Source organism: Sorangium sp. So ce1153 (assembly GCF_051521595.1).
GTDB lineage: Bacteria > Myxococcota_A > Polyangia > Polyangiales > Polyangiaceae > Sorangium.
Genome location: NZ_CP150361.1, coordinates 9,550,180 through 9,607,850, shown reverse-complemented (window position 1 = coordinate 9,607,850; position 57,671 = coordinate 9,550,180). Strand labels below are relative to the sequence as shown.

Below are 57,671 nucleotides of genomic sequence, written 5' to 3'. Positions count from 1 at the left end.
ACCGCAGCATCGCTTGACCCGTTCGGCGCCCCTCTCGCCCTCGCCGTGGGTCGCTCGACATATCCCGTGCGCCTCGGGCGGGAGGAGGCTGTGCGCGGCGCTCGGGTCCAGCGCGGGGTCACCGAGGTCATGGCGGCCCTGTTCGACGAGGGCGCGGCACCAGCTCAGAACAGCGACAGCTGCCGCTTCGCGCCGCTCATCGCGTCGAAGTCGGCCCCGCCCAGCCACCGGAGCACCGAGTCGGCGATCGGCTTGAGCTGCTGCGACACGTAATGGTCGTAGTCCGGCGGCGCGGTCGTCTGGCCAGCCGGCTCGGGGCCCGCGCGCGTGATCACATAGGCCACGATCCGCCCCGCGTCCCCGCCCAGCTTGCGGGCCGCCTTGACGTGCGGGGGCGTCGTCTTCGTGTAGGCGCCGAGCGGCTTCCGCAGCGCCTTCTTGTAGACGAGCTCCGCGTCGAAGCGGCCCGCGCGCAGATCTGCCACGAAGGTCCGCACGAAGGCCTCCACCGGGCGATCGTGGAACACCAGATCGAGCAGCTCCCGCTGGAAGCGCCGCGCCACCGCGCTCGCGTCCCGCCGGACCGCCTCGAGCCCGACGATCTCGAGCCGGCCGCCCTCCTCCCCGGCGACGAGGCCCGCGTAGCGCTTCTTGCTGCCCTGCGCGGCGCCGCGCAGCTCGGGCAGGAGGAAGCGGGCATAGACCTTCTCGAACTCGAGCTCCAGCCGGCTCTCGCAGCCGAAGGTCCGCTCGATCTGGGCGGCGACGGACTCCGACACGATGGCGCGGAGCTCCTCGGCGCGGGCGAGCGCGCGGGCGGCGTCGGGCTCGCCGCTCTCGACGAAGAGCGAGTCGGTGTCGCCGTAGAGCACCCGGTGCCCGGCCCGCCGCACCGCCTCGGCCGCGAGCCGGATGACGTGCTGGCCGGCGCTCGTGATCGCGTTCGCGACGGCCGGGGAGAACAGGCGCGACGCGGGCGAGCCGAGCACGCCGAAGAGCGAGTTCATGAGGATCTTGATCGCGGTCGCGCCGCGCTCGTCGCCCGCCCGCCGCGCGTCGGCCCGCTCGTCCCAGAGGCGCGCGACGAGCTCGGGGAGGATGCCCGGCTCGCCCCGCCGGAAGGCCGCGCCCCCCGGCGTCACGATGAGCGACTCTGGCGGCGCGCCGTCCCCGGCCACGAACGTCAGCGGGTCGATGTTGAACGTGCGGATCAGGCTCGGATAGAGGCTCTTGTAGTCGTAGACGAGGATGTTCCGGTAAAGCCCGGGGACCGGATCGAGCACGAGGCCGCCGGCGATCTCGACCTCACCGTCCGGCGCCTCGCCCGACACCGAGGGCGCGACCTTGCCGCGGGCGCGGAGCGCGGGCAGGTAGAGCGAGTCGATCGCCGCGATCTGCGCGCCCACCCGGTCGACCTGCATGCCGGTGAGCAGGCTCCGCCGCACCGAGAGCTCGACCAGCCCCGTCTTCTCCAGCAGATCGCGGACGAGGCGGGCGTCCTCGAGGTTGTACTCCGCGAGCCGCGCCGGGTCGTCGTGGTACGACGCCTCGATCTGCGAGCCCCTGTCGTCGGGCCCGAACAGCTTGCCGCGCCCGAGGATGGTGCGCGCGGCTGTCTCGAGCCGGTAGTCGTCGAGGCGCATGAAGGAGCTGCGGAGGAGCGCGAGCCCGTCGAGCACCACGCGCCCCTGGAGGATGGCGCGCCCTTCGCGCGAGAAGCCCGGGTCGCGCAGGATCGAGATCTCGTCGGCTCCTCTCCCGAGCGCGCACGAGAGCCCGGCGCGGCGGCAGTAGCGCTGGAGCGCGGGCAGGTCGAAGTCCGGGATGTTCCAGCCGGTGAGGACGTCGGGGTCTGCCTCGGCCACGTGCGCGAGGAAGCGCTCGAGGCACGACCGCTCGTCGGGAAAGCGCTCGACGTACGCGGGGAGCCCGCCGGGCGCGGGCTCGTCGCGGACGAGGAAGCAGCGCTCGCCGCCGGCGCCCGCGACCCCGACAGCATAGAGTTGCTCGCCGTCGAGGCTTGTCTCGATGTCGAGCGACAGCGCGCGCAGCTCCGGCACGAAGGTCGCGGGAGCGAGCTCGGGGTTGCGGTACACGCGCCCGACGCCGGGGCGCAGCTCGAACGGCCCGGAGATCGCGAATGCCCCGCGGATGCCGCGGTCGATGAGGAAGCGGTAGGCGAAGCGCACGTCCGCCTCGAGGCAGTCGGCGCCCGCCTCGCCGAGCCTGTCGCGCAGCGCCGCGGCGTCCCGGGGGAGGGCGGCCTCGATGCGCAGCACCGGCTCTCCGTCGAGCGTCTCGAGCGCCGCGGGGGAGACGCGGTTCCCTGCGAGCTGCCGCGCGATGTCCTCGTCGCGGGCGCGCACGAAGAAGTAGGGCCTGAACCTGTCCTCGATGATGAGCGCCGGCGCGCCGTCCTCCATCACCGCGTAGAGATGGACTTCCGGGCATCCGGCGACGACCCGGTAGGTGGGCGTGAGGATGAAGCCGCGGTCAGGCATGTGCGGTCGCGCGAGGGCCTCCGGTCGAGCTCATCGCCAGCGCGGGGCGGCCAGGACCGCTCCGCGCCACGCTGCACTTGACCACCGGGGCCCGTCCCCCGCAAGCCCTGTCGCCCGCGGCGCCGGGGATTTCCCGGAGGGGCGCGAGGGTCCAGGGAAGCGGGCCTCCGCCGGAGAGGGCGCCTCATCGCGGAGGAGGCCTCGATTGCGCGGGTTCTGCCGAGGTGCCAGCCCTTGACGCGAGGGCGCGAGGTCCAGAGACGTCGCGCCGGTGATCCGCCCGGGTGCGCGGTGATTGCGCTCCTTGGGTGTCGCCGGGCGGCGAGATGGGCAGTGTGGTCCCGTCGATTCCGTCGAGAGCGGGTCCGCCGATTGCTTAACAGTCCAGACGTGATGACCCGCGGGCGTCCATGGATTTTCCGTGGACCGCGCGCGGAAAGCAGGGAAGGGGACCAGCCATGATGCGCCATCATTTCAGGCATTGCTTCGCGGTGATCGCCGCGCTTGCCGCGAGCGTCCTTGGCAGCGCCGCGCACGCGTCCGGGCGGGGAGGTCACGCGCAGCTCTCTCCGCAGCAGTCGAGGTCGCAGCAGCAGGTGAATCTGCAGCAGCAGGTGAATCTGCAGCAGCAGATGAATCTGCAGCAGCAGATGAATCTGCAGCAGCAGGTGTCGCAGCAGGCGAGCCCGAAGGGTGTTCAGTCTCAGGTGGTTGACGGCGCGATCGCGGGGGTGATCTCGGCGTCCAACCAGTTCGAGATCGTGCAGGCGACGATCGCGCGCCGGCAGGCGAGGTCGCGCGAGGTCAAGGATTTCGCGCGGGAGATGCTGGAGTCTCACAGCCAGTCGGCGCGTCGTCTGAGCGCGCTGCTCCAGCGCCTCCGGATCAAGGTGCAGCCGACGCGGGTGAGCTCGATGCTCATCGGCCACTCGTCAGTGGTCGCCGCTTACCTGCGCAGGCAGCCGGCCCGGAATTTCGATCAGGCGTTCATTGCCGCCCAGGTGATGACGCACCGCCACACGCTGCGGATGCTGGACGAGCAGCTCATCCCGAGGGTGAAGGATCAGGCCCTGAAGGAGGAGCTCCAGCGCATCCGCGGCGAGGTCGCGAGCCACCTGGACTGTGCGCAGGCGATCCAGACGACGCTGGCCAAGCAACAAGCAACCCCCCATCGGGGTCGCTAGTCCCGCCGCGGTTCGCCCCCCTTACCCACCGTAGGCCCCCGGAGGGGGTGTTCGTCGCGCGGGGTGGGGACGGGCAGATGTCTGAGCGCCATTGACGTCCTGTGTCTGGCGTGCGCAGCACGCCGGGCACAGGACGTCCCACGCGAGTTCTGCCCGTCCCTGCCCCGCGCGACGAACACCCCCTCCGGGGGCCGTGCCCCCGTCAGGGCGCGAACACCGCGCGCATGCACCCGTCCGCGCGCTCCTCGAACAGCCTGTACCCGCGCGCCCCGTCGTCCAGGCACAGCCGGTGCGTCACGAGGTACGACGGATCGATATCCCCGCGCTGCATGAGGTCGAGCATCCTCGGGATGTACCGCGGCCCGTGCTGCTGGCCGGTCCTGAGGATCAGCGCCTTGTTCATGAGCGCGCCGAGCGGGATCTTGTCGGCGAACCCGGCATAGACGCCCATGATCGACACCGTGCCACCCTTGCGGCAAGCCAGGATCGCCTCGCGCAGCACGAGCGGGCGGTCGTTCTGCAGCCGGAGCGCCTGCTTCACCCGGTCGACCGCGTACTGCAGGCCCGAGCCGTCGGCCTCCATGCCCACCGCGTCGATGCACGCGTCGGGCCCGCGCCCGCCCGTCAGCTCGCGGAGCGCCTCCTGGACGTCGACCTCCTCGTAGTTCAGCACGTCGGCCCCGCCGTGCGCCTTCGCCATCGCCAGCCGATCCGGCACCCTGTCGATGGCGATGACGCGCTCGGCGCCGAGCAGATAGGCGCTCTTGATCGCCATCTGGCCGACGCCGCCGCACCCCCAGACCGCCACGACCTGGCCCGGGCGGATGTCGCAGAGCTCGGCCCCCATGAAGCCCGTCGTGAGCGCGTCGGAGGCGAACAGGGCGCTCTCGTCCCGCACCCCGTCGGGCACCTTGAACGCGCCGTGGTCCGCGAACGGCACGCGCACGTACTCGGCGTGGCTCCCCGCGAACCCCCCGAACGCGTGCGAATAGGCGAAGATCGCGGCCGTCGTGTCGCCGAGGATCCGGTCCGCCACCGCGTGGTGTGGGTTCGAGTTGTCGCAGAGCGACCACAGCTCGCTCTGGCAATACGCGCACCGCCCACACCCGATGATCGACGACACGACCACCCGGTCGCCCCGCTGGACCCGCCTCACCTCCGCGCCGGTCTCCACGACCTCGCCGAGGAACTCGTGCCCGAGGATGTCGCCCTCCTTCATCGCCGGGATGTACCCGTGGAGCAGGTGCAGGTCCGAGCCGCAGACCGACGAGAGCGAGACGCGCACGATGGCGTCATGCGGGCTGAGGATCCTCGGCTCGGGCACCGACTCCACCACGATGTCATTCACCCCGTTCCAGCAGATGGCTCGCATGGTCACGTCCTTTCACCGCCGGCCCGGCCGGAAGGCTGTCCCGCCGTCGTCGGGATCTCGCCGATCTCGATCCATTGCCTCAGCCGCCGCAGGTCGCCCCGCAGCCGCCGCCTGGGCAGCTCCGCGAGCAGCTTGCCGGCCGCGCGCGCGACAGGCCCTCTCGGCCGCGCGCCGGGCAGGACCGCCTTGACCTCCGTGCCCCGCTCGCCCGGCGCGCTCGAGAGCGACACGACTCCTGTCCTCCCGTGCTCCCGGCCGCCCACGCCGATGGCCCAGATCGTCGCGGTCCCCTCGCTCGCGCCCATCTCCGCGCGCCCGACGCTCTGCAGGAAGCGCCGGACTCCCTCGGCGTCGTGCAGCGCGCGCAGCACCGCCGCGCGCGGCCTGCTCACCGTCACGCTGCTCGCGATCCGCGGCGCCGGGACGCCGAGCGCCCGCAGCACCGGCGCCGCGAGCTCGGCCCCGAGCCCCGCCCGCTCCTCGGACAGCCCGGTGAGCCGCTCGTAGGCGCGGTAGGCCGCCGTCTCGACGCGGCTCCACAGCCGCCGCGCGATTCCCCTCTTGCCCGGCAGCGGCGCGCACTGCCCGCCCTGCCTCATCGCGCCCAGCTGCTCTCCCAGCGAAGCGCTCTCCTGCTTCGCCGGCGGCGCGCCCGCGCCCGCGCCCGCTCCCTCGCCCGGCGCCCGGCGTGCGGCCTGCTCCACCCGCTGCGCCGCGGCGCGCGCGCGCAGGACAGCCTTCGCTCTTCCCATCTTTCCCCCTTCGAGCCTCGTCCCGAGAGCCCGCGAGGGCGTGTTGCAAGCACACGGCCACTCACGATGATCCAGCCGCTCACGGCTCACCGCTGCTCCGCTCCTCCATCGCCCTTGCGAGCGGCCCCAACCAGGACTTCGTCTCCAGCGCGCGCTCTGCGGCGCTCGAGACGAAGACGGATTGCAGCGTGGAAAGAAGAAGGTTGCGGGAACCGAACTTCCGGGCGATACTCCGCACGCCAGGACGTTCTTTGGGTTTCTTAGATCACATGATGTCCGGCGTAAGGTGACTCCTGATTAGCCTAAGGTAGATACGGAGATACGAGCCCATGAAGAATAGAATTTTCCTGCATGGCTTGAACTTGGCCCTTTGCGGTCTGGCGGTGGGGGCGTTCGTTGCGTGCGGCGACGACGGCGGTGAGGGGAGCGGCGGCGCGGGCGGCGGCTCGGGCAGCACCACGTCGGGCAGCGTGAGCTCGACGACGACGACCACGGGGACGACGGACCCCACGACAACGTCGTCGTCGACGACGACGACCACGACCGCGACGACGGGCGTGGGCGGCGGTGGCCCCCAGACCGTCGAGATGATCGATGACATGGAGGACAACGACAACGCCATCCTCGCCGCGGGGGGCAGGGTCGGGTACTGGTACACCTTCAATGACGGGAGCGAGGGCGCCACGCAGACCCCTCCGCCCGATCCGGAGGGCACCGGCGAGACGCCCTTCACGATGACGGAGCTCGCTCCGGCGCGCGGGCAGAGCACCACCGCGGCGCGCTCGTGGGGGAAGGGCTTCGAGACGTGGGGCGCCGGCTTCGGCTTCGATCTGAGCAGCCCCGAGGGGGCCAAGGCCGCCTATGACGCCTCGGCGTTCACGGGCATCACCTTCTGGGCGAAGATCGGCGCGGGCTCGGTCGAGAGCGCGACCGTCATGATCTCGGACCCGGGCACGGATCCCGACGGCGGTGTCTGCACCGACGAGTGCGACAAGTGGCAAAAGACGCTCGCCCTCACCGAGGAATGGCAGCAGTTCACGATTCCCTTCGCGGACCTGAAGCAGGGCGGCTGGGGAACTCCGGCGGGCTCTGAGCAGATCGACGCGACCCAGCTCTACTCGATCCAGTTCCAGGTCGGCGCCGCGCCCGAGTTCGACGTCTACATCGACGATCTCGGCTTCTACAACTGAGCGCCCGCGCTAGCGCCCGAGGGCCCTCGACCTGAGGGCCCTCATCCACTGAGGGCCCTCGACCTGAGGGCCCTCATCCACCGAGGGCTCTCATCCACTCTGCGCCTGCCGCGACTCCAGCCAGCCCCGCTGGCCCCAGCGGCGACCCGGGTCGCGCGGCTTCTCCGCGCCCGCCGAAATAATTGCTTGCATCGCGGGCGCGCCCCGGGCAAACGTGGCCGCGCGTCGCACCTGCTCCCAGGACAATGTCCCTCCTCGAGCTCGCATCGATAACGAAGCAGTTCCCGGGCGTGAAGGCCCTCGACGGCGTGTCGTTCGACCTCCAGCAGGGCGAGATTCACGCCCTCTGCGGCGAGAACGGCGCGGGCAAGAGCACGCTCATCAAGATCCTCTGCGGGTACTACCCGGCGGGGACCTACGGCGGCGAGATCCGGCTGTCCGGCCGCACCGTGGAGTTCAGCGGCATGCGCAGCGCCGAGGAGCACCGGATCGCCCTCATCGCGCAGGAGCTCGCGCTCGTCCCCGACCTCACCATCGCCGAGAACCTGGTGCTCGGGCGCGAGCCCATCCGCGGGGGGCTCATCGACTGGGACGCCGTGCGGACCGTGGCGCGGGAGGCGCTCGCGCGCGTGGGGCTCGACGTCGACCCCGAGCGCCCGATCAAGGACCTTGGCATCGGCCAGCAGCAGATGGTCGAGATCGCGAAGGCGCTGCTCAAGGACGCGAAGATCCTCGTCCTCGACGAGCCCACCGCGGCGCTCACCGACTCCGGCGTGAGGACGCTGCTCCGCCTGCTCGACGACCTGCGGTCCCGCGGCGTCTCCTGCATCTACATCAGCCACCGCCTGGAGGAGGTCTTCGAGATCGCCGACCGCATCACGGTGCTCCGGGACGGGAAGTCGATCACGACGCAGCCGAGGGCCGCGCTCTCGCCCGACAAGGTCATCTCGCTCATGGTCGGCCGCGAGGTGACGAACCTCTATCCGTGCCCGCCGGCGCCGGAGGGCCCGGTCGCGCTCTCGGTCGAGCGCTGGTCGGTCGAGGACGCCGGGCACCCCGGCCGGTTCGTCCTGCGTGACGTGGGCTTCGAGGTGCGCGCCGGCGAGGTGCTGGGCATCGGCGGCCTCATGGGCGCCGGGCGCACCGCGCTCGTCTCGACCCTCTTCGGCGCGGCCACGAGCCGCGTCACGGGCACCGTCTCGGTCCGCGGCGGGCCCGCCGCGCCGCCGTTCAGGTCGCCCTCCGAGGCGATCGCCGCGGGCATCGCGCTCGTCAGCGAGGATCGCAAGCGCTTCGGCCTCGTGCTCGAGGCGACGCTCCTCGACAACATCACGCTCGCGACCCTGCGGCGGTTCGTGAAGGGGCTCTTCCTCGATCACGCCCAGCGCGAGGTCACCGCGGTCGAGCAGATGAAGGCGCTCCGGACCAAGGCGTCGGGGCCGCTCGCGCTCGCCAACCAGCTCTCTGGCGGCAATCAGCAGAAGATCGTGATCGGCAAATGGCTGATGACGGGGCCGCGCGTGCTCCTGCTCGACGAGCCGACCCGGGGCATCGACGTCGGGGCCAAGGCGGAGATCTACCAGCTCATCCACAAGCTCGCTTCGGACGGGCTCGCGGTGGTGCTCGTCTCCTCCGATCTGCCGGAGCTGCTCGGCATGAGCCACCGCGTGCTGGTCCTCTCCCAGGGCAGGATGACCGCCTGCCTCGATCGTCAGGACGCCACGGCCGAGCGCGTGATGGCCGCAGCAACGAGGAAGGTGACGGAATGAGCGAGGCGAAGCTTCGCGTGCGTATCCCCTGGCGCGCCCTGTCGATGGTGGGCTCGCTCATCGCGATCTGGGTCGCCTTTTCGATCACGACCGACGGGACGTTCGTGACGCCGCGCAACCTGACGCTGCTCGCGCGGCAGATGTCGGTGACCTCGATCCTGGCCATCGGCATGGTGATGGTCATCGTCGCGGGGCAGATCGACCTCTCGGTCGGCGCGCTGGCCGGCCTGCTCGGCGCCGCGTCGGCGATTGCCTACGTGAACCTCGGGCTGCCGCTGCCGGCCGCCTTCCTCCTGCCGGTCGTGCTCGGGGCGGTGCTCGGCTTCGTGCAGGGCGCCCTCGTGGCGCGGCTGCGGATACCGCCCTTCATCGTCACGCTCGGCGGGATGCTCATCTTCCAGGGGTCGATACTCGGCACGACGGGCGGCGTGTCCATCTCGCCGGCGCGCCCCTACCTGTTCGTCGGCCAGGCGTACGTGCCGCACGCGCTCGGCTGGGCGGGCGCCGGCGTGCTCTGCCTCGTGCTGCTGTACAAGGCGGCGCGCGCCACCGGCCCGGCGCGCTTCCCGTGGATCGGGCTCGCCGCGTTCACCGTCGCGTTCGCCGCGCTGATGAACTCGTACCAGGGTGTCCCGTTCCCCGTGCTGCTCGTCCTCGTGCTCGCGACGGCGTTCACGGTGCTGGCGAAGCACACCGCGTTCGGCCGGCACCTCTACGCGATCGGCGGCAACCGCGAGGCGGCCTTCTACTCCGGCATCAACATCGATCGTCACCTCATCGCCGTGTTCACGCTGATGGGCGTGATGTCGGGCATCGCGGGCGTCGTGCTCACCGCCCGCGTCGGCTCGGCGACCTCGGACGCCGGCCGCATGATGGAGCTCGACGCGATCGCGGCCGCCGTCATCGGGGGCACGTCGCTGCTCGGCGGGCAGGGCACGATTTGGGGCGCGCTGCTCGGCGCGCTCGTGATGGCCTCGCTCGACAACGGCATGAGCCTGATGAACACCGAGAGCTTCTGGCAGCCGATCATCAAGGGCGTCATCCTCATCCTCGCCGTCGGCATCGACATGGCCAGCCGCAAAACCCGCGCCCACTAGAGCGGCGGTCACCCGCTTCGGATACGGGCCCATCTCGGCGTTTTCGGTGCTCAGCGCACTGGAGTGCGCTTGCGCGCCGAAAATGCCGAGCTGGACCCGTCTCCTGTGCGGGTGACCGCCGCTCTGTGTCGCATGTACCAGACGTGGGTGAGCCCCGCTCTGGTCAACGCGTGAGGGCGGAAGACCGAGCTGGGGGGCGGTCGGGTGGGGGCACGTTGGGGCGCTCCGGAAGGCGCGCCGGCGTGGGGGCAAACGGAAGCGCTTTCATGGGGCGGCGGTCGGCTGGGCTCGGGTGGGGGCGCTGAAGAGATTGCGGCCGAGGGCGCGCGCGGCGGCAAGGTGAGACGCTGGATCCTGCGTTTCTGATTCGTGCAGGAGCTCGGACGTCACGACGCGTGCGCCGCAGTAATCGAAGATCCCATGGTCGATCTGCGTCTTCATGGCGCCGTAATAGCCGTGCCGCTCGTAGGTTCGCGCGTCGCTGCCCGCGATGGCGACGAGATGAACCCGGAGGTCGCGAAGCTTCTTCACCAGCCCGGCTCCCGGGCTGAAGTCGAATGCCCAGCCGTTGGCGAACACACGATCGATCCACCCCTTGAGAAGCCCCGGCATCGACCACCAGTAGACAGGATAGACCAGCACAAGGGCATCGGCGCGATCGATCCTCGCCTGCTCGGCGACAACATCGGCGGGCGGCGGCGCCTGCCCCCGATGAACGGCAAGATCAGCCGCGGTGAACCTCGGATCGAAGGCCTCCGCCGCGAGATCCGCGAGCTCGAAAGAATCGCCGGATAGGGACACCCCCTCAGCAACCTGCGCGGCAACGCCGTGGGTGAGCGACCTGGGATCGGGATGCGAGACGACGAGGAGCGCGTGCATCTTGAAACTCCTGCTTGCTGATCACAGAGGCATAGCCTGTTACCTTTGGTAGGTTACCTTTGGTAGTTTGTTGTGTCAAGCGCCAGAGAACCGGCTTCATCCGAGCGCGACGGCGCGGGTGAGCACCTCGGAGCGCGAGGCGACCACGGCGGCGCGGGGCGACGGAGCGACCCTCGCGAGTTCATGGGGGCAGGGCCTCCGCCCTCGTGGGGGAGGGCAAGCGCCGGGAGCGCTCAGCGCCGCGCGGGCAGCGCGCGGAGGCAGACCTCGATCCCGGCGCGGAGGTTGCCGTGCGTGGTGACGCCGGAGAGGTCGACCCCGAGGCCGCACAGGGACTGAGCGACGGCCGGCCCGATGCCGGTGAGGACGCCGCTCGCGCCGAGCAGGCGGATCGCGCGGACGATGCGGACGAGGTGGTCGGCCGTCGCGGCATCGACGCTCTCGATGCCGGTGACGTCGATGATCGCGAAGCGAGCGCCCGTGCGCACGACCTCGTCGAGGAGCTTGCTGGTGACGTCGCCCGCGCGCGCGTCGTCGAGCGCGCCGATGAGCGGCACGGCGAGCACGCCCGCGGCGACCTGCAGGATGGGCGTGGACAGGGCGCGGATGAGCGCCTGCTGGCTCTGGATGACCGCGAGCTGATCGGCGATGGCCTGCCGCTGCTGCTCGAGCTCGGCGATGGTGGCGGCCATTTGCGCCTCGTGCTCCCGCTGCGCCGTGATGTCGTGGCCGATGGCGAGGATGTGCGTCGTACCGTCCTGCTCGACCAGGGGCACCTTGATGATCGACATCCACCGCACCTCGCCGTTCGGGCGCGTGACGGGCTGAACCCTCGAGACCCGCTTCATGCCCGCGAGCACCTCCCGGTCCATCTCGTGGATAGTGGCGAGCTCGGGGCGGGAGGACGGCAGATCGGCCACGGTCTTGCCCACCGCCCCGTCCACCGTGAGCTCGTACATCTCGGCGTAGCCCTTGCTGACGAGCTTCATCTTGCCTTCACGATCCTTGACCGTGACGATGATCGGGATGGTGTCGAGCACGAGGCGGATGAACTGCCGCTCGCGCTCGAGGGCGAGCTCTGCCCCCTTGAGCTCGGTCGTATCCATCCGCAGGCCGACGAAGCTGCCGTCGGCGAGGCGGGTGCTCTTGAGGGTGAGCCAGCGGTCCCCGAACCGCCGCACGTAAACCTCCCCGGGGCGGCGATGGTCCGCGAGGCGACCGGCGACCCACTCGTCCTCGCTGAGGCCACTGTGGAGGTGGATCCCCTTCCGGCAGCCCTCGCGGACGACGTCCTCGAACGTATTGCCAATCTGGATGGCAGAGGCACATTCGGGGTAGAGCGCCTTGTACGCCGCGTTGAAGTAGCAGAGCCGCTCGTCGGCGTCGTAGATGACGAAGCCGACGTCGAGCGCCTCGGCGGCCGCTTGCAGGCGCGCTCCTTGCTCGCGCGCCGCCTGCTCGGCCCGGCGTTGCTCGGTCACGTCGCGCAGCGCGAGGAGCACGGCGGCGCACGCGCCCGACGGAGCGACGAGCGGGCTCAGGCTCCCCTCGGCGAGGACGGCGCGCTCGTCCGCGAGGCGGAGGGTGAAGTCGGGCGGCAGGGCGCGCGGGGCGCGATCGCGGAGCACCTGCTCGAGCAGCGCGCCGAGGGGCGGCTCGGGCCGCAGGGCCTCCTCGACGGGCTCTCCGCGCGCCGTCGCCCCGGGGGTGGAGCAGAGGCGCTCGGCGGCAGGGTTCAGCGCCAGGATCCGGCCGGTTTCATCGAGCAAGAGCAGCGGGTCGACGCTGCAGGTAAAGGCGAGCGAGTAGAGATCGACAGGAGCGTCGCTGGGCATCGAGACGAGCGTAGAGCAAGATCTCCTCAGGGTGGCGCCCGTCGAGATCCCTCCGGCCGCGCCCGCTCGTGAACCTGGTTCGCTCCGGTGACCCGGGCTGGTAGACTCGGGCTGTCAAATGGACGTCGACACGGAGGCCGTTCTCCAGGTGTTCCTGGCGGAGACCGAGGATAGCTTCATCGACCTTGAAGAGTCGATCATCCGACTGGAGACGCACGCTGACGACTCCGAGACGCTGGGCAGGCTCTTCCGCCGCGTGCACTCGCTCAAGGGGAACGCTGCGTCCCTCGGGTTCGCGAAGATCGCCGAGTTCGCGCACGCCGTGGAGAACGTGCTCGAGGGGCTGCGCGGCCGGACGCTGGCGGTGACCGGGGAGCTCGTCACCCTCCTGCTCCAGTGCGTCGACGTGCTCCGCGGCATGATCTCGGCGGCGGCGACCGGGATCGACGAGCTGCCGGTCGAGGGGGTCGCCCTGCTGCATCGGCTCGTGCTGGAGCTCGGGCACCACCCCGGAAAGCTCGGCGTCGAGCCGGCGTCGCAGCACGTCGCGCCACCTCCGGAGCGGCTGAAGGGGCGGGCGCAGACGCTCCGGGTGGACGTCGAGAAGCTCGACCGCATGCTGAGCCTCATGGGCGAGATGACCATCGCGCGCAGCCGGGTGAGCCGGATGCTCGAGAGCCCCGAGGAGCTGCAGCGCGCTGATCTCGCCCAGAGCCACGAGGAGGCAGATCGCCTCTTCCTGGAGCTGCAGAGTGTCATCATCGAGGCGCGCATGGTGCCGATCGGGGACACGTTCCGCGGCTATCTCCGCGCCGTCCGCGACCTCGCGGCGGAGCACGGCAAGCTGGCCAGGCTGACGATCGAGGGCGAGGACGTGGAGCTCGACACCCGCGTCGTCGAGCACATCCGGGAGCCGCTGACCCACATGATCGGCAACGCCCTCGATCACGGGATCGAGCGACCTGCCGAGCGCGTCTCCCGCGGAAAGCCCCCGTGCGGGAACATCGTCCTGCGCGCCCGCCACGAGTCGGGCACCGTCGTCATCGAGATCTCGGACGACGGCGCCGGGATGGACCGCGCCAAGATCCTGGAGCGCGCCCGGGCGCAAGGCCTCATGGACGAGTCGAGCCAGCCGTCGGACGCGGACCTCTACCAGCTGATCTTCCAGCCGGGCTTCTCGACGGCAGCCTCCGTGACCTCGCACTCGGGGCGCGGGGTGGGCATGGACGTCGTGCGCCGCAACCTGGAGGCGATCCGCGGCTCCGTGAGCGTCCGCAGCCGTGATCACGAGGGCTGCACCATCGTCCTCTGCGTTCCTCTGACGCTCGCCATCATCGCCGGCTTCACGGTCGCGGTCGGCGGCGAGATGTATGTCCTGCCGCTCGAGGCCGTCGAGGAGTGCGCCGATCTGCCCGAAGGCGAACAGCGCCGGGGCGCGTGCCGGGGGCTCCTCAGGTTGCACGACCGCCCGCTGCCCTATGTGCGGCTCCGCTCGCTCTTCAACGTCGAGGCCGCCCCGCCGCGGCGCGAGAGCGTCGTTGTCGTCCGCCTCGATGGAGAGCCGGTCGGGCTCGTCGTCGATGAGCTCCACGGCAGGGCGCAGACGGTGATCAAGCCTCTCGGCCCGCTCCTCCAAGGCCTCCCGGGCATGTCGGGCTCGACGATCCTGGGCGACGGCACGGTGGCGCTCATCCTCGACGTCGCGGGCGTCTGTCGCCTCGCCTTGCGGGACGGGAGCGCGCCGAGCGCGGCGCGCCTGGCGGGCGGGTCGTCGCTCGAGGAGAGGCGCCGATGGTGAAGGCACGACCGGAGGAGACGAGGACGATGGAGCAGGAGCGGGCGAAGCTGGAGCAATTCCTGACCTTCTTCGTCGGCGGGGAGGAGGTCGCCATCAACATCCTCCAGATCCGGGAGGTCATCGCCTACCAGCCCCCGACGAGGATCCCGGTCGCGCCGGCCCACCTCCGGGGCGTCATCAACCTCCGCGGCGCGGTCGTGCCCGTCGTCGAGCTGGCGCTCCGGCTGGGGCTCGCCGTGGCCCCCGTCTCGAAGAACACGTGCGTCGTCGTGGTCGAGGTGATCGTCGACGGCAAGCTCACCATGGTCGGCGTCGTCGTCGAGAGCGTCGGGCAGGTCGTCGATCTCGCGCTGTCCGACATCGAGCCGCCGCCCACCTTCGGCATGGCGCTCCAGCCGAGCGCCGTGCTCGGGCTCGGCAGGCTCGAGGCGAGGTTCATCCCCATCCTCGACATCGACGCGCTGCTCGCCGAGCGCGTCGCCCTCCACGCCGCGCTGGAGGGCGGCAAGCCCGACGCGCCGCTCCCTGAGCTGCCGCCCCAGTCGGACGCCGCCGAACCCGGCGAGGCCGCGGCGCCGGGGCTGCGCGCCCCGTGATGGCGATCAGCGACGCCGAGTTCGCGAGCTTCCGCGCGCTCGTCCTGCAGGAGACCGGGATCCACCTCTCACCGGCGAAGAAGGCGCTCCTCGTGGCCCGCCTCGCCGGGCGGCTCCGGGCGACGGGGAGCCCCTCGTATCGGGCGTACCTCGGGCTGGCCATGCAAGAGCCGGAGGAGCTGCTCCGGCTCATCGACTGCATCACCACGAACGAGACCCGCTTCTTCCGCGAACCCAAGCACTTCGACTTCCTCGCGCGCGAGGTCTTCCCCGCGTGGAAGCAGGGCGCCTCCGCGGGGCGGCGCTCGCGGCGCATCCGGGCGTGGAGCGCCGGCTGCTCCACCGGCCAGGAGCTCTATTCGCTCGCCATGGCGCTGCTCGATCACCTCGGCGACGACGGCGGCTTTTCGTTCGAGCTCCTCGGGACCGATATCTCCACCCGGGTCCTCGACAGGGCCGCCCACGCGATCTGGCCGATCGAGGCGGCCGCCGACATCCCCGAGCGGTACCTCAAGGCCTTCATGCTCAAGGGCAAGGGGCCGCAGGAAGGGAAGATGATGGCCGGGAGCGAGATCCGGCAGATGGTGCGGTTCCAGCGGCTCAACCTGATCGAGGAGCGCTATGCCCTGACAGGGCGCTTCGACCTGATATTCTGCCGCAACGTCCTCATCTACTTCCAGAATGACACGAAGCAACGCGTCATCGAGCGCCTGATGAGGTATCTCGCGCCGGGCGGCTACCTGCTCTTCGGGCACGCCGAGGGGCTGTGCAGCGCGGCCAGCCACCAGCTCGTCCGCGTGCTCCCGACCGTGTACCGGCTTGCGCCCGACGCGGAAGGCGAGGGGCGCCGCCTGGAGGCGCGCTAGAAGCGCGTGAAATCCCGCTCGTTCACCGGGTTCGAGGCGCCGTTGCGCCGGGCGCCTGCCGCGCTGCCGGCGCTGCGAGGCGCCGCCAGCGCGCTCCCCGCGCGGCTGGGCCCGACCCGCGGCGGCCCCTGCCTCTCCTGGTCGCCGTACGTGACGCGGAAGAACGAAAGGACCTGCTGAAGCGACTCGGCCTGCGTCGCCATCTCCTCTGCCGTCGACGCGAGCTCCTCCGAGCCAGACGCGTTCCCCTGCGTCACCTGGTCCACCTGCGCCATGGCCTTGCTCATCTGGGCGACGCCGGCGGCCTGCTGGCTGCACGAGGCGGCGACCGCCTGCACCAGCTCCGCCGTGCGCCGGATGCTGGGGACCAGCTCCGTCAGCAGGTTGCCCGCGCGCTCGGCGATCCGCACGCTCGACGAGGCGAGCGCGCCGATCTCCTTCGCGGACGCCTTCGAGTGCTCGGCCAGCTTGCGCACCTCGGCCGCCACGACCGCGAAGCCCTTGCCGTGCTCGCCGGCGCGGGCCGCCTCGATGGTCGCGTTCAGCGCGAGGAGGTTCGTCTGGTAGGCGATCTCCTCGATCACCGAGATCCGCTTCGCGATGGTCTGCATCGCCTCGACGGTCTCCTTGACCGTCCTTCCGCTCTCCTCCGCGTCGGCCGCGCCCCGCATCGCCAGCCGCTCCGTCTCCCGGCTGTTGTCCGCGTTGTGGGCGATGGCCTGGCTCATCTGCTCCAGGCTCACCGTCGTCTCCTCGATGCTCGCGGCCTGCTCGCTCGTACCCTGGGCCAGGGCCTGCGAGGTCGTCGAGATCTGCTCCGACGCCGAGCCGAGCGTGCCCGCGGTCTCGCGGACCTCGCTGACCACCTCCGAGAGCCTGGACGTCATCGCGGCGAACGCGAGCCCCAGCGTGTCGTTGGCCGATCGCGGCTTGACGCTGACGGTCAGGTTGCCGGCCGCGAGCTGATCCGCGATCTGGGCCATCGCGTTCGTCGACTGGACCAGGTCGCGCGTCGCCGCCTGGAGCTGCCCGATCTCGTCGTTCCGCGTCACCGCCACCTCGTCGCGCACGTCGCCCACCGAGACCCTCCTCGAGAGCTCGACCACCTGCTGGAGGGGTCGGGTGATGGAGCGCGCCAGGTAAATGCTCGCGAACAGGCCGGTCACGAGGGTGAGCAGCGGCGCCAGCCAGGCGAGGAGCATGGCGCGTTCGATCGTGAGATCCGCCGCCGCGCCGCGCGCGCTCATCGTGTCGTGGTTGATGTCCTCCAGCTCGGTGAGCCGCACGAAGATCCTGTCCTCGAGCGATCCGAGGACGTCGTTCGACATGCGGTTGGCGTCGTCGAGCTTGCCCGCCTGGACGAGCTTGATCACGTCCTCGCCGCGCCCGTAGTACTCCTCGTCGAGCTGGTCGATCTCGGTGAGCAGGACCTGCTCGCGCTTGCCGAGATTCAGCTGCTGGAAGCTGGCCTGCCAGCGCTCGAACTCCTTCTTCCCGTCCCGCCACTGCCGGACGAAGACCTCGTCCTTCGAGGCCAGGTAGCTCCCCATGTCGTCGGCCTGTCCCGTCCTGGCGACCTCCATCTCCAGCGCGGCGCGGACGGCCGGGTAGTTCACGTCGGTCACCGTATCGAGCAGCGTGCCGAGCTCGTGGTTCGTACGCCAGGAGACGTACGAGAGCACGATGATGCAGAGGACGAACGCGGCGGCGTTGAGCCCGAGCCTCATGCCGATCGTGAATCTCATGCTCCGAGCTCTCCATCGGCAGGATCCACCGGCGGGCGCGCGGCCTCGCCCGGCGCGCGCCGCGCGGGGCGGGCGCTGTCGCGGAGCGCCGCGCCCGCGTGCGCCGCCAGGACGCGGAGGATCTCGTGATCAGCGGCCGACAGCGCTGGCTTCTGCGCGAGCAGGCGGAAGACGGCCAGGGCGCCGAGGCGCTGGCCCTCCGCGACCAGGGCGACGCACGCGGTGAGCCCGTCGCTCTCCTCGACGTCGCCCTCGGCGAAATACGGCTGGCCGCTGGCCACGACCTGGCCGATGCGGCCACAGGCGAGCGGGACGCGGGTGTAGGGGGTGGGATCGATCCCGAAGGCGCCCCCGAGCTGGAGGTGCGCGCCGTCCTCGTCGAGCTCGAAGATGGCGAGCTCGCTCGAGCCGACGATGCTCTCCACGAGCTCCCGGATGGCGGTGTAGATGGCGCCGCGGCCTCGCGCGGCGCGGAGCCGCTCCACCGTCACGAACAGGTGCGCGAGGTGCGTGCTCTGCGCCTCCGCCTCGACGTAGCTCGCGTAGAGCCGGCGCGACGCTCTCTCGAGCTCGGACACGCGCGCCTCCAGCAGGGCCCGCTCCTTGCGGTACGCTGCGATCTTCTGCCGGAGCGCCCGGGCTCTCCTGCCCGCTCCGCCGCGCTGCGCCTGCCGCGCCCCGGCGAGCGCCGCGATCGCCCCGCGAGACCGGCCGCCCCCCACGCGCCCAGGATGGTCCGCGCCGCCCAAGGTCATACGCAACCTCCGTCGCCCCGCGCTGTCACTGACCGATGTGGTCCTTGACCTTGTCCAGGAGCTCCACGCTCCGTACGGGCTTGAGCACGTAATCGGAGCACCCGCTACGAAACGCCTCCTCCATCCTGTCCAGCTCCCCGCGGCTCGTGACCATCACGATGGGAGTCTGGCGGGTCCCGCCGTCCGCGCGCAGCTGGCGGCAGGCATCCAGCCCGTCCATCAACGGCATCACCATGTCCAGCAGGATGAGATCCGGCCGCTCCGCGCTCGCGACGGCGAGGGCCTGGCGGCCGTCCTTCGCTGTCACGATGTCATAGCCACGCTGGAGGATGATCCGGTGAAGCATCAAGGCCGTCTCCGAGTCATCCACGATCAGAATTTTCTTGCGTTGCACGTTGCTGTGCCCCCCCCACCGTCGTGCTCCCCCAGGTGCATCGCTCCGGTTCCAGCGAGGATACACACCTTGCGCGCTCGGATACGGATAAAATCTGTGCGCCGCGCGCGTACGTCCGTCCGTGCATCGCTCAGCTCGGCGCTCGCGGTGGCGACCAGAAGGACGCAGCTCCGGAGGACATGTACGGGCGCGTGCTCCGGGCGCTTCGCGCACCGACGACAGCTCGGTCCTGTCGGCGCTGACGTCGGTCGCCGTCTCCGCGGCTCGCGGGCGAGGTGGAGCCGATTGGGCCGCGCCAGCGAGCCTGATTGACCTCCTCTGTCCAGCGTGCGCAGCGCGACGGGCACAGGACGTCCCAGGCGAGCTCTGCCCGTCCCCACCCCGCGACGAACGCCCCTCCCCGGGGCGCCGGGCGGACTCGAGATCCGCAAAGCGATCTGCTCCCTCCGGCGACGCGCGCCTCCCTCCTGCATCCAATGGCCACCTGCGCATACGCATCCGGCAGGCGAGGATGAGGAGGACGCATGGCCGAACAAGGCAAGAGGGGCGCGAGCCCGGAGATCAGCGCGCAAAGCAAGATCGATAGCCTGGAACCTCACCGCGAGGACCTGACCGGCACGGTCCTCTCGACCGACCAGGGCATCCGGATCGACAGCACCGACGACTCGCTCAGGGCAGGGGCGAGGGGGCCGACGCTCCTTGAAGACTTCCATCTACGCGAAAAGATTACTCATTTTGACCACGAGCGCATCCCCGAGCGCGTCGTCCACGCGCGCGGCTCGGGGGCCCACGGCTACTTCCAGGTCTACGAGTCGATGGCCGAGTACACGAGGGCGGCGTTCCTGCAGGACCCGAGCGTCAGGACGCCGGTCTTCGTGCGGTTCTCCACCGTGGTCGGCTCGCGCGGGTCGGCGGACACGGTCCGCGACGTGCGCGGCTTCGCGACGAAGTTCTACACCGAAGAGGGGAACTTCGACCTCGTCGGCAACAACATCCCGGTCTTCTTCATTCAGGACGGCATCAAATTCCCGGACGTGATCCACGCGGTCAAGCCGGAGCCGGACCGGGAGATACCACAGGCCTCGTCGGCGCACGACACCTTCTGGGACTTCATCTCGCTCATGCCGGAGTCGACCCACATGGCCATGTGGGTGCTCTCGGATCGCGCCATCCCGCGGAGCTTCCGCATGATGGAGGGCTTCGGCGTCCACACCTTCCGCTTCGTCAACGCGCAGGGCAAATCCCGCTTCGTCAAGCTGCACTGGAAGCCGCTCCTCGGCGTCCACTCCCACGTCTGGGACGAGGCGCAGGAGCTCGCCGGCAGGGATCCGGACTTCCATCGCCGCGATCTCTGGGACGCGATCGAGCGGGGGGATCACCCCGAGTACGAGCTCGGCGTGCAGATCATCGAGGAGGAGGACGAGTTCGCCTTCGACTTCGATCTGCTCGACGCGACCAAGATCGTGCCCGAGGAGCTCGTGCCGGTCCGCCGCATCGGCAAGCTGACGTTGAACCGCAACCCGGACAACTTCTTCGCCGAGACCGAGCAGGTCGCCTTCCACACGGCCAACATCGTGCCCGGGATCGACTTCACCGACGATCCGCTGCTCCACGTCCGGAACTTCTCGTACCTCGACACCCAGCTCCTGCGGCTCGGCGGCCCGAACTTCCCGCAGATCCCCATCAACCGCCCGCTGGCCCCGGTCCACAACCAGAACCGGGACGGCTTCATGCAGCAGCGGATCAAGCAGGGCCGGGCGCACTACGTCCCGAACTCGCTCGCCGGCGGATGTCCGGTGACGGCGTCGTGGGAGACGGGCGCGTTCGTGCACCACGCCGAGCGGGTCCTCGGGCTCAAGCTGCGCGCGCGGAGCGACACCTTCAAGGACCACATCACCCAGGCGAGGCTCTTCTGGAACAGCCTCTCGCTGCCCGAGAAGAAGCACCTGGTCCGCGCGGCGCGCTTCGAGCTCGCCAACGTCGCGACAAAGGACGTCCGCGAGCGCATGGTCGCGCGGCTCGGCGAGGTCGACCTCCAGCTCGGCAGGCTCGTCGCCGAGGGGATCGGCGTCGCCCCGCCAGCGGGCCAGCCCCAGGTGCCCTCGAAGGGCAAGGCCACGGGCAAGCGCTCCGTGGACGCCTCGCCGGCGCTCAGCATGGAGAACACGGTGAAGGACACGGTGAAGAGCCGGCTCATCGCCGTGCTCGCGGCCGACGGGTTCAGCGGCGCCGAGCTCGCGGCGGTGAAGGCGGCGCTCGAGGCGGCCGGGGCGCACGCGCAGGTCGTGTCGACGCGCCTCGGGCCGATCCCGGGCGACGACGGCAGCACGGTGGAGGCGGACCGGACGCTGCTCACGGCGAAGTCCGTCATGTTCGACGCGGTCTACGTCCCCGGCGGGCGCGCCAGCGTCGAGGCGCTCTCGGCGATGGGCGAGGCGGTCCATTTCGTCAACGAGGCCTTCAAGCACTGCAAGGCGATCGGGGCGACGGGCGAGGGCGTCGCGCTCCTCTCGTCGTCGCTCATCCAGGGCGTGGCGCTGGCCGGCGCGTCGGGCGCGGGGCCGCTCCTGTCCGACAAGGGCGTGGTCACGCTGCGCGACCCCGCGGGCCTCGCGCCGTTCAGCCAGGAGCTCCTCCGGGCGATCGCGCAGCACCGCCACTGGGATCGCGAGGACGTCGCGCAGATCCCCGCCTGACCACATCGCCCGCACAGGTTGAACCCCCGAGAAAACTAACCACAGAGGCACAGAGGGCACAGAGGAAGAGAAAGAGAGAGATTTTTATCTTCCCGCTTCCTCTGTGCCCTCTGTGCCTCTGTGGTTCAAATCTCTTCACTCCCGGGCGTTTCACGCTGAACGGTGCTCTAGGAAGGCGCCCCGAGCTCCGCGATCTCCTGCTCGAGCTGCTCCCACTCGGCCATGAGCGCGTCGATGCGCGGCCCGAGCGCCTCGTCCTCCGCGTTCAGCGCGGCGACCTCCGCCTTGCCCGTGCGCTCGAAGAACCCGTCGCTGCAGTAGAGGTCGTGGATCTCCTTCTTCCGCGCCTCGGCCGCCTCGATGGCCGCGAGCACCTTGTCGCGCCGCGCGGGCAGCTCCTTCTGGCGGTTGCGCCGGCGCTTCTGCTCCTCCCAGGAGCCGCCCGCCTCGGGCGCCGGGGCGGCCTTCTGGTGCTCTCGCTTCGCCTTGAGCACCACCGTGTCCGCGTCGAGGTGATCGTCGCCGCAGCCGGCCAGGTACTCCTCGTAGGTGCCGGGGAAATCGCGCGGCCCTGTCGGCGTCACCTCGAGGATGCGCGTCGCCAGCTCGGACACGAAGAAGCGATCGTGCGAGACGAAGAGCACCGTCCCCTCGAAGGCCTTGAGCCCCTCGACGAGCCCGTGGATCGCCTCGAGGTCGAGGTGGTTGGTCGGCTCGTCCAGCACGAGCACGTTGGGCCGCTCGACGATGATCCGGCAGAAGATGAGCCGCGCGGCCTCGCCGCCGGACAGCGAGCCGACGCTCTTCTCGACGTCGTCGCCGGAGAAGAGCGCCTTGCCGAGCTGGCCGCGGACGTAGCTCGGCGACTCGTCGGGGCACGCCGCCCACAGGAAGGAGAGGGGCGTCATCGACCCGTCGACGAGCAGCTCGCGGTGGTCCTGGGCGAAGTAGCCGACGCGCGCCTCGTGGCCCCACGACGCGCCGCCGGCGTCGGCCTGGAGCCGGCCCACGAGGATCTTGAGCAGCGTCGACTTGCCGAGCCCGTTCGGCCCGATCACCGCGAGCCGCTCGCCCCGCCGCACCGACAGGGACACGTCGCGCAGCACCTGCTTCGCGCCGTACGCCTTGGAGATCCCCCGCGCCTCGAGCACGTCACGCCCGCTCGGCCGCTGGATCGCGAACCGGAACGCCGGCGTGCGCCGCGAGGTGTCGGCGAGCTCCTCGACCTCGATCTTCTCGATCTGCTTGAGCCGGCTCTGCGCCTGGCGCGCCTTGGTCGCCTTGGCGCCGAACCGCTCCACGAACGCGCGCTTGTCGGCGATGATCTTCTCCGCGCGCGCGATCTCGGCCTGCTTGCGCTCGCGGATCGCCTGCTTCTCGACGACGAAGGCGGCGTAGTTGCCCGTGTAGAGCGTGATGGTCTCGTAATCGACGTCGAGGATGTGCGTGGCGACGTTGTCGAGGAAGCGCTGGTCGTGGGAGATGACGACGGCGCAGCCCTTGTAGCCGGCGAGGAACCTCTCGAGCCAGCGGATCGAGAGGATGTCGAGGTGGTTCGTGGGCTCGTCGAGCAGGAGCACGTCCGAGCCGCCGAGGAGGACCTGCGCGAGGAGCACGCGCAGCTTGAAGCCGCCCGACAGCGTGGAGAGCGCCCTCCGGTGGGCCTCCACCGGGATGCCGAGCCCCTCGAGGACGGCGCTCGCGCGCGCCTCCAGCGTGTAGCCGTCGTGGGCGCGGATGCGGTCCTCGAGGTCGGCGACCCGGCTCGGGTCGCCGCCGCCGCCCTCGGCCAGGCGGCGCGACTCGACGAGCGCGTCCCACACGACGCGATCGCCCATCATCGCGAGATCCAGGATGACCTCGTCGTCGCTGAGGAACCGGTCCTGCCGGAGCACGCCCACGCGGGCGTCCTTCGGCATGCTGACGTTCCCGTCGCTCGCGGGCTCGTCGCCCGCCACGATCTTGAGGAAGGTGGTCTTCCCCGAGCCGTTGGCGCCCACGAGGCCGTAGCGGGAGCCCGGGTTCAGCTTGAGCGAGACGCCCTCGAAGAGGGTCCGATCTCCGAATGATTTCGCGAGGTTCGATGTTCCGAGCATGGCGCTGTGGGGGGCTCTGGCCGCGCGGCGGGGGGAGCGCCGCGGCGGCGCGGCGCACAGACATAGCACCGTGACCCCGCGCCGGAGCCGGCGGACGCGGCGGGCGTCTCAGCCGCGCGTCAGTCGACGTGCTGGCACTCGACCTTGTCCGAGGCGGCGTCCTTGTTGTTCCCGTCGTTGCACTCGTCGATCGCGCTGTCGGGGTCGACCTGGCCGTAGATGAGGATCGACAGGTTCCACGGGAACTCGCCGATGGTGGCGACGAGGTCCACGCTCTCTCCCGGCGCGATCGGCCCCGGGATGACCTCGTCGTGGAGCGGCGTCCCGCCCTGGCTGGGGTCGCCGGCGTAGTAGCGGACGCGCACGTCGCTCGCCGGCGCGGAGCCCGCGTTGGTGATGGTGGTCGGGACGTCGACCTGCTGCAACGTGCACTTCGCGTCGGTCACGCGGCCGATCGAGATCTGGAGGTCCGGGAGCGCGCTGCCGGCGTTGAGGGGCGAGAGGAGCTCGTTGTTGCCCTCGTCGCACTCGCGCTCGCTGCCGGCCTCGTCGACGACGGCGCGAATGCGGGCGGGCAGCGTCCCCTGCGGGTTGTTCCCGGCGCTGTAGCCGACCGTCAGGAGCAGCGAGCTGTGCGGCTCGATGCTGGTCTGGAGGACCGCCTGGAGCGGGTCGAGGGCCGCGTCGTAGAGCGGCTCCGCGACGGACGGGTCGTCCCACTCGCCGTAGAAGCTGATGACGACGCCGGGGCCGACGCGGAGGTCGCCGAGGTTGTCGACGCGCACCGTGATGTTGATGTTGTCGGTGAGCTCGCCGCAGGCCGCGTCGGGCGACGAGACCTGGACGCCGCTCAGCGTGAGGTCCGGCGCGATGCCGTACGACCGCGGGTTCGAGCGGTAGGTGTTGTAGACGCGGCCGCCGTACGTCTTCCAGCTCTCGGGCTCCCGCACGGGGATGCCGCCGCTCTCGAGCACGTTCGTCACGTGGTAGCTGTGCTGGTTCCAGATGCGGCGGGCCGACACCCAGAGATCGTTCTGCGCGCCCCAGACCTCGAGGCCGTTGTTGTAGTCGACGCCCTCGCCGCAGTTGTTGGACTCGTTCGAGGTGGCGAACACGATCTCCGCGTTGCCGTCGTTGTCGACGTCGGCGACGATCGGGTACTCGGAGCGGGTGCGGCTCGGCGAGTGCTCCTTGAACAGGACGCCGCCCGTCACGCCGTCGTAGATGCGGAAGTAGCACTCGTCGTTGTAGATGACCTCGGCGGCGCCGTCGCCGTTGAAGTCGAACACGCTCGACCCGGTCGAGCGGCTGGAGTTGTCCTCCGTGACGCGCTGCCAGCCGTTGTGGTAGCAGACGCAGGCGCCCGTCTGCTGGTTGCACGTCGCCGCGCCCGGGGCGCCGCAGTCCTCGTCGGTGCTGCACGCCTGCCCGTTCAGCGTCCGCGGGGGGTTGGCCACCCCCGTGCCGGCGTCGCTGAGCGGGTTGGTCCACGCGGGGCACTCCGCGGTCGGCGCCTGGAGGTCGAGCATCATGTAGCGGAGGCCGAACGCCGTGCCGACCTCGGGGAAGCCGTCGCCGTCGAAGTCGTCCACGTTCGGCGCCCCGCCGTCGCGCGTGGCGCCCGTGCCCATCGCCATGTTGCGCGCGATCATGCCGGTCTGCCCGTTGAGCACGAAGAACTGCCCGTTGTTGAACAGGACCACCTCCGGGACTTGATCGAGCGGGTTGCTCGGGCCGGGCGCGGCGGCCTGGTCGGCCCCGAGGACGTCGGCCACGGCGCAGAACCCGTCGCGGTGGACTTCCGGGATCAGCTGCGCGCCGGTGTCGTCCACGTTGACCGCCTGCCCGTCCCAGACCACGAGGAGCTCCCCGTTGCAGAACGCCGTCGCCTCCGCGTCGTCGTAGGGGGGCTCGCACCCGGCCCTGCTCGTCACGCCGGTCGGAGGGCGGGGCAGCGCGTAAACGGTGCTCCCCGCGACGATCTCCAGCCGGTGATCGTCCTTGAGGTTCGCGATGCACGTGATGGGTCCGAGCCGGTTGGCCGGGTTCGACGCTTCCCCCTGGAGCCCCTGCGCCAGGGTGCCCTTGAACTGGTCGACGATCGAGAGCACGCGGGTCTCCGGGTCGACGTGGAGCGTGAACACGTTCGCGCCGACGACGATCTCCGGGAGCCCCTCGCCGTCGATGTTGGCGATCGACGGCGCCGGCTCGTTGTAACCTGTCCAGCGGTTGTTCGCGAGGAGCCGGGTCTCGCCCGTATTGCTGAAGATCTGGAGCCCGGACAGCTCGGTGATCGCGACGATCTCCGGCACGCCGTCGCCGTCGAGATCGCCGACGGCCAGCGCGGCGGTCGGCAGCAGCGTCGCGTCGCTGCAGCGGTAGGCCACGTCGGTCGGATTGCCTTCGTGCCACACCTGCGCGCCGAGCACCGCGAAGTAGTCGCGCCCCTTGTTGGGGCCGCCGCCGTGGATGGCGCGGAGGACGCCGCTGTTGCTGTACGTCGAGGCGCAGAACGTCGAGAAGATGATCTCGGGGAAGTCGAGCTCGTTGATGAGCCCGTCGCCGTTGTCGTCGTCGAGGTTGGCGACGAGCGGCGTCATGACGTTCTGCGCCGAGGTCGGGAACGGGCTGCCGGTGGCGCTCGAGTTGGCGCGGTTCTGCCCTCCCCACTGGATCTCGATCTGCGGCAGGACGCTCTCGAACGGCTCCGGGGGCAGGAGGCACGTGGGCGCGGCGCCGGTGCCGGAGCAGGAGCCGACCTCGCAGGCGGCGTAGGTGGGGCAGTCCCAGTCGTCCTCGCAGGGGCAGTTGGCGTTGCCCATGCCGTCGTCGGTGCACGTGCTCTCGAAGTAGGCCTCTCCGCCGCACGTGAAGAGCTCGCGCGTGGTGCTGCCGTTCGAGACGCAGAGCCTGAGGCTGTCGCCGTCGCACGTGCGCTCGCCGGCGGCGCAGGCGTCGGCGACGCAGAGGGTGCCGTTGCAGTACCGATCGAGGGGACACTGGAGGTCGCTGCGGCAGCCGATATCGACGCAGATGGCCCCCCCTTCGGCGGTCGTCTGGCACTCCTCGGTGGGGCCGCAGGTGAGGTCGTCGCAGGTGTTGTTGACGCAGGTGGGCTGTTCGTCCTCCAGCTCACAGTGCTGGTCCGGCCGGCACGCCACGCCCTCACAGCCGGGCTCGACGCCGCCGGTCCCGCCCGAGCCCACCGTCGTTCCGACGAACACGCCGGTGCTCTCGATCGTGCTGCCGCCGGCCCCGCCCCCGCCGCCCTCGCCCGGGTGCGTCACGATCTCCGGGTTGCTGCAGGCCGCTGCAGCGAGCAAAAACCATGGTAGCGCGAGGGGAAGCAATCGCCGGGGGCACGTGGGCATGAGGCGATTGTACGGGCGCGCAGTCCGCAGGGAAGCGCGTTCGCGCGCGGCTTCGTGCGCCGAGTGGGAGCTCTGCCCACGATGGGCGTCGCTCGCGGCGGAGGTCAGGGGCGCGGGGGGAGAGGCCGTGCGGGCCAGGCGGGACGAGCGACGTGAGGAGGGGCCGGGCTCAGCGGGTGCTGTGCTGATGCGCGGTCCCGTGCAGGTCCGGGCGCCGCGCCCGGAGCCGTGGCTCGGGGTGCGAGAGGTCCATCCAGGAGAACGAGGACGCCTGACTCATGGCATCGTTCTACGAGCCGGCCCAGAGCATCGTGGCGCCGTAGCGGGTGAGCAGCTCGTCCACGGTGACGAGCGCCGCGCCCTCGCAAAGCGCCTGTGCCACCAGGAGGCGGTCGAACGGGTCTCGGTGATGGTACGGCAGGGCCGCGGACGAGATCGCGTGACGGGCGGTCACGGGAAGCTCGATGGCTTCGAGCGCAGCGATGGCGCGCGGGACGAGCGTCTCTGGCGCCTCGGGCAGCGGGAGCTTGCCGTTCGCGTGCTTGACCGAGATCTCCCAGGCGCTGGCTGCGGAGATCAGGAGGGTGTTGTGCGGATCTTCGATGGCCTGACGCGCCGCAGTGGCGATTCGCTCCGGCGTGAGCACTGCCCAGAGCCACACGTGGGTGTCGAGGAGCAGCTTCACGTCTCCCCATCTCCCTCGAAAGCGCGCAGCACGTCCTCGGGCAAGGGGGCGTCGAAGTCGTCAGGGACCTCGAACAGGCCTCGGAGCGCCCCGAGCTTGCGTGCCGGCGGCGTGGACCTGCGCGGGGCCGACTCCTCCTCGAGGATGATCACCTCGACGTTCTTGCCCACCAAGGCGGAGAGCTCCGGGATGTGGAGGGTATCGGAGGTGACCTGGGTGTGGATGCGGATCGCGTTGGCCATGGTCGACAGGCGGGAGTGTAGCGCGGGCCAGGGTACCGCGACGCGCGGTGATTCGGAGCGCGCATGACAAGGGTTTACCGGGAGGAAAGCCTGGGCGTGCTGAACCGTCCTCTCGCCTCCTGGCCGCCGCCTCACGCCCCGCCCCGCTCGAGCGCCTCCTGCAGCGCGCGCACCTCGCGCGCGAACGCCGGCTCGGTGCGCAGCGCGGCGGTCCGCTCCCCCGGCAGCTCCAGCGCGCGGTCCGCGACGATGCGCGCCGGCCGCGGGGACAGCACGACGGCGCGCTCGGCGAGGTAGGCGGCCTCGGTGATCGAGTGGGTCACGAAGAGCACCGTCATGCCGAGCTCGGCCCACAGCGCGCGCAGCTGATCGTCGAGCCGGCTCCTGGTGAGCTCGTCGAGCGCGGCGAACGGCTCGTCGAGCAGGAGCAGCCGCGGGCGCGTGACCATCGCGCGGGCGAGCGACACGCGCATGCGCATGCCGCCGGAGAGCTCGGCCGGGTAGCGCCCGCCCGCGTCGGCGAGGCCGACCTGGAGGAGCGCGGCCTGCGCCGCGGCGTGGCGCTCGTCGAGCGGCGCCCCCGCGAGCTCGAGCGGCAGCGCCGCGTTCTCGAGGACGCTCCGCCAGGGCAGCAGGTGCGCGTCCTGGAAGACGTACGCGATGGGCGCGCGCGCGCTGCCGGCGCCGCCCGCCCCCGCCTCGGCCTCGACGACCGCGGCGCCGGCGTCGGCGCGGTCCAGCCCGGCGACGAGGCGCAGCAAGGTGGATTTGCCGCACCCGGACGGCCCGAGCAGCGCGACGAACGCGCCCGGCGCGATGTCGAGGTCGATGCCGTCGAGCGCCACGACGCCGGAGGCGCCGCCCCGGGGCGCGCGGCCCGCGTCGTCCAGCACCGGGAAGACGCGCCGGATGCCGGTCAGCCGCACGCGGACGCCGCCGCTCGCCGTGGCCTTCTTCATCTGCCCGGCGGTTCTAACCGCGCCGCCGCCGGTTGACCAGCCATCAGCTCGACGACGCCGTGCGCACGCAGCGGAAGCCGCCGTCGGCGAAGCGGTAGTGCGCCTCGAAGCTCGTGCGCGCCCAGGTGCGGAGCGACTGCGCGCCGTACATCCACGAGCCGCCGCGCATCACCAGCAGCGGGCGGTCCGGAGGCCGGGTGTTGCGCGGGTTGTGGGTGGGGCCGTCTGCATAGAAGTGCGGATCGTCGTAGTCCTCGCACCACTCCCAGACGTTCCCGGCGAGGTCCAGGATGCCGTAGGGCGAGGCGCCCGCGGCCAGCGAGCCGACGGGCACCGTCCCGCCCTCGCGGTTGTCGTAGTTCGCGCGCGAATGCCCCGGCTCGGCGCGCCCCCAGGGGTACTTGCGGCCGTCGGTGCCGCGCGCGGCCTTCTCCCACTCGGCCTCGGTCGGCAGGCGCTTGCCGGCCCAGTTCGCGTAGGCGCGCGCGTCGTCCCACGACACGTACACCACCGGGTGATCCTCGAGGCCCGCGGGGATCTCGCCCCGCCTGAAATGGGAGAGGAACCGGCTCGCGTCGGTGTCGTCGGGGCGATACCCGGTCACATCGACGAACGCCTTGAACTGCCGGTTCGTGACCGGCGTCCGGTCCATGTAGAAGGCGTCGACATGGACCCTCCGGCGCTGCTGCCCGCTGAGGAAGGGCCCGCCAGGGACGAGGATCATCTGCTCGCCTGTCTTCTCGCGGACCGTCGGCGCGAGCTCGCGCCCGTCGGACGAGGGCCGCGCCGGGGAGGGCGAGAACTCCGCGAGCGCCTCGTCGAGCCGCGCCTTGAACTCCGCGCACGACGCCGGCCTCCCGGCCGGATCCTTCGCGAGCGCGTCGAGGATGAGCCGGTCGAGCGCCGGCGGGATGTCGGCGCGGAGCGACGAGGGCGGCGCCGGGGGATCGGCCACGTGGGCCATCATCACGGCGAAGTGATTGGGGCTGTCGAACGGCACCTGCCCGGTACACAGCTTGTAGAGCGTCACGCCGAGAGAGTAGATGTCCGAGCGCGGGTCCGCCGCGTGAGGGCTCTTCACCTGCTCGGGCGACATGTAACAGCACGTCCCGAGGAACGCGCCGCTCAGCGTGTAGGTCGTCCCCTCGAGGATCTTGGCGATGCCGAAGTCCACGATCTTGGGCGTCAGCCCGTCCTTGCCGGTCGTGACGAGGATGTTGTCGGGCTTCAGGTCGCGGTGGATGATGCCCATCCGGTGCCCCTCGTCCATGGCGTCGAGGACCCCGCCGAACAGCGCGCGGATCTCCTGGTACGGGATGCGCCCGCGCCACCGCTCGAGGTGCCGCACCAGCGTCGACCCCTCGACGTACTCCATGACGATCGCGAGCAGGTGATCGCGCTCGACGAAGTCGTAGACGGCGACGACGTGCTCGTGGCTCCAGGAGCGGAGCACCCGCGCCTCGCGCGCGAAGCGCCGCCGGATCTCGGCGTTGCCGCACAGGTTCGAGTGCAGGCACTTGACCGCCACGACGCGCTCGCGCGCCCGATCGTGGGCCCGGTAGACGACGCCCATGCCGCCCTCGCCGAGCGTCGTCTCGATGCGATAGACGCTGATCTCCGTCCCGGGCAGGAGCCGCACCGGCGGCAGCGGGAGCGAGGGTGGCGGCAGCCCGACGGCGCCGGGCTGCGTCGCGGGGAACGCCGTCGCGGCGTAGCCGGGGCCGTGATCGGCGACGAGGTGGCCGCACGAGGGGCAGAAGCGGGCGTTCTCCGGGAGCGGAGAGCTGCAGCCGGCGCACCGGGGAGAGGTGTCCTGGCCCATCGGTCGGCAGGAGTCTCGCACAGGTCGGGGCGGCCGTGGGCGGCGAATGTGTGGCGCGCCGGTCGCTCGGCGAGGGCGCGTGCGCGGCGCTGGCGTCGCGATCCTGCGCTGTCGGCGCGGGCGATCCGCGCTCGCCCATGATACCGTCGCTCCCACGAGCGGTGGGGGACGACGGCGCAGAGCAGCGCATGCTCGCGGTTCATGCCGAGCTCGTCGCGGGGGGCGAGATCGAGCGGCTGGCCATGGACGACGCGGAGACGCGCCTGTGGATGGACTGCGAGCTCGCCTCGCTCGTCGAGAACCGCTTCTTCGCGCGCGTCGATCCGGCGTCGCGCGGCGCCGAGCTGCGCGACGTGTGGGAGCCCAGGGCGACGCGCGACGGCGCGCAGCTCGGGACCCCTCACGCCGGCGCGCGCTACGTGGTCCCGTACTGGCTCACGCAGGGTGGCTGTCGGGTCGGGACGATCGCGCTGTCCACGGGCGGCCTCGGCGGGGCGCTGCTGGAGGTGTCGAGTCTCTACGTGCTGCCCGCCCACCGCGGCCGCGGCGTCGCGAGCGCGGCGCTGCGCCGCGCGGACGAGGTCGCGCGGGCGCACGGCGCGGGCCTCGGCGTGAGGACCCCCTGGGCGTGGCAGCCGGCGGTGAGGTTCTATCTCGGCCTGCGCATGTGGGTCGCCGGCTGGGCGCAAGCGCTCGCCTTCACGTGGCGCCGCGGGCTGCCCGCGTACGACGTCGAGATCGACGGCGGCGAGGCCACGTTCGGCGTCCTCGTCGACGGCCGCAAGGAGCACCTCATCCGGGCCTCGCGCGAGGGCGACCGGCTCGGATGGGTGGAGTCGCCGCGGATGGAGGCCAGTCGCGCCGAGCGCTCCGACGTGGCGAGCCTCGCCCCGGGCACGTTCGCTGTCGCCCTGGCCGCGCGCGGCTTCCCGCTCATCCGCTCCGAGGGCCGCTGGCGAGCGCGCCACGACCCCTCCTGCCTCGGCGAGCCCGAGGCGCTCGCGCAGCGGATCGAGCTCTTCGAGGCGGTCGATCGCAGCTTCGGCTTCGACGTCCGCACGCCGCGCGTCCCGGGGCTCCTCTACCGCGAGTACGACGACATCGACTGAGGTGGTGTAGCATCCACCGCGTGCTCGACTGAGGTGGTGTAGCATCCGCCGCATGGACGACTGGCTCCACCGCGCGCCGACCGCGCTTCGCGGCAAGCGCATGTTCCGGCTCGGCCTCGCGGCGAACTACGGCATCGACGAGGACGGCGTGCGCGCGGCGATGGATCGCGGCGTCAACCTCTTTCTCTGGACGATGCGCGCGCGCGGGCTCGGCAACCCGCTGCGCGAGGCGCTGAAGCAGCGGCGCGACCGGGTGGCGGTCGTCGGTTATGCGCAGGTCGGCTGGTTCGGCTGGGGCGTGCGCCGGGGGGCCGAGAAGCTCTTGCGGGAGCTCGGGACCGATCACCTCGACGTCTACCTGCTCAGCTGGCTCGGCGTCGGCTCCGCGTGGACGAGCGCGACGGAGCGCGAGCTCTTGCACCTGCGCGAGAGCGGCAAGGTGCGCGCGCTCGGCGTGAGCATCCACGACCGCCCGCGCGCGGGGCAGCTCGCGGGCTCCTCGCCGCTCGATCTGCTCATGATCCGCTACAACGCCGCGCACCCCGGGGCGGAGCGGGACATCTTCCCGCACGTGCGCGACGCGCGGCCGAGCGTCCTCGCCTACACGGCGACGGCGTGGCGGCGCCTCCTGAAGAAGCCGAACGGCTGGGAGCGCCCGGCGATGACGGCGGGCGACTGCTATCGCTTCCAGCTCTCCAGCCCGCACGTGGATCTCGCGCTGACGGGGCCGAAGAGCCGCGCCGAGATGGAGGAGAACCTCGACGCGCTCGCGAAGGGGCCGCTCACGGCGGACGAGGAGGCATGGATGAGGGAGTTCGGGCGCGCGGTGCACGGATGAGCGATGCACGCATGGGCGATGCACGTAGGGATGGACGGATGAGCGATGCACGGAGGAGCGGGGCGTCGATGGGCCGGATGGTCGTCGCCTGCACGATGACGTTCCCCGAGGAGGCCGAGCGGCTGCTCGCCGGGGGCGTCGCGCCGCACGAGCTCGCGCTGCCGGCGGCGCGCTCCGCGGAGAACCTCGCCGTGGTCGGGCGGGATCCGGTGGTGCTGGACGCCGACGTCGTCTTTGGCCAGCCGCACCCGGAGGACGTGTGCGCGGCCTCGCGCCTGCGCTGGGTGCACCTCAGCACCGCGGGCTACACCCGCTACGACGTGGCGGCCGTGCGCGCCGCGCTCGCCGCGCGCGGCGCCTTCCTCACGACGAGCAGCGGCGTCTACGCCGACCCGTGCGCGGAGCACGCGCTCGCCTTCCTGCTCGCGGCGTCGCGGCGGCTGCCCGAGTGCCTCGAGAACCAGCTCGGCCCGCGCGGCTGGCCCGACGCGCCGGTGCGCTCGCGGAGCATGCTGCTGCGCGGCCGGCGGGTGCTGCTCCTCGGCTTCGGCGCGATCGGCCGCCGGCTCGCCGCGCTGCTCGCCCCGTTCGAGGTGGACCTCTGCATCCTGCGCGCCCGCCCGCGCGGCGACGAGCCCGGCCGCGTCGTCGGCCCCGAGGCGCTCGGCGACGCCTTTGCCTGGGCGGACCACGTCGTCTCGAGCCTGCCCGCGGCCGAGAGCACGCGCGGCCTCGTCTCGCGGGCGCTGCTCGCGCGGATGCGCCCGGACGCGTGGTTCTTCAATGTCGGCCGGGGTGCCACCGTGGACCAGGCGGCGCTGCTCGAGGCGCTCGAGGCGCGCCGCCTGGCCGGCGCGTACCTCGACGTGACGGACCCCGAGCCGCTGCCGCCGGATCACCCGCTGTGGCGCGCGCCGGGCTGCTACGTCACCCCGCACACGGCCGGCGGGCGGCGCGAGGAGCCGGTGGCCCAGGTGGAGCACTTCCTGGCGAACCTGCGGCGGTTCGAGCGGGGGGAGCCGCTCGAAGATCGGGTGATCTGAGGCGAGGGGGCGCGCCGGGCTGCGCGCGGGCCGCTTGCCAACGAAACTGTTGCGAGCCATGGGGGGCGGGGTAGGGTGACCCCATGCAGAGCAAGGCCAAGCTCGTCCGCGAGGTGGGCAACTGGGTGAGCGGCGAGCGCTTCTGGAACCGGGAGAAGGAGATCTGGGATCTCAAGGAGCTCCTGGGCGAGGGGGCGAACGTCCTCATCGCTGCGCCCCGGCGGGTGGGCAAGACCAGCGTGATGCGCAAGCTCTGCGAGGAGCTCGAGCAGGGGAACTACAGATGCTTGTTCCTCGATCTGCAGAGGTCCCAGAGCGGCGAGGACGCGATCGTCGAGCTCGGCGTAGCCACGAGACCTCACCAGACGCTCTGGGACAGGGCGAAGGAGCTCGTGCGGGACAAGGCCGAGCGGCTCGAATCGCTCGGCACCGAGGACTTCAAGCTGACGTTTCGCGAGCACCTGAAGCAGGACTGGCAGGCCAAGGGCGAGCGCCTCTTCGACGCGCTTGCCGGCGGTGACGAGGACAAGCCGGTCGTGATCTTCATGGACGAGCTGCCGATCCTCGTGAACCGGCTGCTCAAGGGGGACGAGTACACCATCACGCCCGAGCGGAGGAAGCTGACGGACGAGTTCCTGTCGTTCCTGCGCGCGCAGACCATCAAGCACCGGTCGAAGATCCGGCTGGTCGTCGCTGGGTCCATCGGCCTCGAGCCGGTGCTGCGTCAGGCTGGTCTGAGCGCTACAATCAACACGTTCACCCCGTTTGAGCTGCGTCCGTGGGACGAGGAGACGGCCGTGGGATGCCTGGATGCGCTGGCGAACAACTACAGCGTCGTGCTGCTCGAAGGCGCGGCGCGGCGCATGGTGGAGAAGCTCGGCTCCTGCATTCCCCACCACGTCCAGATGTTCTTCAACCACGTCTACAACGATACGAAGCGCCGTGCGCAGCAGGAGGTGTCCCTCGAGGACGTCGAGCGCGTCTACAAGCACAGCATGCTCAGCACGCGCGGGCACGCGGAGCTCAGCCACATGGAGGAGCGGCTCAAGCTGGTGCTCGGGCAGAGGGATCTGCCGCTCACCCTGGATCTGCTCACCGAGGCGGCGGTGGTCGGGGTCCTGACGCCGGGGGCGTCGATGGCGCTCGCGAGGGACAGCGCAGCGATCGCGGAGCCGGGGGGTTTGGGGGAGAAGCCCCAGGACGTGCTGCGGCGGGTCGTGGACGTGCTGAAGCACGACGGCTACCTCGTGGACAACGATGCCGGCGCGCTCGTCTTTGGGTCGCTTCTGCTGCGCGACTGGTGGAAGGGGAGGTTCGCGTCCGAGTACACGCCGGCCGCGGCGCGGGGCGCGCCATGAACGCGCCGCTGATGAAGCACAACCCGGCGTTCCTCACGCCGGAGCAGCTGCGGTCGTCGTTCGTGGTGCGGAGGCGCGATCTCGACATCGTGCTCCGGTACATCCGCGACAGCACCGGGCCTTCGAACCAGCACGTGCTGGTGCTCGGGTCGCGGGGCATGGGCAAAACGACCCTGGTGCGGATGCTGGCGGACACGGTGGCGCGAGACCCAGAGCTCGGCGCGCGCTGGTATCCGCTGCTGTTCGGCGAGGAGAGCTACACGGTCTCGACGATCGGCGAGCTTTGGCTCGAGGCGATCATGCACCTCGGCGACCAGACGGGAGACGCCCGCTGGCAGGCGCTCCACGACGAGCTCCGGGCCGAGCGAGACGACGACAGGCTGTGCGCGCGGGCGCTCGCACAGCTGGTCGGGTTCGCCGAGGAGCAGGGAAAACGCATTCTTCTCATCATCGAGAATTTGCACATGCTGCTCGACGAGCAGATGTCGAAGAAGGACGCCTGGTCGCTGCGGCACACCCTGCAGAACGAGCCCCGCATCCTGCTGCTCGCCACGGCGACATCTCGGTTCGGCGCGATCCTCGACGAGGAGCAGGCGCTCTACGAGATGTTCGCGACGTACGCGCTGGAGCCGCTCGACCTGACCGAGTGCCGGGCGCTCTGGGAGGTGGTGGGCGGCGTGGAGGCAAGTGAGCGGCGCGTGCGGCCGATGCAGATCCTGACGGGGGGCAACCCGCGGCTGCTCGGGATCCTGGCGTCGTTCGCGGCGAAGACGTCGTTGCGTCACCTGATGGAGAACCTCGCGCAGCTCGTCGACGAAAACACCGATTACTTCAAGAGCCACCTGGAGAGGTTGCCGCCTACGGAGCGCAAGGTGTACGTCATGCTGGCGGATCTCTGGGCGCCGTCCACGGCGCGAGAGGTGGCGGAAGCGGCGCGGATGGAGGTCAACCAGGCGAGCGCGCTGCTGCACCGGCTCGTGGGCCGCGGAGCGGTGGTCGAGGCGGTGGTCGAGGAGGGGCGAGGGCGAAGGGTACGGTACCGGCTCAGCGAGCGGCTGTACAATGTCTATCACCTGCTCCGGCGCCGCGGGGCGGGCGCCGCGCGCGTGCAGTCGGTGGTGGATTTCATGGTGCACTTCTACGAGGAGGATGGGCTCGCGGGGCTGCTCGGACGGATCGCGAAGGAGGCGAAGGGGCTCGGGCCGGAGGAGCGGACGGACCACCTCAACGTCATTGAGGGGATCCTTGAGCGCATTCGCGACGCGAAGCTGCGGCGCGAGCTTGTTGATTCGCTGATTCAGGCGGGTGTGCTGAGTTGGCCCGATGTCAGCGAAGGTCTCAAGAAGAAGCTTGGTCGTGTGTTGTTCGTGGAAGCCGCGCGCCTGAACCGTGAAGGGCAGTCCCCCTTGGCAGGGCGGCTCCTCGTCATGTCGCCAGGTCTATCTATAAGGATGCTCGGCGCTGCATTGCTCGGCGCGAGCGGGCTCTGGGACGAGGCCTTCACCGCGGTGGAGCAGGTGCTCTCTTCGAAGGTCAGCGCCGTATCAGCAAACGTGGTGCTCGACCTTCTTGTCGATGCAGTCGCTGCAGGGCATGTCGACAGAGCCCTGACCCTCCTCGAAGGATCCCCTGCCAGGATCTCGTTCGAGCCGCTTCTCGTCGCGCTCCGTCAGATCGCCGGGCAGTCCGTCCAGGCCCCTCCGGAGGTGCTCGAGGTCGCATCCGACTTGGTGCGGCTCATCGAGCAGCAGCGCCAGGCGAAGCAGCAAAAGGCCTCCGACGACGCGGACGCTTCCGGCAGCCCGTTGAGCGCCGTCATGACGCCCCGGCGCGCCGGAAAAGGTCGCGCTGCCTCCGGGAAGTGAGCCATGAGGAGTGGCGCAGGTGGAGCACTTCCTGGCGAACCTGCGGCGGTTCGAGCGGGGGGAGCCGCTTTTGGACCGCGTCATCTGAGGCCGGGGCGCGGACGCGCTCGCGAAGGTGCGGCGCACGGCGGACCGCAGAGAAAAATGCTCTTTCAACCCAGGGCAGGTCCCGCGGTTGGCGCGTGACGTCTCCGACGTGCTTGCAATCCCTTCCTCCGTGCGATCACTGGGTGAGCACGAGGCTGTCGACCAGGCCTGTTGTGTTGCTGACGGGCGTGCCGAGCAGGCATCCGACGACGCTGCCGAGATAGCTGATGCCGGATGTGACCTTGGTGGCAGAGTCTCCGGCGTAGCGCCCGGCGGTGACCGTCCCGGAAAAGATGGCGGTCTGGCCGACGACGGTGGGGGCTGACCAGCTGATGGTGCTGGTGCCGCCGGTGGCGTCGTTCCAGGCGACCGTCTCGGTCTCCGGTGGTCCCGCGGTGACGGGCACGCAGCCGAGGGACAGCGTGATGGAGGCGGCGCCGGTCGCGCTGGGGCCGATCGCGCAGGTGTCGTAGTCGAAGGCTTCGGCCACCGTGACAGTCTGCGGGGTGACGGTCACCGCCGGGCTGAAGGATCGGCCGAAGGATCCCAGGCATTGAACGTCGATGACCGCTGCGCGCGCGGGCGCGGCGAGGGTGAAGCACACCGTGGCTGCGGCGGCCATGAGGGTGGCGGCGGTGAGCTGGGCGATTCGCAGCGTGTTGATCTTCCCCTTGCGGAGCATGGTTCATCCCTCCTGTGAGAATCGGGGACCGGCTGGAGCAGCGCTCTGGCGCCGTCCGGAGCGGAGTCGCGTTCGGTCACCCGGGTCGGTTCAGCGACATGTCGAGAGCCATGTCGCCTGTGCACAGACGTTGGCGTCTGTGCAACATACAAGCGATGGCGCCTGTGCAGGAACGTGAATCGCAAATGTGAATCGCAAATGTGAATCGCAATGTGAATCGCGTGAGCCGACGAATTTTTCGGTTTACGTGACTCGCCCGGTCCGTACTATGCTGGCGGGTACTCCTCCGTCGTTCTCGACAGAGTTCCGCGGTCGTTCACGGCAGTGAGGGGTGCGCTCCGCGGCTGAGGCAACCAGGCAGCAGCAGTATCGGCAGCGGAGCGCGGCTGGGCCCCGGGGCTGTTCGTGCCCGGGTTCGCGGCGTGCGCGATGCCGGGCAAACGGGCCCGATAGGGCGGTGTGCCCTGGTTTCAGCGCGATTTCAGCGCTGGAGCCGGTGGCTCGTGCGGCGGCGCGCGCGGAACGCAGCGCGAGAGACGCGCAGGGGCCTGCCTCGACATCACCGCCGCAAACGGCGTACTCGCGCTGGCATCGATCTTGAATTGTTGAAGTGCGTGACCTGAGGTTTCTTCAGCCAGCGCAGGCCCCGCAGCGCGCGGCACCCCCTATTTGAACGTAAACAGAGGACAAGACATGCGCCATCGCAAGAGCTCTCTTCTCGGCTATCTGACGATCCCGGCGTTCTCCACCCTGCTGGTCGCGAGCTGCACCAGCGCCGGCCCCTCCGCGACCGGCGGCGATCACGACGACGAGGCCGTGGGCGAAGCTCATGACGCGCTCACCCCCGCTCAGTGCAACTACTTCGACGTCAACGGTACGGTCAAGATCTGCCACAAGACCAGCTCCACGAAGACTCCGTACACGATCATTCGCGTCAGCGAGCAGGCGTGCATCGACGCGCACAGCGCCCACGCCGGCGACTATGTCACCAGCCTCGACCCGAGCTCGCCGCTCTACGACCCGACCTGCGGCGGCCTGGGCTGCCTGCCTGTGAACGCGCCGTGCGACCCCACGGTGCCGTGCTGCGACGGCCTCAGCTGCCAGAGCGGCACGTGCACCGATGTGAACGAGTGCGCCCTGGGCACCGACAACTGCGACGCGAACGCGGCGTGCACCAACACGCCGGGCTCCTTCACCTGCGCTTGCAACGCAGGGTACTCCGGCGACGGCGTGACGTGTACCGAAGTCGACGAGTGCGCCCTGGGCACCGACAACTGCGACGCGAACGCGGCGTGCACCAACACGGCGGGCTCCTTCACCTGCGCTTGTAACGCAGGGTACTCCGGCGACGGCGTGACGTGCACCGAAGCCGACGAGTGCGCCCTGGGCACCGACAACTGCGACGTGAACGCGGCGTGCACCAACACGCCGGGCTCCTTCACCTGCGCTTGCAACGCGGGGTACGAGGGCGACGGCGTGACCTGCACCGACATCGACGAGTGCGTCGCCAACCCGTGCCAGAACGGCGGGACCTGCGTCGACGGTATCAACAGCTACGTCTGCGCGTGCTTGCCTGGCTACACCGGCGCCAGCTGCGAGACCGACGTCGACGAGTGCGCGTCCAACCCGTGCCAGAACGGCGGGACCTGCACCCAGGGCATCAACAGCTACACCTGCGCGTGCTTGCCCACCTACGAGGGGACCAACTGCGAGGCATGCGAAGGCAGCCTCGCGGACTGCAACGGGCTCACGTCCGACGGCTGCGAGGTGAACCTCCAGAGCGACGCCGCCCACTGCAACGCCTGCAACAGCGCGTGCGGGTCGGGTCAAATCTGCTCGAACGGTGGCTGTCAGACCCCGCCTTCCGGCCAGGTGCCCGGCACGCCGAGCAGCGTCTCCGCGCCCCACAACCCGCTGGCTCCGGCGGTCGCCGATGTGAATGGCGACGGTAAGCTCGACGTCCTGGTGGCCAACGGCGAATCCGGGGGGTTGCTGTTCCCCTCCGGGTCGCTCTCCGTGTTTCACGGCAACGGCGACGCGACCGTCCAGCCGGAGCTCTACACCACGGGCGCCCCGCTCTCCAGCAACGCCGTCGTGGCGGTGGACGTCGACGGCGACGGGTGGCTCGACGCCGTCACCGTCGACGGCCAGACCAACCAGCTCCTCATCAACGGGAGCCTCAGCGTCTACCGGAACCTGGGCCCGAGCGCGCCCGGAACCTTCGGCGCGCCGACGAGCTTCACCACGGGCACCCCGGGCTCCGTCCACCTCTGCACCGGGGACTTCGACAACGATGGGGCGGCCGACATCGCCACCACCAGCGTGACCCTGAACCAGGTGAGCGTGATCTTCGGCAACGGCACGGGCAGCTTCGGCGCGCCCACGCTCATCTCCATCGCGGCCACCGGGGGCGTGCAGTCCACCATCGCCTGCCGCGATCTGAACGGCGACGGCTTGTCCGATCTCGTGGTGACGAGCCCCGGCGCCGCACGCCTGTCGATCCTCATCAACCAGGGCAACGGCTCGTTCGCCGCGCCGGTCGCCTACACCAACGCCGTCAGCGGCCAGACGGCGGGCATCGCCTTCGGCGACGCCGACGGGGACGGCAAGCTCGACATCCTCTCGAACGGCGCGGCCGGCCGGTACCTCTTCTTCTTCAAGGGGAACGGCAACGGCACGGTCGCGAGCGGCGTTCAGTCCGCTGCGTCGTCCAGCGCGATCGCCAACTCGGCGCTGGGGGTCGTGGCCAGCGACTTCAACGGCGACGGCAAGCTCGACGCCTACATCCTGGTCACCACCTCATCGGGCGGCGTCCGCCCGATGACCGGCAACGGCAACGGGACCTTCGTCGCGGGCCCGGTCGTCCCGACCGGCACCTCGCCCGGCGCCAACGCCATCGCCGCCGCGGACCTGGATGGTGATGGGTACGACGATCTCATCCTGACCAACCGGGGATCCGGCACCCTCACCGTGATCCCCAACGGTCTCTGACCCGCCTCTTCGCCCTTTTTTATTTACGTGGCTCGCCTGGTTGGAGCATCCTACGTGAGCTGAAACTCTCCGTTGACGGCGGATCGTACGCAGTCGTTCCGCACGATGAGGGGCGCGCTCCGCAGCTGAGGCCTTCAGGCAGCAGCAGTAGCAGCGGAGCGCGCCTGGACCCGGGGGGCTGCTCGTGCCTGGTACCGTGATGTGCGCGGTACCGGGCAAACGGGCCCGAGGCACCCCCTCGGCTTCAACAAAAAACAGAGGACCAACCATGAGCTATCGCAAGAGCTCTCTCTTCAGCTGTCTGGCGATCCCGGCGTTCTCCAGCCTGCTGTTCGCGAGCTGCACCTGCGGCGGCCCCTCCGCGGCCGACGGCGATGATAACGAGGGCGCGGGCGGAGCCCATGACGTGCATGTGAACGAGTGCGCCCTGGGCACCGACAACTGCGACGCGAACGCGGCGTGCACCGACACGGCGGGCTCCTTCACCTGCGCTTGCAACGCAGGGTACTCCGGCGACGGCGCGACGTGCACGGACATCGACGAGTGCGCCCTGGGCACGGACGACTGCGACGCGAACGCGGCGTGCACCAACACGGCGGGCTCCTTCACCTGCGCCTGCAACGCGGGGTACTCCGGCGACGGCGTGACGTGCACCGACGTCGATGTCGACGAGTGCGCCCTGGGCACCGACAACTGCGACGCGAACGCTACCTGCACCGATACGTCGGCCTCCTTCACCTGCGCTTGCAACGCGGGGTACGAGGGCGACGGCGTGACGTGCACCGACATTGACGAGTGCGCCGAAAGCCCGTGCCAGAACGGCGGGGCCTGCACCGACGGCATCAACAGCTACACCTGCGCGTGCTTGCCCGGCTACACCGGCGCCAGCTGCGAGACCGACATCGACGAGTGCGCCGGAAGCCCGTGCCAGAACGGCGGGACCTGCACCGACGGCATCAACAGCTACACCTGCGCGTGCTTGCCCGGCTACACCGGCGCCAGCTGCGAGACCGACATCGACGAGTGCGCCGGAAGCCCGTGCCAGAACGGCGGGACCTGCACCGACGGCATCAACGGCTACACCTGCGCGTGCTTGCCTGGCTACACCGGCGCCAGCTGCGAGACCGACATCGACGAGTGCGCCGGAAGCCCGTGCCAGAACGGCGGGACCTGCGCCGACGGCATCAACAGCTACACGTGCGCGTGCTTGCCCACCTACGAGGGGACCCGCTGCGAGGCGTGCGAAGGCAGCCTCGCGGACTGCAACGGGCTCACGTCCGACGGCTGCGAGGTGAACCTCCAGAGCGACGCCGCCCACTGCAACGCCTGCGGCCTCGCGTGCGCGGCAGGTCAAATCTGCTCGAACGGTGGTTGCCAGGATCCGCCCTCCGGCCAGGTCCCCGGCACGCCGATCGATTCCTCCGTTCCCCACAGCCCGCTGGCCCCGGCGGTCGCCGATGTGAATGGCGACGGCAAGCTCGACATCCTGGTGGCCAACGCCGAATCCGGTTCGTCGACGACCCCCTCCGGGTCGCTCTCCGTGTTTCACGGCAACGGCGACGCGACCGTCCAGCCGGAACTCTACTCTACGGGCGCCCCGCTCTCCAGCAACGCGGTCGTGGCGGTGGACGTGGACGGCGACGGGTGGCTCGACGCCGTCACCGTCGACGGCCAGACCAACCTGCCCTCCAGCAACGGGAGCATCAGCGTCTACCGAAACCGGGGCCCGAGCGCGCCCGGAACCTTCGACACGCCGACGAGCTTCACCACGGGCACCCCGGGCTCCGTCCACCTCTGCGCCGCGGACTTCGATCTCGACGGAGCCGTTGACATCGCCACCACCAGCGTGACCCTGAATCAGGTGAGCGTGATCATGGGCACCACCGGGGGCAGCTTCGGCGCGCCCACGCTCATCTCCATCGCGAGCACCGGCGGCGTGCAGTCGAGCATCGCCTGCCGTGATCTGAACGGCGACGGCTCCTCCGATCTCGTGGTGACGAGCCCCACCTCCGCACGCCTGTCGATCCTCATCAACCAGGGCGACGGCTCGTTCGCCGCGCCGGTCGCCTACACCAACAACGTGAATGGCCAGACGGCGGGCATCGCCTTCGGCGACGCCGACGGGGACGGCAAGCTCGACATCCTCTCGAACGGCGCGGCCGGCCGGTACCTCTTCTTCTTCAAGGGGAACGGCGACGGCACGGTCGCGAGCGGCGTTGGTTCCGCCGCCGGGACCAGCGCGATCGCCAACTCGGCGCTGGGGGTCGTGGCCAGCGATTTCAACGGCGACGGCAGGCTCGACGCCTACATCCTGGTCACCACCTCCTCGGGCGGCGTCCGCCCGATGACTGGTAACGGCAACGGGACCTTCGCCTCGGGCGACGTCGTCTCGACCGGCACCTCGCCCGGCCCCAACGCCATCGCCGTCGCGGACCTGGATGGCGATGGGTACGACGATCTCGTCCTGACCAACAGGGGATCCGGCACCCTCACCGTGGTCCCCAACGGACTCTGACCCGCCATTTCGCCCTTACGCTGCGTATCGTCCGGGAAGTCACCTGACGAGACCGGCCGGACTGGCACGTGGCAGGTACGGATGTCATGCCGAGTAGAACGGCGACCGTGTCTCGACGCACGGTCGCCGCAGGAGCGCCGCGCAGGCTCGTACAGCGCTGCGCGGCGTCCAATTGGCAACGCCGTCCCAGCTAGAACGACTGGTTGATCAGCACGCTCACGTTGTTGTCGAGGAAGTTGGTCGTGGCGATGTCGAGCTTGCCGTCGCCGTTGAGGTCCACCTCCGCCAGGCCGTAAGGCCTGCTGTTGCCGGTGGAGACGAAGGTGACGGGCTGGAAGGCGCCGGCTCCGTCGCCCAGCAGCACGCCCACCGCGCGGTTGTTGAAGCTGGTCGTGGCGATATCGGGCCTGAGATCGCCGTTGAGATCCGCGATCGCCACGTCGAGGAGAAAACCGCCGCCGACGGGATGAGCGACGGGGGTCTGGAAGGTGCCGTCGTCGTTGCCCAGCAGCACGGTCACGTCGGCAGAGTTCTGGTGGGCCGCGGCGATGTCGGGCTTGCCGTCGCCGTTGAGGTCCCCCACCGCCACGGCTCCGGGGCCGTTGCCGCCGGAGGCGTAGAGGAGGACGGACTGGAAGGTGCCGTCGCCGTTGCCGAGCCACACGCTCAGGTTGCTGCTGTTGAAATTGGCCGAGACGAGATCGAGCTTGCCGTCACTGTTGACGTCCGCCACCGCCACGTCGTTGGGGGTGCGGGCGTTGAAGGGGTCGGCGTAGTTGACGGCGGGCTGGAGGGTGCCGTCGCCGTTGCCCAGCAGCACGCTCAGGCTGCTGCCGACGAAGTTGGCTGTGACGACGTCGAGCCTGCCGTCGCCGTTGAAGTCCGCCACCTGCACGCCGACCGGTTGATTGCCCACGGCATAAAGGACGGGGGCCTGGAAGGTGCCGTCGCCGTTGCCCAGCAGCACCCGAAGGCCGCCGGTGCCGGGGACGTTGAAGCCCCCGACGAGGAGATCGAGCCTGCCGTCGCCGTCGAGGTCCCCCAGCGCCACGCCGCCGGGGTTCGTGCCGACGCCGCCGACGGGGGCGGCGGCCGTGAGGGTGCCGTCGCCGTTGCCCAGCAGCACGCTCGCGCTGGCACCGCTGACGTTGATCACGATGAGGTCGGGCTTGCCGTCGCCGTTGACGTCCCCCGCCGCCACGCCCTGGGGGCGGTTGAAGCCAGCGTAGTCCTGATTCGCCTGGAAGCTCAGGGTGGGCACGTAGCATGCCCCGGCCTTGCAGATCCCCGTGCTGCAGTAGATCCCATCCGGGGCGTCGGGGTTGGAGCAGACGCCGCTGGAGGCGTCGCAGGAGCCGGCCACGTGGCACTCGTCGCTCGCGGTGCAGGTGACGGGGTTGCCGCTGGTGCAGGTGCCGGCCTGGCATGTGTCGGTCTGCGTGCAGGCGTCGCCGTCGTCGCAGCCGGTGCCGTCAGGGGCGACGGGGTTCGAGCAGAGCCCGGTCTGCGGGTCGCAGGTGCCGGCCGCGTGGCACTGGTCGGACGCCGCGCAGGTCACCCCCGCGCAGAGGTCCTGGCAGGTGCCGTTGATGCACTGCGTGCCGTCGCAGCACGGCACCGTGGGGTCGCACGGCGCGTTCACGGCCAGGCAGCCCTGGCCGCCGCAGGTCGGATCGTAGAGCGGCGAGCTCGGGTCGAGGCTGGTGACGTAGTCCTGGGCGTGGGCGCTGTGCGCGTTGATGCACGCCTGTTCGTTGACGCGGATGATCGTGTACGGCTTCGTCGCGGAGCCGGTCCTGTGACAGAGCTGGACCGTACCGTTGACGTCGAAGTAGTTGCACTGCTCGGGGGTGAGCGCGCCATGGGCTTCGCCCACGGCCTCGTCGTCATGATCGCCGCCGGTCACGGAGGGGTCGGCGCTGGTGCAGCTCGCGACCAGCAGGGTGGAGAAAGCAGGGAACGCCAGATAGCCGAGAAGAGAGCTCTTGCGAAGGCGCATGTCTTGTCCTCTGTTTTTTTTTTGGTTCAAATAGGGGGTGCCGCGCGCTGCGGAGCCTGCGCTGGCTGGAGAAGCATCGGGTCAGGCACTTCAATTCAAGATCGATGCCAGTGTGATTACGCCGCTTGCGGAGGTGATGTCGAGGCAGGCCACTGCGCGTCTTCTACGTTGCGTTTCGCGCCGCCGCCGCGCGAGCCACCGGCTCCCGTGCTGAGATCGCGCCGAAATCAGGGCACACCGCTGCATCGGGCCCGTTTGCCCGGGTTCGCACACACCGCGGTACCGGACAAGGGCCACCCACGGGCCCGAGCGCGCGCCGCTGCTGCTGCCTGAATGTCTCAGCTGCGGGGCGCGACCATCACCTTCCTGAGCGACCGTGAACACCCTGACGAGAACGTCGACAGCGTGTTTGTCCGCATACTACTGGCCGGGCGAGTCAAGTAAATCGGGAAATGCGTTCGGACGATGGGTGGCTATTCGTGGACAGGCACTTTCATCGGTGTACAGTCGGGGCAACGTCTGTGCATTGGCGCCATGGCGAAGGCGGTCACGGGCTCGGCGTCGCGCGCCGGCCGGTGAAGGTGTCGGAGGCGATGGGCTCGCCGGTGTCGGTCGAAGGATCGAGCGGATCTTCGCCGTCCTCGAAGGTGCGCACGACGAGGGAGCCGGCGATCTCGTCGCAGCCCTGACCGACCGTGTCGAGGACGATATCGATCCGGGCCGTCGTCAGCAGGGCGTTGCCCTCGTCGTAGACGAACGCGAATAGGGCGCCCCGAGCGCCGTCGTTGCCGACCTTCTCCCAGCTGCCCTGCTGGTTCGAGAAGTTGTAGAGGGGCTGCGTCGAGGTGGTCCCGAAGAAGGACCCGTCAGCCGCGAACGTCCAGAAATCCCTCGCCCCGCCCGCTTCCGAGATCAGGTAGGTCCCGGCGCATCTGTGGGGGAAGCCGCTCGCCAGGGTGGGCGCCGGCCGGAGGGCGAGCCCGATGGCCGCGATCGGGAGCAACGAGATAGCAAAAAGAAGCCTTTTGCGCATACGTGTCGATCCTTTCCATGGACCAGGCGCCTGCTCTGGGCGCGACCGCGCGCCGGAGCGCCGCCACGCCGCCACGGGTCCGTTCGAGCGAGCGTGGAGAAACTATCTCTTCTCTCACGGCGGTGGCGCCGCCGGAAGCCCTCTCGGCGCGGGGAGCTACGGCGCGGATGACCGATGGTAGAGATGTCCATCGAGATACGCACAATCGAACTCCGTGACCGGGGTGGCGCCTGGATCGAGCGGGTCGACGCCCGTGGCGAAGATCTTGCCCTGGCAGCTCGCCGTGAACGTGTCCTTGCCCGGCGCAAATACAAGGACGTAGTCGACCACCGCGATCCCGGAGAACGCGGGCGCGGCGCCGGTCAGGTCGAAGTTGAGGTTGAGCGTGCGCACGGAGACCGTATGGTTCCCGGCGCGCCTCCAGGAGCCCAGGCTGTCGCTGAACGTGAACCCGCCGGCGCCGAACGTGACCTGATCCGAGAGGGTCATCCCAGCCGTGCCGTCCCGGTGGAGGTGCATGATCTCCGCGCGCTCCGGGAGGCTCGCCACGTAGGTCCCGGCGAAGTCCGTGCCCTCGGCGAGAGCGCCCCCGGCGCCGGCGAAGAGCCCCGCGGTCGACGCGGCGAGCGCCGTGGCTGCAAGGTGAATTCGAGAGATACGCATCGCTGAAACTTTCCTTTGTGTTGGAGCACCCGTTCAATCACGCCCGTGCGCCGGTCGCCGCCCACGTGCATCGTGACCGCCGACCCGTGGCTGTAGCTCGGCTGGTCATGGTCGACGTAGGTGTCGCGGACGGTGGTGATACCGCGCCGGAGCTCATGCACGTCCGGGCAGGCCCCGCGTTGCCCTCCTGACGGGGCCGAGGCGCGTGTGCCCTGATCGCGCACGGTAAACGTCAGCGCAGCGGCCCATCACGCTGTTTCACTGCGAATTCGCTGTGAATCACATCGCCCGGTCCGCGGCTCGCGCCGCTCCTCGCGCATCCCGCGGCGGAACGGCCGGGCGTTGGGCAACGCCCCACAGCTCTCCTGCGGGTGTGAACCCGGTGCGATTCACGCTGTTGCATCCGCAGGGTCACTCAGGTGAGCATGATGACCTCAATGGAAACTTCTCCGCAGACCGACCAGCGCGCGGCCATCGCGGCCGAGCTGGAGCGGGTGGTGACGAGCCCGGTGTTCGGGGGGTCTGCGCGGCAGATCCGGCTGCTCCGCTTCCTGGTCGGCGAGGTGCTCGCGGGCCGCGGCGCCGAGCTGCGCGCGCCTCTCCTCGCCACGCGCATCTTCGATCGGCCCGAGGGCTTCGACTCCACCGAGGACTCGATCGTGCGCGTCGAGATGAGCAAGCTCCGGCGCGCCCTCGTGCGCTACTACGCCGCGAGCCCCGCCGCCGCGGTGCGCATCGAGCTGCCGCGTGGCCGCTACGCCCCCGTCATCGCCACGGGGCAGGCCGCGCCCGACCCCGCCCAGCCCCGCGTCTCCCTGCGCGCCGCGATCGATCCGCCGCCCTCCGATCGGTCGGATCCACCGTCCCCCCGCGGGCCGCGGTTCCCGGCCAGCGCCGACGGGCCCGTCGTCGCGATTCTCCCCTTCACCTCGATCACCGCCGTCTCCGCCTCCTTGAACGCGGACGGGTCGGAGAGCGAGCTGCCGGTGCCGGGCTCGACCGGCACGCGGAGCCGCGCCATCGCCCACGGCCTGACCGACCGGCTCGGCGACCTGTTCATTCGCGTCCCGCGCGTGCGCGTGCTCTCGCGCGCCGCCACCCTGGATGAGGCCGAGGCGCGGGGCGCGCGCTACGTGGTCGAGGGGAGCGTGCGCCTCATCCCCGGCGCGCTCCGCGTGACGGTCAAGCTCCACGACACGACGCGCGGGATCCAGGTGTGGGGCAAGACGTTCGACCGCTCCGGCGTCGACGACCGCCTGTTCGCCGTCGAGGACGAGCTCGCCCGCGACATCACCACCTTGCTCGTCGCGCTGCCGCTCGGCGCGGTCCATGCCATCGAGGCCGAGGAGCGCTCCATCCACCCTCCGCGCTCGGCGTACGAGGTGCTCCTGCGCTTCCCCCGGTGGCTCGCCACCTTCGATGGCCGCCTGCAGGCCGAGCTCGCGGACCACTGCGCGCGCTTCCTCGAGCGCGACCCCGATGACGGGGTGCTGCTGGCCTATTCCTCATTTCTTCATGTGCTCTCGTCGTGGACGGCCGCCGGCAGGGATCACGACCGTTGCCGGTCCGAAGGCCATGCGCGCCGGGCCGTGGCGCTCGAGCCCAAGCTGGCGAACCCCCACCAGGTGCTCGCGTTCGTGCTGCTCGACGCCGGCGACGGCCCGGGGGCGCAGGCAGAGGCCAAGGTCGCCCTGAAGCTCGGCGGGCCGCTCATGTTCACGGGCTTCCTGCTCGCGCTCTCCGGCGACTGGGAGCGCGGCACTGCCATCCTCCGCAAGCATCGGGGCTTGACGAAGCGTTATTCCAGCAGCGTCCACCACGCCCTCGCGCTCGACGCCTGGCGTCGCGGCGACCACGCCGCTGCCCTCATCGAGGCCGAGGCCATCGCCACCCCCAACCTCGCCTGGGGCGCGCTCGACCGCGCCGTCGCCCTGGCCCGCCTCGGCCGCTTGGCCGACGCCCGCGCCGCCGGCCGCGAGCTCGCCGCCATCCTGCCCGAGGTCGCGCGGGATCCCCGGGCCGTCGTCCGCCGCATGACAGCGGACCAGGCCCTGATTGACGATCTCGTGGAGGCGCTCGCGCTCGCAGGGGTCGGCTGAAGCGGGGAGGCAGCGGCCGGGGGCCGCCGGCGCCCGCGTCCTCGGCTCTCCGGAGGATGCTCGGGGGACGAGCTCATCGCAGCACCGCCGCGCCCGCGTGGCGCCGGGCTCCAGCGTGCTGTCGGCCCAGGGCAAAGGCCAGCGCGGCCCCGAGCGCGACCAGCGGCGCGACCTGCAGGGCGCCGAGGAGGCCGATCCGGTCGGCGAGGACGCCGGTCACGAGCGGCGCCAGGGCCAGGCCGAGCAGGTTGTTGGCCACCGCCAGCGTCGCGAACGCGGTCGCGCGGATCGACGCCCGGATCATGCTGGCGACCATGGCGCTGGCCGGGCCGGCCGTGCCCCCGGCGAACAGCGTCCCGGCCCCGAGGAGCGCCAGCTGCGTGGGGCCTGCTTCGAGCCGGAAAGCCACGCTCAACAAGGTGCAACAGGTCAGGCTGTAGGCGAGCGCCATCCGCCACGGGCGAGCCGGCTGTCCGCGACTCAGCCGATCGGTCAACACACCGCAGGCGATCATGCCGGCGCCGCCGATCAGGACGAAGACGGCCGCGGCGGCGCCCGCCCGATCGACCGTCATTCCGTAGTAACGGTTCAGGTAGCTGGGCATCCAGGTCAGCACGGCTCCCATGACGAACAGGTGCAGACCGCTGCCCACGTAGACACAGACGATCGAGAGCGTCGGAAACAGCGCCTTCAGCACGGAGCGGAACGTCACCGGCTGGCGCGCAGGGGGCTGTGCGACGGCGGCGCGCCGGCCCTCCTCCAGCGCTGGTCGCAACCGCTGTTCGGTGATGGCGAAGCGGTAGATCGCGGCGAGGACGAGGCCGAACAGGGCCATGACGCCGAACGACCAGCGCCAGCCCAGCCTCGCCGCCACGTGGCCGCCGAGCGCCATGCCCAGCACGGCGCCGAAGGCGCCGCCGGCCGCGAAGGCGCCGCTCAGGCTCGCCCACTGGTGGCGCGGGAACACCGACAGCACCACGGCGATACCGACGCTGCCATACGCGGCTTCCCCGACGCCGACGATGAAACGAGCGACGAGCATCTGGCCGAAGTCGGCCGACAGCGCGCACCCCAGCGTCGCCACGCTCCACAGCGTCGCCATGAGGGTCATGCTCCGGACGCGGCCCAGGCGATCGGCCAGCAACGACAGCGGAATGGCGAGCAGACCGACCGTCAGCGCCACGACGCCGCTCAGGGCCCCCAGCTCGGTATCGGACAGGCCCCACGCCAGCTTCAGCGACGGGAAGACCGCGTTCAGGACCTGCCGCGACATGTAGTCGGACAGCAGCAGGCCGAAGCTCAAGGCAAAGACCAGCCAGGCGTAAGCGCGCCGCACGGCGGGCGTCTCGGGAAGATCGTCCACCTCGGGTTCGTGCGAATGCGGTGCCAAGCGGGTCTCCTTTCGTGTCCAGGCGCAGCTGTCCCCTGACGCGCGGAGCGTAGGCGCGCGGGCGACCCGGAGGGCGATGAATCCGCCGCGGCCCGGGCCGGGATCGCCTTCTCTGGCGCGCAGTCACCCGCTTCAAGGCTTGAGGCGGCCGACCTGGCCGCCCAGCCGGCGATTTCAAGGCTTGAAAAGGCTCTCCTGGCCGCCCAGCCGCCCGTCTCAAGCCTTGATCCGCCCCGCTGGCCCGCCGAGTCGGCCGTCTCAAGCCTTGAGACGGCCGACTCGGCGACCGAGTCGCCCGCTGCAAGGCTTGCATCAAGCCTTGCAGCGGGTCGCGGGCTCACGCGTCCGGGGAGGACGCCGGCTGGGCGGGCGGGGTGGCGGCCGGCGCGGCCGGCGTGGCGGGTTGCGCGGCCGGCGCGCCCGCCGGCCCGGGCGGCGCGGCCGGCTGGCCGGGCGGGAGCGCGTCGCTCACGCCGGCCGCGCGGTGGACCTCGGCGAGGTCGTCGAAGAGGAGCGGCAGGAGCTCCGGCTTGCCCAGGTGGGCGAGCAGCCCGCGCACGAGGCTCTTGTTGGCGTTGTAGACACCCAGCCAGGCCTCGCGCGCGGTCGACACCTCGGGGCCGAGCTCGAGCCGCTCGACGCGCGTGGCGCGCTGCTGCCGCTCGACGATCCCGAGCTTCTCGTGCACCTCCCGGAGCTCGGCCAGCCACGCCTCCGCGCCGCGGACCTTCTCGCGCTGCCGCTCGAGCTCGTCGGCGATGTGCCCGACCGCGGCGGTGAGCTTCGTGATCCGCCGGCGCGCGAGGACGCTCGGCATCTCGCCGCGGAAGAACACCTTGGGATCGACCGGCCTGCCTTTCAGCGAGTCGAGGTACGAGCCGAACCGCACGATGACGTCCCGCGCTTCCTCGAGCACCTCGGCGCTGTCGAGCTCCGGCGCGGGCTTGGGCTGGCGATCGAGGATGTCGGACATCGCCTGATCGGCGGCGAGCTGCTTGCCGATCGCGAACTCGACCATGCCGTCGAGGGCAGGGAGCTTGCCCATCAGGACCGCGGCCATCTGCTCGCGCGCGAACTTGCCGTAAATCTTCGTCTCGAAAGGATCGATGTAGGGGTCTGCCACAGGCGCCTCCTTGGGTTGAGCAAAACGGGCCCATGCTTTCCGAGCGCGGCTGGCCTTCGCAAGACCATGGCAGGGATCCGGCGCTGGCAAGGGTCGGGTGGGCCCGAGCGAGGGACGGCAGCAGGTGTCTCTCGGATCGGATTGCCCTGAGTGCTGCCCGCCGCGCGTGGCATGCCTGGGTCCTGTCACGTGGTGCAGAGCGAGCTCACATGAAGGCGTGAAGGCGGGAATAGGATGGAGCTTTTCTTCTCGCCTTCACCTTCGCCTTCGAGTGCTACCACCACCGCGTCACTCGGGACCCGCCGAGGCCGGTAGGCGCCGCATGAGCTCCTCGCGGTCGCCCGCATAAACGCCCCGGGGGAACGCACGCCGGTGTTGCTCGAGCATCAGGCGCGCCGCGTCGCCTCGGCCGGAGGTGAGCGTCACGATCGCCGCTCGCCACAGCCGGGCCTCGACGCTGGACAGGGCGTCGCCGCCCTGGAGCGGACCGGGCACTGGCCGCGGGCGCGACGGGCTGCGACCTGTCGCGCTGGGACCGCCGCCCGCGCCGCCGGCGGCCGGCTGGTCCGTCGGTGACGCGGGAGCCCAGGGGAGGGCCGGGCCGCGCTGAACGGCCGCCGGGAGCTGCGTCGAGCTCAGCGCGATCGCGCCGGCTGGCGGCGTCGCAACATCGTCTCTCCCACCCGTGGCGAACAGCGCGACCGCGCCCGCCACCACGCCGGCCGCTGTGTGGGCCATCGATCTTCCGACAGCGCGTGTCGCCACCCGCGATGTGCGCCGCGAGCTCGCCGCCCGGCTGGCATCGCCGCGGGACGGCGCGCGCCCGAGGGCGCGGCGTGCCCAGCCGAGCAGCCGCCGCAGCGTGCCTCCGTGGAGCGGCCCCGGCGCGGCGCGCGCCTCGCCTGCGCCGAGCGCGACGGCGAGCGGCACGATCAGCGCGCCGCGGCCGCGGTTCCGCGCCCGCCAGCGCCGCGCGGCGGCAGCGAGGCTCAGCCGCGCGAGCCGGAGGTGGTTCCACGTCGTGCCGCGCGGGATCGCGCGCTCCTCGGCGATGTCCTGGACCGCCTCTTCCTCGAGGTCGTGCGCGACAAGGATCTCACGGCGTATCGGAGGGACCTCCAGGAGCAGCTCCGCGAGGATGTCGCTCCGTTGCGCCTCGATGAGCCGTGTCTCGGAGTCCGGCGCGTCGCTGGAGAGCCCGTCCAGCGCCTCCTCCGGCCAGAGCTCCTCGTGCCGCCGATGGGCGCGCTGGCGCTCCTTGGAGATCAGGTTGAACGCGATCCGCAGGAGCCAGCCGCGCATGGTGCCGAGGCGGGGATCGAACCTGGGCAGCGACCGCGCGGCGCCGTGGAAGATCTCCTGGACCATGTCGTCTCGATCCGCGCCCCGGAAGCCCCGCCGCTGCACGTAGCGGCGGATCGCGGCCTGGTGCTCGGCCATGATCGCGTCCAGCGAGAGCGGTGGTTGCTCCGGGGCGGCGTCCGGCGGGAGCGGTGGTTGCTCCGGGGCGGCGTCCGGCTTGCGAGAAGGTTTCCCCATACAAGCCCAGTTACCCGGGGAGCTCGTTCACCATGTGAAGAACGTCATGCGGGGCTGATTCGCGCCGGGAGCACATGGTTACCTGGCGAGCTCGTTCAGCATTTCAAAAACGTCACGGCGGGCTGAATCGAGCCACGCTCGTTGCGTTCACGCGGGGGCGCTCCGCCCAGGGTGCGGGGACGCGGCGGCGCATTCCGGAAGCGCCTCTCGGATTGCCTGATGAGTGAGTCGATTTTGCTGTTTTCTCCGCGTCATGACGGCTTGACCGCAAAGAGACCCACCGCGTAGGGTGCCGAGTGGATGGGGTCCACAGGCCGGTTGCTCCTCGCGGTGGCCGCTGCATCCGTCGTGTGGAGTCGCGCGGCGATCGCCGCCTGCGAGGGGCCGCCTGCCGCACCGTCCGGAGCGGCCGAGGCGCGCTCCAGGGCCGAGGAGGCGTTCGCGCGGGGCGAGCGTGAGCGGCGCGCGAGGCGGTGGGACGAGGCCGAGGCGTCGTACCGCGCCGCGTGGGCGGCGGAGCCTCGGCCGGAGTTCGCGGGGGAGCTCGGCCTCTGCGAGCTCGCGCTCGGGCGGTTCCGGGACGCGGCGGAGCACCTGCGGGAAGCGCTGCTGTATCCGGAGACGCTCGCGGCGGCGGCCCGGCGGCGCTTCTCGGAAGGGCTCGAGCGCGCCGAGCGCGAGGTCTCGTCCGCGACCGTCGCGGTGAGCCGGCCCGAGGCCGAGGTGTTCATCGACGGCCGCCGGATCGGCCGCGGGCAGGCCACGTACTTCGTCTACCTCGATCCGGGGCGGCACGAGGCGAGCGCCCGGCTCGAGGGGTATGTCGAGGACACCTATCCTTTCGAGGCGCAGCGGGGCCGGGAGTCGATGATCGGCCTTCACCTGGAGGTCAAGCCCCCGCCGCCGGCCGTGGCGCCGGTCGCGCCTGTTCCGGCCGCTGCCGCGCCGGCGGCGCCCAGCGGCCCGTCGGCGGGGAAGGTGTTCCGCGTCGGCGGGATCGCGCTCGCGTCGGCCGGCGTTGTGCTGGGCACGGCCTTCGCCGTGGCAGCGGCGGTGCGCGGCGCCGAGGCGGAGGCGCAGGCTGCCCAGATCCGCGAGCGCAACGGGGGGGCGGCGTGCTTGTCCAAGGCATACTCCGAGCCGTGCGGTGTGCTGCTCGAGATGAACGACGCGCGCGGCACGCTGAAGGCCGCCGCATGGGGGAGCTTCCTCGGCGCCGGCGTCGTCGGCGCGGTCGCGCTCTCGTCGCTGCTGTGGGCGCCGGAGCCGGGAAAGCGCGCTGTGCGCGCGGCGCCGCTCGCGGCGGCGCAGGGTGGGGGCGTGATCTTCTCCGGCAGCTGGTGAGGCTGCGCTGGAGCCGGAAGGAGCAGTGCTGATGCGGAGCGTGCGGCAGAGAAGGGGGGCAGGGCGTTGGCTCCTCGGCTTCGGAGGGGTGGTGGCGGCCAGCGGGTGCGGCGGCGCCGGGGCGTACGACTGCGCGGAGGCGGTTGCGTGCGAGATCTGGAACGAAGACGGCACCAGCAACGGGCACTGCTGGGGGCAGTGCGTCCACGCGCCGCCGGACTCCTTCGGCGCGCCGATGCTCGTCTGGATGGGGTCCGAGGCGCTCGCGCCGGCGTCATGCGCCGAGCTCGTGCGGGTCGTCCCCGGGACCGGCGAGCGGATCCCGTTCGTCGGCGCCACGCGGTCGCTCTTCGCGTGGGCCATGCCGGAGCCGGCGCATGACTGCCCCCCGTGCGCGTGCACGGCGCCGGCGTGCGCGCTCCCGCAGACCGTGACGGCGAGGTCGATCGAGGCGTGCGGCGACGGCAGCGCGGGGACGCAGACGTCGTTCCTCCCGCCGGCAGGCTGGGACGGCTCGTGTGTGTCGCCCGGCACGGTGGCGGCGGAGCAGCTCGGCTCGCTCTCGATCGGTCCGGCGATCTGGGAGCCGTGCACGCCGATCGTGGCCGAGGAGCCCCCGCAGCCCCTCTCGGGAGGCGTGGGCGAGGTCGCCGTCGGGTGCAGCGGTGTGGTGGAGGACGAGCTGTGTCCGGGAAAGGGGGAGCTCTGCATGCTCGAGCAGCAGCCGGCCCATCTGCCTGACGGCTGGCGCCACTGCATCGTCGCGGAGGGGGAGCTCGGCTGCCAGCAGCCCGAGGGAGGGGCGGACCCTCGGAAGGTCTTCTCGGACAAGCTGGGGGTGTTCTACGTGAACCTGGTGACCGTGCCCGCGTGCTCGCCGTGCACCTGCGAGGCGCCGGCGACGAGCCGGTGCGAGGCGCACGTGGTCGCCTGGGAGGACGGCGCCTGCAGCGACATGCTCGTCAGCATCGATGTGAACGAGCGTGGGATTTGCGTGGTTCCTGAGCCGACCTCCAGCTTGGCCAGCGTGAGCGCAACGTGGCTCTCGAACGAGCCCGGGACGTGCAAGCCGACGCGCGGTAAACCCGACGACAAGGTGAACGGCAGGGCCAAGACGGTCTGCTGTCTGCCGAAGGTGCTGGAGGCGCTGTGACGGCCTGGTCGAGAACACCGGCGGGCGGCGGGCGCACCGCCCGCGGCAGGAGCCAACCGACGGTTCGCGGGCTCCTCGGGAGCGCGTGGGGGAGGCGGTGAGGTCGCGATGAGGTGGAACAGAAGGTGTTGGCTCCTGCGCGGGTTGATCTCGCTGCCGCTGGGGAGCCTGGGCGGCGCGCTGGTCGCGGGCGGCTGCGGCAGCGCGGAGCCGCCGTGCGGCTCGCCGTGGAATCCATGCCTCATCACCAACGAGGACGGCACGAGCAACGGCGTCTGCGCCGGGAAATGCGTGATACAACCGATGGACAGCTTTCACAAGCCGATGCTCCTGTGGATCGGAGACGCTGACGACCCCGAGCCGGCGTGCGAGGACCTCACCGGCCTCGACCTCCAGAGCCGCGATACGGTGCAAATCGCCTCGAGGACGTCCTTCCGGTTCCGGACGCTGCTGCCGGGCGACGAGCCCTGTCCCAAGTGCATTTGTAGCGTTCCGTACTGCTCCATGCCGGAGATCGTTGCGGCGCACTCGGATGCATCGTGCGAGAACACCCCTGCGGAGATGCTCAGGCCGTTCAATCCGCCGTGGAACTGGCAAGGCGAATGCACGTCTCCGGGGACCGTGCCGGCAGAGGCGTTCAGCGCGATCTGGATCGCGCCCGGGCCGGATGGCTCGTGCACGCCCTCCACCGTGGGCGAGCCCTCTCCACCGAAGAGCCCTGCGAAGATCGCGGTCGCGTGCAGTGGCGTCGTGACGAGCAACCGGTGTCCGGAGATCGGCGACGTGTGCATGGTCGACCAGCAAGAGACCAACGTGCCCCCCGGGTGGCGGTACTGCATGATCTCGCAGTACGAGGGGCCTCACGAATGCTATCCGCCCGCCGGTCCCGGGGAGCGGCCCAGGTTCTCGGACAAGCTCACCTTCTATGATCGAGACCTTGAGCAGAGCTGCGAGCCGTGCGTCTGCGTGCCCAGCCGCACGCCGAGGAAGTGCGTCGCGCGGGTGAGCGCCTACTCGGATCGCGCGTGTAGCGAGGGCGCGCTCCTCGGGACGACGCCGGTGACGGCCGGCGGGGCGGATCGGTGCCTGCGTCCCGAGGAGGACGGGGCGGCGCTCGGCAGCATCCGCGCCGAATGGGACGTCAACGAGCTGGGGCTCTGCGAGCCGGCCGGCGGCGAGCCGTACCCGACCACCGTCTGCTGCCTCCCCGAACCCACCGGGTGAGGGTGCGGTAGGTCCTTGAGGCCGGCGCCGCCCGGAGGTGATCGGCCTCCGCGGAACCAATCCAGCCTCACGAAACCCCGCCGCCTCGGGATCGGTCAGCTCCGCAGCGCTCCGCGGCTTCGACGCGGAGCGGCGCTACCAGGCACCTCCGAGCCGGAGGGGACGGCGCGCTGGCCGGAGCCGCTGCTACCCCTCACAGCCGAGCGAGCCGTCCATCTTCGAGCAGCACCCAGGGGGCTGAAGCCGAGTACGCCGCGGTCCCGGCGATGGGCAGGCTTGGCGCATCCGTGAGCTGTTCGAGTCCCTTGTCACGGAGTCGCGTGCCACGTTCGGTGAGGCGATAGACTTCCGAGAGCATCGGGTAACCAGCGTCAGGCGGCTTCGGCCCAGGCGCACGCGCCACAGCCGCGCTTGCATCATGGTCCGCCCAATGATTCAGGCGATCGGCAAGAAACAGATCTCCTGTATATGACAGGAACCCACGGAGCTCCGTTCCCTGCTGCGACTTATGGCAGAACACGGCAAGCGGCGTCCGCCATTCCTCTGACAGGAGCTCCAGCAAGAACTCGTCGAATCGGCTCAAGAGCAGGCGACCGTCCGGGGTCCTCCTTGCATGAAAGCAGGAGAGCAGGGCCCACAAGGACGCGAGCTCGGGGAACCCTTCCACGCCACGCACGCAACTTTCAACGAAGGGCAGGGGATCCGCGCCGGTGTACATCGTCCAGAGTTGCACGGCGAGATCGTAGCGTTCGCGTGGCCAGGGTTGAGCCTTGTCGAGGCGCTCTAGAAGAATCGCGTCAGGGCGATCAGACACCGAATCCGTACATTCGAACATTGGCGCTGGCTCGTCAAGGTCACGCGAGATGACCAGTGGCTCGAAATCGACAACCGCCACCTGATCGTACGAGACTCCGAGCCGGCGCAACCAGCTACAGGCTCGCCACAGGTTCACCCGCTCGTGCACGCCCGACGACGCCCACAAGACAACTGGCGGTTTCCAGCTGATCTTCGA

41 protein-coding genes (1 of these 41 running past the window's edge) are annotated in these 57,671 nt (G+C 70.6%); 19 read left to right on the top strand and 22 right to left on the bottom strand.

The features are described 5' to 3' along the window. Nucleotides 1-164 precede the first annotated feature (164 nt). Complete coding sequence (locus WME85_RS34425; protein ID WP_437827349.1) at nt 165-2,501, bottom strand: DNA polymerase II; 2,337 nt, start codon at nt 2,499-2,501, stop codon at nt 165-167. Nucleotides 2,502-2,959: 458 nt separating this feature from the next. Here WME85_RS34425 and WME85_RS34420 point away from each other — a divergent pair, with 458 nt between their 5' ends. Next, on the top strand, nt 2,960-3,685 hold the full coding sequence (locus WME85_RS34420) for a DUF4142 domain-containing protein (RefSeq protein ID WP_437827348.1): 726 nt from the start codon (nt 2,960-2,962) through the stop codon (nt 3,683-3,685). Between the two features lie 202 nt (nt 3,686-3,887). Here the strand turns inward: WME85_RS34420 and WME85_RS34415 are convergent, their stop codons facing one another. Then, nucleotides 3,888-5,057: a zinc-dependent alcohol dehydrogenase gene (locus tag WME85_RS34415; protein WP_437303304.1), complete on the bottom strand. Its 1,170-nt coding sequence runs from the start codon at nt 5,055-5,057 to the stop codon at nt 3,888-3,890. Nucleotides 5,058-5,059: 2 nt separating this feature from the next. Then, nucleotides 5,060-5,809 (bottom strand): hypothetical protein, encoded by a 750-nt coding sequence (locus WME85_RS34410; RefSeq protein WP_437827347.1) that lies wholly within the window; start codon nt 5,807-5,809, stop codon nt 5,060-5,062. A 329-nt stretch (nt 5,810-6,138) separates the two neighbouring features. On the opposite strand from WME85_RS34410, the gene WME85_RS34405 reads away from it, so the two are divergent. The 3 genes from WME85_RS34405 to WME85_RS34395 all read left to right on the top strand — a co-directional run bounded on the left by WME85_RS34405 (nt 6,139) and on the right by WME85_RS34395 (nt 9,865). After that, a complete protein-coding gene (locus WME85_RS34405; protein ID WP_437827346.1) occupies nt 6,139-6,999 on the top strand; it encodes a hypothetical protein in 861 nt (286 codons plus the stop codon). A 245-nt stretch (nt 7,000-7,244) separates the two neighbouring features. Further along, nucleotides 7,245-8,768 (top strand): sugar ABC transporter ATP-binding protein, encoded by a 1,524-nt coding sequence (locus WME85_RS34400; protein WP_437827345.1) that lies wholly within the window; start codon nt 7,245-7,247, stop codon nt 8,766-8,768. Next, a complete protein-coding gene (locus tag WME85_RS34395) occupies nt 8,765-9,865 on the top strand; it encodes a sugar ABC transporter permease (RefSeq protein WP_437827344.1) in 1,101 nt (366 codons plus the stop codon). Before WME85_RS34400 ends, WME85_RS34395 begins: the two co-directional genes overlap by 4 nt. A 264-nt stretch (nt 9,866-10,129) precedes the next feature. On the opposite strand, the gene WME85_RS34390 is transcribed toward WME85_RS34395, so the two are convergent. Together WME85_RS34390 and WME85_RS34385 are read right to left on the bottom strand one after the other, a co-directional pair. Next, a complete protein-coding gene (locus WME85_RS34390) occupies nt 10,130-10,744 on the bottom strand; it encodes an NAD(P)H-dependent oxidoreductase (protein WP_437827343.1) in 615 nt (204 codons plus the stop codon). Nucleotides 10,745-10,977: 233 nt separating this feature from the next. Next, complete coding sequence (locus WME85_RS34385; RefSeq protein WP_437827342.1) at nt 10,978-12,579, bottom strand: PAS domain-containing protein; 1,602 nt, start codon at nt 12,577-12,579, stop codon at nt 10,978-10,980. A gap of 118 nt (nt 12,580-12,697) precedes the next feature. Between WME85_RS34385 and WME85_RS34380 the strand changes: the two genes are divergently transcribed. From WME85_RS34380 to WME85_RS34370, 3 genes are read left to right on the top strand one after another with little or no spacing between them, the layout of a single operon-like run. Beyond that, complete coding sequence (locus WME85_RS34380) at nt 12,698-14,377, top strand: chemotaxis protein CheA (protein ID WP_437827341.1); 1,680 nt, start codon at nt 12,698-12,700, stop codon at nt 14,375-14,377. Further along, nucleotides 14,371-14,973, top strand: coding sequence for a chemotaxis protein CheW (locus WME85_RS34375; protein ID WP_437827340.1), 603 nt, complete (start codon nt 14,371-14,373; stop codon nt 14,971-14,973). The genes WME85_RS34380 and WME85_RS34375 overlap by 7 nt, the downstream gene beginning before the upstream one ends. Next, on the top strand, nt 14,973-15,839 hold the full coding sequence (locus WME85_RS34370; RefSeq protein ID WP_437827339.1) for a CheR family methyltransferase: 867 nt from the start codon (nt 14,973-14,975) through the stop codon (nt 15,837-15,839). Before WME85_RS34375 ends, WME85_RS34370 begins: the two co-directional genes overlap by 1 nt. Here the strand turns inward: WME85_RS34370 and WME85_RS34365 are convergent. The 3 genes from WME85_RS34365 to WME85_RS34355 are packed head-to-tail and all read right to left on the bottom strand — an operon-like array spanning nt 15,836 to nt 18,709. Continuing rightward, entirely contained in the window at nt 15,836-17,584 is a 1,749-nt protein-coding gene (locus tag WME85_RS34365; protein ID WP_437827338.1) for a methyl-accepting chemotaxis protein, read from the bottom strand. The genes WME85_RS34370 and WME85_RS34365 overlap by 4 nt on opposite strands. After that, nucleotides 17,581-18,339: a GAF domain-containing protein gene (locus tag WME85_RS34360; protein WP_437827337.1), complete on the bottom strand. Its 759-nt coding sequence runs from the start codon at nt 18,337-18,339 to the stop codon at nt 17,581-17,583. Before WME85_RS34360 ends, WME85_RS34365 begins: the two co-directional genes overlap by 4 nt. Nucleotides 18,340-18,364: 25 nt before the next feature. Beyond that, nucleotides 18,365-18,709, bottom strand: coding sequence for a response regulator (locus WME85_RS34355; protein ID WP_437827336.1), 345 nt, complete (start codon nt 18,707-18,709; stop codon nt 18,365-18,367). A gap of 548 nt (nt 18,710-19,257) precedes the next feature. Here WME85_RS34355 and WME85_RS34350 point away from each other — a divergent pair. Next, nucleotides 19,258-21,429, top strand: coding sequence for a catalase (locus WME85_RS34350; protein WP_437827335.1), 2,172 nt, complete (start codon nt 19,258-19,260; stop codon nt 21,427-21,429). Nucleotides 21,430-21,596: 167 nt separating this feature from the next. Here the strand turns inward: WME85_RS34350 and abc-f are convergent, their stop codons facing one another. The 6 genes from abc-f to WME85_RS34320 form a co-directional block, all read right to left on the bottom strand. Then, complete coding sequence (abc-f, locus tag WME85_RS34345) at nt 21,597-23,525, bottom strand: ribosomal protection-like ABC-F family protein (protein WP_437827334.1); 1,929 nt, start codon at nt 23,523-23,525, stop codon at nt 21,597-21,599. Between the two features lie 119 nt (nt 23,526-23,644). After that, complete coding sequence (locus WME85_RS34340; protein WP_437827333.1) at nt 23,645-26,848, bottom strand: CARDB domain-containing protein; 3,204 nt, start codon at nt 26,846-26,848, stop codon at nt 23,645-23,647. 337 nt (nt 26,849-27,185) lie between these two features. Beyond that, entirely contained in the window at nt 27,186-27,581 is a 396-nt protein-coding gene (locus tag WME85_RS34335; RefSeq protein WP_437827332.1) for a type II toxin-antitoxin system VapC family toxin, read from the bottom strand. Beyond that, nucleotides 27,578-27,823 carry a type II toxin-antitoxin system prevent-host-death family antitoxin gene (locus WME85_RS34330; RefSeq protein WP_437827331.1) on the bottom strand — a complete coding sequence of 82 codons (246 nt, stop codon included), beginning with the start codon at nt 27,821-27,823 and terminating at the stop codon, nt 27,578-27,580. Before WME85_RS34330 ends, WME85_RS34335 begins: the two co-directional genes overlap by 4 nt. Before the next feature lie 131 nt (nt 27,824-27,954). Next, a complete protein-coding gene (locus WME85_RS34325) occupies nt 27,955-28,782 on the bottom strand; it encodes an ABC transporter ATP-binding protein (protein WP_437827330.1) in 828 nt (275 codons plus the stop codon). A gap of 43 nt (nt 28,783-28,825) precedes the next feature. After that, nucleotides 28,826-30,604 carry an SUMF1/EgtB/PvdO family nonheme iron enzyme gene (locus WME85_RS34320; RefSeq protein ID WP_437827329.1) on the bottom strand — a complete coding sequence of 593 codons (1,779 nt, stop codon included), beginning with the start codon at nt 30,602-30,604 and terminating at the stop codon, nt 28,826-28,828. A 188-nt stretch (nt 30,605-30,792) separates the two neighbouring features. On the opposite strand from WME85_RS34320, the gene WME85_RS34315 reads away from it, so the two are divergent. The 5 genes from WME85_RS34315 (at nt 30,793) to WME85_RS34295 (ending at nt 36,817) form a co-directional block, all read left to right on the top strand. Continuing rightward, on the top strand, nt 30,793-31,713 hold the full coding sequence (locus tag WME85_RS34315) for a GNAT family N-acetyltransferase (RefSeq protein WP_437827328.1): 921 nt from the start codon (nt 30,793-30,795) through the stop codon (nt 31,711-31,713). A 52-nt stretch (nt 31,714-31,765) separates the two neighbouring features. Next, on the top strand, nt 31,766-32,551 hold the full coding sequence (locus WME85_RS34310; protein ID WP_437827327.1) for an aldo/keto reductase: 786 nt from the start codon (nt 31,766-31,768) through the stop codon (nt 32,549-32,551). 38 nt (nt 32,552-32,589) lie between these two features. Beyond that, nucleotides 32,590-33,594, top strand: coding sequence for a D-2-hydroxyacid dehydrogenase (locus tag WME85_RS34305; protein WP_437827326.1), 1,005 nt, complete (start codon nt 32,590-32,592; stop codon nt 33,592-33,594). Between the two features lie 83 nt (nt 33,595-33,677). Continuing rightward, nucleotides 33,678-34,952 (top strand): ATP-binding protein, encoded by a 1,275-nt coding sequence (locus tag WME85_RS34300; RefSeq protein WP_437827325.1) that lies wholly within the window; start codon nt 33,678-33,680, stop codon nt 34,950-34,952. Continuing rightward, nucleotides 34,949-36,817, top strand: a complete 1,869-nt coding sequence (locus WME85_RS34295; protein WP_437827324.1) for an ATP-binding protein — start codon at nt 34,949-34,951, stop codon at nt 36,815-36,817. The genes WME85_RS34300 and WME85_RS34295 overlap by 4 nt, the downstream gene beginning before the upstream one ends. Before the next feature lie 223 nt (nt 36,818-37,040). On the opposite strand, the gene WME85_RS34290 is transcribed toward WME85_RS34295, so the two are convergent. Continuing rightward, nucleotides 37,041-37,586, bottom strand: a complete 546-nt coding sequence (locus WME85_RS34290; RefSeq protein WP_437827323.1) for a hypothetical protein — start codon at nt 37,584-37,586, stop codon at nt 37,041-37,043. A gap of 693 nt (nt 37,587-38,279) precedes the next feature. Here WME85_RS34290 and WME85_RS34285 point away from each other — a divergent pair. Together WME85_RS34285 and WME85_RS34280 are read left to right on the top strand one after the other, a co-directional pair. Continuing rightward, nucleotides 38,280-40,577, top strand: a complete 2,298-nt coding sequence (locus WME85_RS34285) for an FG-GAP-like repeat-containing protein (protein ID WP_437827322.1) — start codon at nt 38,280-38,282, stop codon at nt 40,575-40,577. A 268-nt stretch (nt 40,578-40,845) separates the two neighbouring features. Further along, on the top strand, nt 40,846-43,092 hold the full coding sequence (locus WME85_RS34280) for an FG-GAP-like repeat-containing protein (RefSeq protein ID WP_437827321.1): 2,247 nt from the start codon (nt 40,846-40,848) through the stop codon (nt 43,090-43,092). 190 nt (nt 43,093-43,282) lie between these two features. Here the strand turns inward: WME85_RS34280 and WME85_RS34275 are convergent, their stop codons facing one another. The 3 genes from WME85_RS34275 to WME85_RS34265 all read right to left on the bottom strand — a co-directional run bounded on the left by WME85_RS34275 (nt 43,283) and on the right by WME85_RS34265 (nt 46,787). Beyond that, nucleotides 43,283-45,091 carry an FG-GAP repeat domain-containing protein gene (locus tag WME85_RS34275; RefSeq protein WP_437827320.1) on the bottom strand — a complete coding sequence of 603 codons (1,809 nt, stop codon included), beginning with the start codon at nt 45,089-45,091 and terminating at the stop codon, nt 43,283-43,285. Nucleotides 45,092-45,638: 547 nt separating this feature from the next. Beyond that, the gene (locus WME85_RS34270; RefSeq protein WP_437827319.1) at nt 45,639-46,124 is read right to left on the bottom strand and encodes a hypothetical protein; all 486 of its coding nucleotides are present in this window, start codon (nt 46,122-46,124) and stop codon (nt 45,639-45,641) included. A gap of 156 nt (nt 46,125-46,280) precedes the next feature. Then, a complete protein-coding gene (locus tag WME85_RS34265) occupies nt 46,281-46,787 on the bottom strand; it encodes a hypothetical protein (RefSeq protein WP_437827318.1) in 507 nt (168 codons plus the stop codon). 437 nt (nt 46,788-47,224) lie between these two features. On the opposite strand from WME85_RS34265, the gene WME85_RS34260 reads away from it, so the two are divergent. Further along, nucleotides 47,225-48,886, top strand: coding sequence for a hypothetical protein (locus tag WME85_RS34260; RefSeq protein ID WP_437827317.1), 1,662 nt, complete (start codon nt 47,225-47,227; stop codon nt 48,884-48,886). A gap of 73 nt (nt 48,887-48,959) precedes the next feature. Here WME85_RS34260 and WME85_RS34255 read toward each other — a convergent pair whose 3' ends face one another. The 3 genes from WME85_RS34255 to WME85_RS34245 all read right to left on the bottom strand — a co-directional run bounded on the left by WME85_RS34255 (nt 48,960) and on the right by WME85_RS34245 (nt 52,938). Beyond that, a complete protein-coding gene (locus tag WME85_RS34255; RefSeq protein WP_437827316.1) occupies nt 48,960-50,276 on the bottom strand; it encodes an MFS transporter in 1,317 nt (438 codons plus the stop codon). Between the two features lie 337 nt (nt 50,277-50,613). Further along, nucleotides 50,614-51,399, bottom strand: a complete 786-nt coding sequence (locus tag WME85_RS34250) for a hypothetical protein (RefSeq protein WP_437827315.1) — start codon at nt 51,397-51,399, stop codon at nt 50,614-50,616. 288 nt (nt 51,400-51,687) lie between these two features. After that, nucleotides 51,688-52,938: an RNA polymerase sigma factor gene (locus tag WME85_RS34245; protein ID WP_437827314.1), complete on the bottom strand. Its 1,251-nt coding sequence runs from the start codon at nt 52,936-52,938 to the stop codon at nt 51,688-51,690. A 300-nt stretch (nt 52,939-53,238) separates the two neighbouring features. Between WME85_RS34245 and WME85_RS34240 the strand changes: the two genes are divergently transcribed. The 3 genes from WME85_RS34240 to WME85_RS34230 all read left to right on the top strand — a co-directional run bounded on the left by WME85_RS34240 (nt 53,239) and on the right by WME85_RS34230 (nt 56,659). Then, nucleotides 53,239-54,282: a hypothetical protein gene (locus WME85_RS34240; RefSeq protein ID WP_437827313.1), complete on the top strand. Its 1,044-nt coding sequence runs from the start codon at nt 53,239-53,241 to the stop codon at nt 54,280-54,282. Between the two features lie 40 nt (nt 54,283-54,322). Beyond that, complete coding sequence (locus WME85_RS34235) at nt 54,323-55,435, top strand: hypothetical protein (protein WP_437827312.1); 1,113 nt, start codon at nt 54,323-54,325, stop codon at nt 55,433-55,435. Nucleotides 55,436-55,579: 144 nt separating this feature from the next. Continuing rightward, nucleotides 55,580-56,659, top strand: coding sequence for a hypothetical protein (locus WME85_RS34230; RefSeq protein ID WP_437827311.1), 1,080 nt, complete (start codon nt 55,580-55,582; stop codon nt 56,657-56,659). Nucleotides 56,660-56,852: 193 nt separating this feature from the next. On the opposite strand, the gene WME85_RS34225 is transcribed toward WME85_RS34230, so the two are convergent. Beyond that, on the bottom strand, nt 56,853-57,671 hold the 3' portion of the coding sequence (locus WME85_RS34225; RefSeq protein WP_437827310.1) for a hypothetical protein. The gene runs 207 nt beyond the window's last position; the window shows 819 of its 1,026 coding nt (coding positions 208-1,026); its start codon lies beyond the right edge, outside the window; its stop codon occupies nt 56,853-56,855.

What these genes read in the sequence shown, in the direction of transcription:
- WME85_RS34425 (WP_437827349.1), bottom strand. Translation starts at nt 2,501, where the DNA reads ATGCCTGACCGCGGCTTCATCCTCACGCCCACCTACCGGGTCGTCGCC.
- WME85_RS34420 (WP_437827348.1), top strand. Translation starts at nt 2,960, where the DNA reads ATGATGCGCCATCATTTCAGGCATTGCTTCGCGGTGATCGCCGCGCTT.
- WME85_RS34415 (WP_437303304.1), bottom strand. Translation starts at nt 5,057, where the DNA reads ATGCGAGCCATCTGCTGGAACGGGGTGAATGACATCGTGGTGGAGTCG.
- WME85_RS34410 (WP_437827347.1), bottom strand. Translation starts at nt 5,809, where the DNA reads ATGGGAAGAGCGAAGGCTGTCCTGCGCGCGCGCGCCGCGGCGCAGCGG.
- WME85_RS34405 (WP_437827346.1), top strand. Translation starts at nt 6,139, where the DNA reads ATGAAGAATAGAATTTTCCTGCATGGCTTGAACTTGGCCCTTTGCGGT.
- WME85_RS34400 (WP_437827345.1), top strand. Translation starts at nt 7,245, where the DNA reads ATGTCCCTCCTCGAGCTCGCATCGATAACGAAGCAGTTCCCGGGCGTG.
- WME85_RS34395 (WP_437827344.1), top strand. Translation starts at nt 8,765, where the DNA reads ATGAGCGAGGCGAAGCTTCGCGTGCGTATCCCCTGGCGCGCCCTGTCG.
- WME85_RS34390 (WP_437827343.1), bottom strand. Translation starts at nt 10,744, where the DNA reads ATGCACGCGCTCCTCGTCGTCTCGCATCCCGATCCCAGGTCGCTCACC.
- WME85_RS34385 (WP_437827342.1), bottom strand. Translation starts at nt 12,579, where the DNA reads ATGCCCAGCGACGCTCCTGTCGATCTCTACTCGCTCGCCTTTACCTGC.
- WME85_RS34380 (WP_437827341.1), top strand. Translation starts at nt 12,698, where the DNA reads ATGGACGTCGACACGGAGGCCGTTCTCCAGGTGTTCCTGGCGGAGACC.
- WME85_RS34375 (WP_437827340.1), top strand. Translation starts at nt 14,371, where the DNA reads ATGGTGAAGGCACGACCGGAGGAGACGAGGACGATGGAGCAGGAGCGG.
- WME85_RS34370 (WP_437827339.1), top strand. Translation starts at nt 14,973, where the DNA reads ATGGCGATCAGCGACGCCGAGTTCGCGAGCTTCCGCGCGCTCGTCCTG.
- WME85_RS34365 (WP_437827338.1), bottom strand. Translation starts at nt 17,584, where the DNA reads ATGAGATTCACGATCGGCATGAGGCTCGGGCTCAACGCCGCCGCGTTC.
- WME85_RS34360 (WP_437827337.1), bottom strand. Translation starts at nt 18,339, where the DNA reads ATGACCTTGGGCGGCGCGGACCATCCTGGGCGCGTGGGGGGCGGCCGG.
- WME85_RS34350 (WP_437827335.1), top strand. Translation starts at nt 19,258, where the DNA reads ATGGCCGAACAAGGCAAGAGGGGCGCGAGCCCGGAGATCAGCGCGCAA.
- abc-f (WP_437827334.1), bottom strand. Translation starts at nt 23,525, where the DNA reads ATGCTCGGAACATCGAACCTCGCGAAATCATTCGGAGATCGGACCCTC.
- WME85_RS34330 (WP_437827331.1), bottom strand. Translation starts at nt 27,823, where the DNA reads ATGGCCAACGCGATCCGCATCCACACCCAGGTCACCTCCGATACCCTC.
- WME85_RS34325 (WP_437827330.1), bottom strand. Translation starts at nt 28,782, where the DNA reads ATGAAGAAGGCCACGGCGAGCGGCGGCGTCCGCGTGCGGCTGACCGGC.
- WME85_RS34320 (WP_437827329.1), bottom strand. Translation starts at nt 30,604, where the DNA reads ATGGGCCAGGACACCTCTCCCCGGTGCGCCGGCTGCAGCTCTCCGCTC.
- WME85_RS34315 (WP_437827328.1), top strand. Translation starts at nt 30,793, where the DNA reads ATGCTCGCGGTTCATGCCGAGCTCGTCGCGGGGGGCGAGATCGAGCGG.
- WME85_RS34310 (WP_437827327.1), top strand. Translation starts at nt 31,766, where the DNA reads ATGGACGACTGGCTCCACCGCGCGCCGACCGCGCTTCGCGGCAAGCGC.
- WME85_RS34305 (WP_437827326.1), top strand. Translation starts at nt 32,590, where the DNA reads ATGAGCGATGCACGGAGGAGCGGGGCGTCGATGGGCCGGATGGTCGTC.
- WME85_RS34300 (WP_437827325.1), top strand. Translation starts at nt 33,678, where the DNA reads ATGCAGAGCAAGGCCAAGCTCGTCCGCGAGGTGGGCAACTGGGTGAGC.
- WME85_RS34295 (WP_437827324.1), top strand. Translation starts at nt 34,949, where the DNA reads ATGAACGCGCCGCTGATGAAGCACAACCCGGCGTTCCTCACGCCGGAG.
- WME85_RS34290 (WP_437827323.1), bottom strand. Translation starts at nt 37,586, where the DNA reads ATGCTCCGCAAGGGGAAGATCAACACGCTGCGAATCGCCCAGCTCACC.
- WME85_RS34285 (WP_437827322.1), top strand. Translation starts at nt 38,280, where the DNA reads ATGCGCCATCGCAAGAGCTCTCTTCTCGGCTATCTGACGATCCCGGCG.
- WME85_RS34280 (WP_437827321.1), top strand. Translation starts at nt 40,846, where the DNA reads ATGAGCTATCGCAAGAGCTCTCTCTTCAGCTGTCTGGCGATCCCGGCG.
- WME85_RS34275 (WP_437827320.1), bottom strand. Translation starts at nt 45,091, where the DNA reads ATGCGCCTTCGCAAGAGCTCTCTTCTCGGCTATCTGGCGTTCCCTGCT.
- WME85_RS34270 (WP_437827319.1), bottom strand. Translation starts at nt 46,124, where the DNA reads ATGCGCAAAAGGCTTCTTTTTGCTATCTCGTTGCTCCCGATCGCGGCC.
- WME85_RS34265 (WP_437827318.1), bottom strand. Translation starts at nt 46,787, where the DNA reads ATGCGTATCTCTCGAATTCACCTTGCAGCCACGGCGCTCGCCGCGTCG.
- WME85_RS34260 (WP_437827317.1), top strand. Translation starts at nt 47,225, where the DNA reads ATGGAAACTTCTCCGCAGACCGACCAGCGCGCGGCCATCGCGGCCGAG.
- WME85_RS34245 (WP_437827314.1), bottom strand. Translation starts at nt 52,938, where the DNA reads ATGGGGAAACCTTCTCGCAAGCCGGACGCCGCCCCGGAGCAACCACCG.
- WME85_RS34240 (WP_437827313.1), top strand. Translation starts at nt 53,239, where the DNA reads ATGGGGTCCACAGGCCGGTTGCTCCTCGCGGTGGCCGCTGCATCCGTC.